The following is a 49,463-nucleotide window of genomic DNA, read 5'->3' on the forward strand; positions in this document are numbered from 1 at the left end:
GCCACCGTCCCGGAGGGGCTGAACGAGACGAAGCTCGCCCGGTGGGTGGCCCAGCACCCGGACCGCCAGGAGGTCCGCATGACGGTCGCCGTACTGCGCGACGGCTCCCGCGACTCGGCCCTGCGCCTGCGCGAGAAGGACTCCGCGACGGAGGTCCTCACCGGCGGCGACCTGGTCCCGGGCCTGGCGGAGGCGCTGGCGGCGACGTTCGAGGACTAGGCCGAGCAGCCCTCCGGGCTACTTGACCGTGCACTTCGGAAGGTCGGCGGTGTTGCCGCCGCGGATGTCCCCGAGGGCGCTCAGCGCGTCGTCGATGGTGTTGACCTTGACGAGGGTGAGCCCCGCGGGGGTGTCCTTGGCCGCGGACGCGCAGTTGTCGGCCGGCGTCAGGAAGTACTGGGCGCCCTTGCTCCGCGCGCCGACGGTCTTCATCTGGATGCCGCCGATCGGACCGACCTTGCCGTCGTCGCCGATGGTTCCCGTGCCGGCCACGAACTTGCCGCCGGTCAGGCTGCCCGGCGTGAGCTTGTCGTAGATACCGAGCGCGAACATCAGCCCGGCGCTCGGCCCGCCGACGTCGGCGAGCTTGATGTCGACGGTGAACGGGAACGTGTGGTCGGTCCCGGCGGAGATCCCGACGATGGCGCGCCTGTCGCCTCTGTCGTCGGACTGGGCGGTCGTGATCGTGGTGTCCTCGGTCTTCGTCGCCGTCTTGTTCTCCTTCTCGGCGGCGGCATGTTCCTTGGCGGGCACGACCGTGAAGACGACGTCCTGGCCGGGCTTGTGCTTGGTCACCAGCTCGGCGACGTCGGCCGGCTCCTTCACCGCCGTACCGTCCACGGCCTTGATCACGTCGCCGGCGTGCAGCCTGCCCTCGGCCGGGGACCCCTTGACGACGGTCGAGACGATCACCCAGGACCGCACGGGGATGTCCAGCTCCTTCAGGGCGGCGACCTTGGCGCTCTCCTGGGACTGGCTGAACTCCTCGGCGTTCTCCTGGGTGGACTGCTCCTCCGTCTTGCCGTCCGGGTAGAGCGTGTCGTGCGGCACGACCTTGTTGTCGTGCGCAAGCCATCCGTAGACGGCCTCGACGAGGTTCATCCGGTAGTCGGCGCTGGTGACCCGGACGGTGGTCATGTTGAGGTGCCCGCTCGTCGGGTAGGTCTTGCGTCCGGAGATCTGCAGCACCGGCTCGCCGGCGTGGTCGCCGAGCGTGTTCACCGTCGGCCCCGGGGACATCTCCGAATACGGCACGGGGATGAACACTCCCGCGCACAGGAGCCCGATCAGCATCAGGGTGGAGGCGAGCATCGTCGCGGTGCGGCGTGGCATGCCTCGACAGTACGGGACGCCCCTGTCAGCGCACCGTCAGGGCTGCTCCGTCACGTGCCGGGTGTGCGGCTTCTCCATGGCCGCGCGGAAGCGGGCGTACCCGTCGAGCTCGGGTCCGTCGTTCCGCGCCCTGCGGGTCCGGTTGGCCCAACTGCCCCACAGACCGGCGCCGATCGCAGCCACAAGCGGAATCAGCAACCAGACGAGCGCCGCCATACCGACCTCCCAACCCCTATGAGCAACCGCAACTGACTGATCAGCAGATTAACCATCTGCACTGACAACGCTCACGGCAGGGGTGCGGTTACGCAACCGGAAAAATCGGGGGCGGCCGGGGGGGTCAGCAGGCGCCGACCCACTCCTCGGTCCCGTCGGAGAACTTCTGGTGCTTCCAGATGGGCACTTCGTGCTTGAGGTCGTCGATCAGCTTCCGGCAGGCCTCGAAGGCCTCCCCTCGGTGCGGGCACGACACGGCGACGACGACGGCGAGATCCCCCACTCTGAGGTCACCGATCCGGTGCACCGCGGCCAGCGCCCGCACCGGATACTCGGCGACGACCTTCTCGGCGATCCGCCGTATCTCGGCCTCGGCGCTGGGGTGACACGAATAGCCGAGCCCGTCGACGTCGGCTCCGCCGTCGTGGTTGCGCACGGTGCCGACGAAGAGAGCGGTCCCACCGGCGGCGGCGTCCCCGACGGCCCGGAAGACCTCGTCCAAGGAGAGAGCGGTCTCACGGATGGCGATGAGCTTGATCGGGTCCTGCCCGCCCTGCTCGCCGGGGTGGTCGTCGGTGAGTGCCATGCCTCCATCCTGCCGCACACCGCCGACAAGGTGGAACAGGCGTTTCGCCAGGCACGCGTGCGTGGAGCCTGGAGCCTCCTGCAGACCGTTCGCCCGGGCCGTGCGCCCTCAGATCCGCCGCCGAGCCTTCCGCGCCCGCCGTACGACGGCCGCCGCACCCAGCAGCGCGACGGTCGCCCCCGCGGCTCCCGCCGCGGTCGCGTCCTTCCGGCCGAGCCGCCGGCCAGCCACCGTGTGCCTCCCGGAAACCTCCTCCAGCAGCTCCGCGAGCACCTCCTCATTGGTCCACTGCGGCCGCCAGCCCGCGTCGTGGAGCCGGCTCCCGCTCACCACCCAGGGATACATCGTGTACGCCAGGTCGCCGGCCGGGGAGGGAGTGAGCCCGATCCGGTGCAGCCGGGCCGCCGCCCCCAGAGCGACAGCCGACGGCAGCTCCATCCGCCGGATCCCGCTGAGCTCCTCGACCTCCTCCTGTTCGAGCCACCCGTCGCATCCGACGGCTAGTTCCCCGTCGACCTTCTCCAGGACGGCGTACTCCAGCGCGCTGCACAGGTCCTCGACGTGGCAGAACTGCCAGGCGGGCCGCGACCCTGCGACCACCAGCAGCCGAGGCGACTCGAAGTACCTGGTCAGCGCGGTGTCGGTGCCGCCGACGAGCACCGCGGGGCGGACGACGGTGACATTGAGTCCCGGATGCGCCCGCGGGGCCCTGCGCGCGAGCCGCTCGATCTCCAGCAGATCCCCGACCCCGGTGGCCTCTGCCGTGGCCCTGAGCTCGGCGTCCTCCGACAGCGGCAGTTCGTTGTCCGGCAGCGCCCCGTAGACCATCGAAGACGTGCAGAGCACCACGCGGTGCACCCCGGCCGCCGCGGCGGCGGTCAGCACGGTCTGTGTCCCGCGTACGTTGTACGCCGTTCGGGCGGCCGCGTCGGTCTCCAGATCCAGATCGAGCGCCAGGTGCACCACCGCGTCCGCCCCGCGCAGTTTCTCGGCGATGGCGGGGTCCCTCACGTCCAAAATGTGCCACTGTGCCGCCGTGCACTCACCGCGCCGCTCGTCGATGGCGATGACCTGCTTGACCGCGTCCGACGCGGCCAGCCGCTCGGTGAGCAGCGCGCCCACGCCGGACGCGGCGCCGGTGACCGCGACGACGGGCCCGCGCGTCGCAGTGGACTCGCCGGCGCGAAGCGCCGTCGTTGAGGGGTGGCGGTCGGGCGACGGGTGGGCTGACTCGTTTCGCGCTGCGCGAACCTGCGGATCTGGGGAACTCACCGGGCGTCTCCAGTGGTTGTCTTCAGTACGAGCGCGAGTGACGCGTAAGTACCAGGTGGCATCCATCCTGCCGCAGGCCGAGAGTCGGCGAAGCACCGAGGCCCGAACCGCTTGTGGTGTCTACTCTGGGTGGTGTTGTCGGGCAGTCGTGCCGTCGGAAAGAACCGGCGGCCTTACCAGCCGAGGATTCCCGTGAGTGACACCCCATTCGGATTCGGCCTTCCGCCGGAGGAGCCGGACGACGGCGACGAGGGCAAGAAGAAGGACCAGCAGAGCGGTGGTGGTCAGGACCCGGCCAACCCGTTCGGTTTCGGACTGCCCGGCGCAGGGGGCTTCGGTGGCCCCGGCGCCGACAATCCGCTCGCTGCCATGTTCGGTTCGCTGAACCCCACCGACCTGGGCGCCGCCTTCCAGCAGCTGGGCCAGATGCTCTCCTACGAGGGCGGCCCGGTGAATTGGGACATGGCCAAGCAGATCGCCCGCCAGACGGTCTCCCAGGGCACCTCGGACGGCACGAAGGACGCGAGCGTCGGCCCCGCCGAGCGCTCGGCCGTCCAGGAGGCCGTCCACCTGGCCGACCTGTGGCTGGACGACGTGACGTCCCTGCCGGCCGGCGCGGCCACCGCGGTGGCGTGGAGCCGTGCGGAGTGGGTCGAGGCGACCCTTCCCGCCTGGAAGGAGCTCGTCGACCCGGTCGCCGAGCGCGTCGGCACCGCCATGGGCGACGTCCTGCCGGAGGAGATGCAGGCCATGGCCGGCCCGCTGATCGGCATGATGCGCTCGATGGGCGGCGCCATGTTCGGCACCCAGATCGGGCAGGCCGTCGGCGTGCTCGCGGGCGAGGTCGTCGGCTCCACCGACATCGGCCTGCCGCTCGGCCCGGCCGGGAAGGCCGCGCTGCTGCCGGTGAACATCGAGTCGTTCGGCAAGGACCTCGGCGTGCCGAAGGAGGAGGTGCGGCTGTACCTCGCCCTGCGTGAGGCCGCCCACCAGCGCCTGTTCGCCCATGTGCCGTGGCTGCGCTCCCACCTGTTCGGCGCAGTCGACGGGTACGCGCGCGGGATCAAGGTCGACACGGCCAAGCTGGAGGACGTTGTCGGCCAGTTCGACCCGCAGAACCCGGAGCAGCTGCAGGACGCCCTCCAGCAGGGCATGTTCCAGCCGGAGGACACGCCGGAACAGAAGGCCGCCCTAGCCCGTCTGGAGACGGCTCTGGCGCTCGTCGAGGGCTGGGTGGACGCGGTGGTCCACGCGGCCGCGAAGCCGCGCCTGTCGTCCGCCGACGCGCTGCGCGAGACCCTGCGCCGCCGCCGCGCCTCGGGCGGGCCGGCCGAGCAGACGTTCGCCACGCTGATCGGTCTGGAGCTGCGCCCGCGCCGCCTGCGGGACGCCTCCCGCCTGTGGGCGTCTCTCACGGACGCGCGCGGTGTCGACGGCCGCGACGGCCTGTGGGCCCACCCGGACATGCTGCCGACGGCCTCCGACCTGGACGACCCGGACGGCTTCGTGCACCGCGAGCAGCTGGACTTCTCCGAGCTGGACAAGATGCTCGGCGAGGCGGCGGACAAGCCCGACCTCCGAAAGAAGGACGAGGACGAGGGCGAGGCCAAGGGCGACGACGCCGAGTGAGCCTGTACGACGACGCGGTCCTCGTGCTCAAGGGCTACGAGGACCAGGAAGAGCTGCGCCAGGCCTACCTGGACCATCTGGCGGGACACCCTGACGGCATGTGGAAGGCCTGCACGGACGGCCACATCACGGCGAGCGCCCTGGTGATCGACCCCGAGGGGGGCCGGGTGCTGCTGACCCTCCACAAGAAGCTGCGGATGTGGCTGCAGATGGGTGGCCACTGCGAGCAGGCGGACGCCTCCCTGGAGGCTGCGGTGCTGCGCGAGGCCACGGAGGAGTCCGGCATCGCGGGGCTCACGCTGCTTCCGGGCGGCCCGGTGCGCCTGGACCGGCATCCGATCCCGCCACCGTGCAACTGGCACTTCGACGTCCAGTACGCCGTCGTGGCGCCGCTCGGCGCGGTCCAGGAGATCAGCGACGAGTCGCTCGACCTGCGCTGGTTCCCGTACGCCGAGGTGGCGGAGGTGGCCGACGAGTCCGTCGTACGGCTGCTGGAGTCGACGCGCGCGAGGCTGACGTCCTGAGGCATGTGTAAGGGGCGACCGCGCAAGCGGCCGCCCCTTACGTCTGCTTTCCGGACGGTCAGCTCCAGACGTTGCCCTGGTTCTGCGCCCGGGCCCCCTGCTGGCCCATGCCGAACTGGGCGGCCACGCCCTGTCCGATCACGGCGTTCTGCGGCGGCAGCAGCTCGCTGGGCTGGACGAGCGCGTAGCCGCTGCCCATGAAGCTGAGCTCCCAGCCCTCACCGGTGTTACCGCGCCGCCGCCACACCCCGGAGGAGTGCGTCTGGGCCTGCATCTGCACGCGCAGCCCGGTGGACCAGGCGACGATCGCGTCGGCGTCGCAGTTGACGTACTTGTCCGGTGTCACCTGCATCATCAGCGGCGCGCCGGAGGTCATGAGCGCCACCCGGCCGCGTCCGGTGATGTTGAGCTGGTACTTCCCGGAGCCGGAGATGCCGTACATGCTGTCGACGGCGATGACCTCGTGGTGCAGTGAGGAGTCCATCGCCAGCACGTAGCTGCTGTCGACCGTCAGTCCGTCCTGCTCCACGTCCACCAGGTGGATGTGCTGGGCGAGGTTGGCCAGGTAGACCGTGCCCTGCCCGTGGCAGCGCATCAGGTCCAGGCCCTCACCGGTGTGGGCACGCGCGCGGCCCTGCTGGTTGCTCTGGTACTCGGCGTCGAACTCGACGAGGCCCTGGTAGGCGACCATGGTGCCCTTGCGGGCGAGGATGTCGTCGTGGCCCTCCAGGGCGACACGCAGCATCTGCTTGTTCTGCAGGCTCCAGCGTTCCTGGGTCTGCTGATCGTTGTAGGCGAAAAGCGGGCTCTGCATGGTGGTGATCTCCTCAGCCCCGGATCCGGAGACGGTCGGTGCTGTCCTCGCTGGGCTGGACGACGACGATGCCCTGGCCGGAGAAGGCCATCTGGTAGGCCTCGCCGCTGCCCCGGCCGATCAGTGACTGCGCCTTGAAGCTGCGCTTGCCCTTCACCTTGAGGTTCGGGGACCAGGCGACGAGCGCGTCCGGGTCGACGTACGTCTCGTCCTCGCCGCCGCCGCAGTCGACGACGATCGGCTTGCCCCGGGAGGTCAGCGCGACCCAGCCCTGCCCGGAGATCTTGGTGTTCCACAGGCCCTGCCCGGCGAACTTGGCAAGCCCCTTGACGCGCTCGACGCCCCAGGTCAGGTGTGCGTCGAAGGCGAGCAGGTTGGTGGCGTTGACGGAGATCCCGTCGCCGTTGAGGTTGATCACGACGACGTTCGCGCCGTAGTCGGCGAGGTAGAGCAGACCGTCCCCTGAGCACTTCATCAGCGGCGCGCCCTCACCGGTGGCCCAGTCACGTGCGATCTGGCGGACGGCCGGCGGGTTGGGCTCGTACTGGACGAACCCTTCGTAGGCGACCATCGACCCCACGCGCGCGAGGAGGTCGTTTCCGGTCTGCATGGCGACCTTCAGCATGTGGTTGCCGTGGTTTTCCATGCGGGCAGTGACGGGTGCGGGGGCGTAGCCCGCGAGCGGCTGGTTCATGACGGGCTCTCCCTCAGATCTCGTACGGCTGGACGACGATGAAGTTGCCGGGCGCGCCGCGGAACTGGAGGTTGACGCTCTCCCCGGTGTCGCCGGCGTACGCGTTGCGGCGCATGCGCACCTGGCTGGAGACGACCACCTGGGAGGCGGCCGACCAGGCGATCACCGCATTGCAGTCGGCGAACGTCGTGGGCGTGACCGGCAGCACCACGGGCACACCGTGCGTCTTCACGACGATCGTGCCGGTGCCCTGGAACTGCATCGTGAACAGCGCGCCGCCGGGGATGCCGTGCCCTTCGATGCGGCGGACCTCGTATTGGAGGCTCTCGTCGAAGGCGAGGACGTTCTCCGCGGAGACGCAGATGCCGTCGCCCTGGAGCTCGATGGGGTGCAGCATCGTGGAGTTCTCGGCGAGGAACACCTGGCCCTGGCCGGTACAGCGCATCAGCTGCATCTCCTGGCCGGTCGCGTTGCCGACGACCCGGCCGGCGAAACCGGCGCCCTTGTAGCTGAAGTCGACCTTGCCCTGGTAGAGCACCATGCTGCCCTGGCGGGCGAGCACGGGCTGGCCGCCGAGGCCGAGGTCGACGCGGACCATCTTCCGGTTCTGCTGCGTCCAGCGCTGTCCGGTGGGCGTCTCCTTGAACTGCTGGAGCGCGGACGCCACACCGGCGCCCTGCGGGGCACCCTGGGGCACGCCCTGTGGTGCTCCGTAAGGCGCCTGCTGGCCGGGGACCTGCCCGAAGGGGGGCTGCTGGCCGTACCCCGGGGGCGGGGTCGGCTGCCCGTATCCGGGGGGCGGGGTAGGGGCCTGCGGGGCCTGTGGTTGGGCGTAGCCAGGGGGCGGCGGGGCGGTCTGGCCGGGGGGCTGGCCGTACGGGGCCTGCTGGCCCGGCTGGCCGTAGGGTGCGGGCGCCGGAGCCGGGGGCGGCACAGGAGCACCATGGGGCGGTGTCATGGGCGCGACGATGGTGGGCGCGGCGTGCACCGGGGGCGCGGGCGCCGGCGGCGGAGTGGCTCCCGGAGGGGGCGCGAAGCCCTGTGCGGCGGGCTGCGGCGCGGGGGCCGGAACAGGCGCCGGGGCAGCGGGAGCGCCGAACGCTGGCGCCGCGGAGCCCTGGGGGGGCGGGGCGAAGCCGGGAGCGGCGCCGGCCTGGGGCTGCTGCTGCGGGGCGGGCGCCTCCTCCTCGAGGACCTCGCCGCCGAAGTTCTTGAGCAGCGCGTCGAGGCCGCCGTCGAAGCCCTGGCCGACCGCGGCGAACCGCCACACGTCCTTCAGGTAGAAGTCGCCCAGCATCACGGCCCGCTCGGTGGAGAACTCCGAGCCGTTGAAGGAGTACCGTGCCACCTCCTCGCCGCCGGCGACGATCCGGACGTATCCGGGGGCGATCTGCGACATCTGCCCGGCGCCGTCGATGGTCGCTGTGAACGACAGCTTCTGGATCTGCGGCGGGATCCGGTCCAGCGTGATGCGGAAGGACTCCGTGTCACCCGCCTGGGTGCCCAGGAGCTGGATGGACTCCTCGGGAGACTTCGGCTGGTTGAAGAAGACGAAGTACCGGTCGTCCGAGAGCCGCTCGTCGGCGTCGAGGCCGAAGCAGCTGATGTCGAAGCTCAGCCCCGGGCCGCTGATCTGCACGCCTACGTACAGATCCGTGCCCGCGGTGAGGTCACTGATCCTGGCCTTGTGGCCGCGTTGGAATTCCCTGGCCATGCGTAACGACCGTCCCCCATCCCGAATGTGAGTGCGTCGCGTCAGGCTAACCTCAATTTCGGACACCGGAGGATGTCGGTACAGAGCCGGTACACAATCCGCGTCCGAGAGCGCCGCTCGGGGCCGTCACTCGCCCCGGGTGCCCGGCAGATGGGGCAGCCGGTCGGCCGCGACCACTCCTTCGAGGTAGCCGCGGGCCCGCTCCGTCCGCGGATAGGCATCCAGAAGCCGCCAGAAACGAGGCCCGTGTCCGGGCACGAGCAGGTGTGCGAGTTCGTGAAGGAGGACGTAGTCGACGACGTATTCGGGCATGCCCTGCAGCCGGTGCGACAGGCGGATGCTGCCCTCGGAGGGTGTGCACGAACCCCAGCGCGTGTTCTGGTTGGTGACCCAGCGCACCGAGGCGGGGCGGGCCCGGCCGTCGAAATACTGCGCCGAAAGCCGCTCGGCGCGCTCCGCCAGCTCCGCGTCCCCGAGGACCCGCTTGCTCTCCTGGGCGGCCAGTTTGTCGAGCATGACGCTCACCCAGCGCTGCTCCTCCGCCTCGGACATCCGGGCAGGGATGAGCACGACGGTGCGATCGCCCTCGCGGTACGCGGAGACCGTCCGGCGTCGACGGGCGCTTCTGCGGACCTCGATCGCGCTCGCCCCCGAGCCGCTCGGCGGCTGGCTCGTCGTGCTGCGCTGTGGTGTTCCGGCGCTTTGCAGTGGATCGGCGGGCACGCCCCGACGTTACCCGCTGCACAGGCGGGAAGTCCCGACTCCGGGACGGTTCGGTTCCGATCCCCCATCATGCGTCTGATTCGTACGACGAATCCTGGCACGTTGTGGACAACTTTCGGCGTCCGGCGGCACGGGCGGGCATGCTGGCTGTGGCCGGCGGAGCTGCGACCGATCTCCACCGGCAGACGGGGATGTTCTACGAGGGCTACGGGGGCCTGTCATGCATGCGATGGTTCCGATGGTGAAGCCCGCGCTCAGGCGCGGCTGGCGCGATCTCAATACGGTGCAGTTCGGGATGACCCCGGCACACGCGATGACGCTCGGTCCGATGGACACGGCGACCGGCAGTTTCCTCGACCTGCTCAACGGCACCCGCGGGCCGGAGCTTCTGCGGGAGGAGGGCAGGCGGATGGACCTGCCCGACGGCCAAGTCGACGGGCTCGTCGAGCGACTGGCGCGCGCCGGCCTCCTCGACGACGCGCGGGGCGGCGGCCCGGCCGCCGACGCCCTGCGTGTGAGGAAGGAGGTCCTCGACCGGCTGCGCCCCGATCTGGCCTCGCTGTCCCTGACGACGTCGGAACCGGGCGACGCGCTCAGACTCCTGGCCGCTCGCCGCTCACTGCGTGTACAGGTGAGAGGCGCCGGCCGGGTGGGCGCGGTACTGGCCGCGCTGCTGTCGGGCGCGGGGGTGGGCGAGGTAGAGGTACGCGACTGCGGCCGCGTCGAGCCCTGGGACGTCGCTCCGGGCGGGCTGCCCGCCGAGTCCGTCGGCGACCGCAGGGACGAAGCCGCCCGGCGGGCCGTGCGCCGGGCGGCACCGGACCGTCCGCCACGCCGCGACTCCCGGGCACCGGCCGAGGACGACGACCCGGGCCTGTCCCTGGTGATCCTCGCTGCGCGGGACGACGTCGCAGTGCACGCGCCCGCCCCCGCCGCCGCGGACTCCCTCGTCGCTTCCGGCACACCCCATCTCTACGCCGGCGTCGTGGAGGCGACCGGTGTCGTGGGTCCACTCGTCCTGCCCGGTGAGACGGGCTGCGCGGGCTGTCTGCACGAGGGCCGCACCGACCGGGATCCCGTCTGGCCCCGTCTGGTCGCACAGTGGCGCTCCGGCAAGGCCCGGCAGGTGGGGCCGCCCTGCGACCTGGCGTTGGCGACGACGGTCGCGGGACTCGCGGCCGCCCACGCGCTCGCCTTCCTGGACGGCCGCGTCCCGTCGAGTGCGGGCGCGCGCTGGGAGGTCTCCCTGCCGTCTCTTCACTGGACTGCGCGGCCGGTCCGGGCCCATCCTTCGTGCCCGTGTGGAGCAGCGGAGGAAGCTAAGGGGGAACACTCCTCCGAGGACGGGGGGTCGCACGAGACAATGGCGGTGAAACGGCCGTCGACGAGGTTACGTCCTCATACAGACGCGGCACGGTTGGCTGGGACTTGGAGGGCGCATGTCTGATCTTCCCCGGAAGGCGGTCACCCGGACCGCCAAGCTCGCCGCACTCCCGCTCGGATTCGCCGGGCGGGCCACCTGGGGTCTCGGCAAGAGAATCGTGGGCGAGTCCGCGGAGATCGTCGGTCGCGAGCTCCAACAGCGCACGGCGGAGCAGTTGTTCAAGGTGCTCGGCGAGCTCAAGGGCGGCGCGATGAAGTTCGGCCAGGCAATGTCCGTCTTCGAGTCCGCGCTTCCCGAGGAGGTCGCCGGCCCCTACCGGGCGGCGCTGACGAAGCTGCAGGAGGCCGCGCCGCCGATGCCGACGCGTACGGTGCACACGGTGCTGCGGGAGCGGCTCGGAGCGGACTGGCAGGACCTGTTCCTCGAGTTCGAGGACAAGCCGTCCGCGGCCGCGTCGATCGGACAGGTGCACCGAGCGGTGTGGCACGACGGCCGCGAGGTGGCGGTCAAGGTGCAGTATCCGGGAGCCGGTGAGGCCCTTCTGTCCGACCTGAACCAATTGAGTCGTTTCGCCCGCCTGTTGGGGCCCCTCATCCCCGGCATGGACATCAAGCCCCTGATCGCGGAGCTGCGCGACCGGGTCTCGGAGGAGCTGGACTACGGCTTGGAGGCACAGGCCCAACGGACCCATGCCGAGGAGTTCGCGGACGACCCGGACGTCGTCGTCCCCGATGTGGTCCACCAGTGCGACCAGATCCTGGTCACGGAGTGGATCGACGGCACCCCGCTGTCGGAGGTGATCACCGACGGATCCCAGGAGCAGCGCGACCGCGCCGGCCAGCTCCTGGCCCGCTTCCTCTTCTCCGGCCCGGCACGCACCGGTCTGCTGCACGCCGATCCGCACCCCGGCAACTTCCGTCTCCTGCCCGGCGACCCTGACGGCGACTGGCGCCTGGGAGTCCTGGACTTCGGCACGGTCGACCGCCTCCCGGGCGGCCTGCCGACACCCATCGGCACGTCCCTGCGCATGACCCTCGACGGCGAAGCGGACGCCGTCTACGAACTGCTGTGCACGGAGGGCTTCGTCAAGGACTCGATCGAGCTGAACCCCGACGCCGTGCTCGACTACCTCCTGCCGATCATCGAACCGGCCGAGGCCGACGAGTTCACCTTCACCCGCGGCTGGATGCGCGGCCAGGCGGCCCGCATCGCCGACCCCCGTTCGCCCGCGCACCAGCTGGGCAAGCAGCTCAACCTGCCGCCGGCCTACCTGCTCATACACAGGGTGACGTTGAGCACAATCGGCGTGCTGTGCCAGCTGGGCTCGACGGTGCGTCTGCGCGAGGAACTGGAGGAGTGGCTGCCGGGGTTCGTCCTGGAGGCGGAGGAGGCGGCGGAAGCGTGAGCCGGGCGCCGCGCTACCACCAGGCCGAGTCCAGCCGCCCCTCGATCGCCCTGAGGTTCTCCCGGGAGCAGGTGTCGCAGAAGTAGTGGCGGACACCGTTCTCCACGGAGCAGGACCAGGTGGGCTGCGGTGCCTCGGCCCGGGTGCCGCAGCGGGAGCACACGAGGGGCCGGGGCCGCGCAGCGGAGCCGCCGTTGTCACTGCCTCCGGAAAGACTCGTCACCCCGTGACGATAACCCCGGGGCCTGCGGATCGGCGGGCACAACGCCCGTGGGGGCCGGTCCGTTCACACGGACCGGCCCCCACGGGGTGAGCTCCTGCCTCCCCGGCCGGGAGGCCACCGATTTCGGTGTGGTCGATTACTGCATGACCGCCATGGCGAGCGCGCGGCGGGCACGCAGCGAGGCGCGCTCCGCCCTGCGCTGCATCCGGCGGGCAGTAACCAGGCGCATGGCCCGGCGTTCCTGCTCGGCCTCATGCAGTCGGTCGTGCATATGCGCACGAGCCAGGGCTTCTGGGATGAGTTGCATCTCTCGGGTCCTGTTCTGACGCGAGTCGATCGCGCCGCTGGCGGTGACGTCTTCGAGTGCGGAGCCTGCGGGCTCCTGGGTGGACGGCTTCATCGGGGCCTGCTTCTTGGGGTCGTTCGTGAGGGGGCTGTCGATCGTTCCTGCGATGTTCATGCCGTGACCGGGTTCTTGCGCGGGCGGCCACGCGGCCGCTTCCGGGCGACGACGACACCCTGGACGAACAGCTCGCCACCCCAGACGCCCCAGGGCTCACGCCGCTCCTTGGCACCGGCGAGGCAGGCCTCCATCAGCGGGCAGGTGCGGCAGAGGGACTTGGCGTACTCGACGTCGGCCGGCGACTCGGCGAAGAAGACCTCCGGGTCGTAGGAACGGCAGGGGACGGGTACACCGAGGTTCTCGATGGCGTCGTCGAGCGCGGTGAGCGCCGTGAGCGGGGTCAAGGTGGAGTCCTCCGTGAGGCCGGGCGGGGGGATCGTTTCGGAAGGCGGTACGGACGGGGCGTGCGCTTCGAGTTGCACGGTTCGTCTTCCTCGTCTGGTCGTTCCGGCCCTGTTGGGCCGGGGGGCGGCTGGTACCGGGTTTTTCTCTTGTCCCGAGGCGCCTTCGCTCCGTCGTCCCCGCTCGGGGAAAACAGAAGGGCCGCGGATCCCGGATGGGGTTCCGCGGCCCTGAAGGCGCCGGCCTGATCGGCGATCAGGCTGGATCACTCCAGGGTTCTGGCCCACGGAAGGCCCACATCAGGTGGTGGTGCTGCGTCGTCTGCTTCCGGGCTCCGGCACCGGCCGCCGTAAAGGCATAGGTCCGCGCCTGTGCCGCTACTGCTTCCAGTGCCTTGGTCGGTCGCTCACTGCGCTCACGGACGGGAAGACCCGCCAGAGACACGGCGGACGCCGGACGCACGGCAGGAATGCCGGACAGACCGGTGCCCAGGTTCGAAACGCCGAGCATGCACGCGGAGACGACCGAGCGATCGGTCATTTTGGCGGTGCTGACGGAGCTGCTGTTGATGCTGATCACTTCAATCGCCTCCTCTCGGCGTCTCGGGGGACCGGGCGAGCCAGTCCGACGGATATGCAAGTACAGCACGGAATCGAGGCCTTCGAGAAGGCCTCCGTTCCCGTGCCTAAGAACCTATGGGGATCGCTGGGGCATGCGCAAACTATTTTTTCGACGAGTTCGCATCAGTCCCCGTTTTCCTCTTCCCCGAGGTCCTGACCGGCACAGATGGCCAGGACATCCGCCCCGTACCGGTTGAGCTTGCGCACACCGACCCCGGGGATGCGCGCCAACTCCCCCTCGTCGTCGGGGGCTGCCTCGGCGATCGCCATCAGCGTCTTGTCGGTGAAGACGCAGAAGGCGGGCTGTCCGCTGTGCCGCGCCTGGACCGCGCGCCACTCGCGCAGCCGCTCGTACAGGCCCTCGTCCATGTCCGAGGGGCAGTCCTCACAGCGCATCAGCTTCATGTCACCGGCGTCGGTGAGCGTGCGCCCGCACACCCGACAGCGGGCCGGCGTGCGCTGAGTCCGGCGCGGGGTGCCGCCCGGCCGGCTGGTGAAGCCGCGCTCGACACCTCCGGAACCGCCCGCCACAGAGCGGCCGACCGCAGCGGTCGAGCCGGGGCGCAGTCCGTCGAGAAAGCGGCTGGGGCGGCGGCTCGCACGCCCCCCGGGTGAGCGCGACAGGGCCCAGGAGACATGGAGACGCTCTCGGGCACGGGTCACCCCGACATACAGGAGGCGGCGCTCCTCCTCGATCTGCTCGTCGGTCTTTGCGTAGGTGATCGGCATCATGCCCTCGGCGACACCGACCAGGAAGACGGCGTCCCATTCCAGGCCCTTCGCCGAGTGCAGGGAGGCGAGGGTGACGCCCTGGACGGTCGGGGCGTGCTGGGCGTTGGCTCGTTCGTCGAGCTCCGCGACGAGGTCGCTCAGGGTGGCGCCGGGTTTCGCGGTGGCGAAGTCCTGCGCGAGGTTCACCAGCGCGGCCAGCGACTCCCAGCGCTCTCTGACGGCTCCGGAACCGGCCGGGGGTTGGGTGGTCCAGCCCTCCCCCGACAGCACGGCGCGCACCTGGGAGGGCAGGTCGACGGCGTCGTCGAGCAGGGAGTCGTTACCGCCGAACCGGGCCGCGCCGCGCAGGGCGATGCCCGCCTTGCGCACCTCGGGACGGTCGAAGAACCGCTCGGCGCCGCGCAGCTGATAGGGCACCCCTGCGTCGGCCAGGGCCTGCTCATAGGTCTCGGACTGCGAGTTCGTGCGGAACAGGATGGCGATCTCGCTCGCCGGGACGCCGGCGTCGAGGAGCTCGCGGATGCGGTGGGCGGCGCCCTCGGCCTCGGCGGGTTCGTCGGCGTACTCGGTGTAGACGGGCTCGGGGCCAGAGGCACGCTGGGAGACCAGTTCGAGGCGGTGGTCGGCGGCGCGGCCGCGGGCCTGGGCGAGCAGGCCGTTGGCGAGGTGGACGACCTGAGGGGTGGAACGGTAGTCGCGGACGAGCTTGACCACGGTGGCACCGGGATGGCGGGTACGGAAGTCGAGCAGGTGGTCGGGAGTTGCTCCCGTGAACGAGTAGATGGTCTGGCTGGCGTCGCCGACCACGCACAGGTTGTCCCGTTCGCCGAGCCACAGCTCCAGCAGGCGCTGCTGGAGGGGGCTGACGTCCTGGTACTCGTCGACCACGAAGTGCTGGTACTGGGAGCGGACCTGTTCGGCGACATCGTGCCGGTCCTGGAGGACGGCCACGGTCAGCAGCAGGACGTCCTCGAAGTCGATGACGGCGCGGTCCCGCTTGATGTCCTCGTAGGCGGAGTAGAGCTGGGAGATCTCGGCCGGGTCACGGGGGACCTCGCGGCCGGCCTTGGCGGCCGCGAGCGGGTAGTCGGCGGGGACGGTCTGAGTGACCTTGGACCATTCGATCTCGCCGGTGACGTCCCGCAGCTCGCCCCGGTCGAGGCGGATGCGGCAGGCGGCGGCCGCGTCCGCGACGAGCTGGATCTTGCGGTCGGCGAGGCGTGGCATGGAGCCGCCGACAGCTTTCGGCCAGAAGTACTGGAGCTGGCGCAGGGCGGCCGAGTGGAACGTGCGGGCCTGGACACCGGCGGCGCCCAGCTGACGCAGGCGGCCCCGCATCTCTCCGGCGGCACGGTTGGTGAAGGTGACGGCCAGCACACTGGAGGGCTGGAGGATGCCTGCCCGCACCCCGTACGCGATGCGGTGGGTGATCGCCCGGGTCTTGCCCGTGCCGGCGCCCGCCAGTACGCACACCGGACCGCGCAGGGCGGTGGCCACCTCGCGCTGCTCGGGGTCGAGCCCTTCGAGCACCGCGTCGGCCGAGTCCGGTACCTGCGGGAAGAGCGTGGAGTGCGTTGCTGCTGTCACACGGCCATGCTGCCAGGTCGTCGGAGACGGTTGAGCCGGTTGTCCACAGGCAGCCACTCGCAGTCGTACTGATGCGGCAGGCGTCACGTCGTGCAGTTGCCCCGTACGGGAATGGTGGACCTTTCAAGTACGTTCCTCCCCTGCGACCGCAATCCCCGAGCCGCCGAAGGAGCACGAGAGACATGCCGGGCACTGTGACGATGTACAGCACCACGTGGTGCGGCTACTGCCGCCGGCTGAAGAGCCAGCTGGACCGCGAGGGCATCACGTACAACGAGATCAACATCGAGCAGGACCCGGATTCCGCGGCGTTCGTGGAGAAGGCGAATGGCGGAAACCAGACGGTTCCGACAGTCCACGTAGTTCCCTCCGGCGGTGGCGCTGAGGTCGTGATGACGAACCCCAGCCTTGCCCAGGTGAAGCAGGCGCTCGGCGCCTGACTCCCGCTGCGCACAACCCCCGACCGGCCTGCCGCTGGTCGGGGGTTTTGTCTGCCCTGGGGCTCCATCGACAGAAGAAGGCCCGTCGCCTACACCCGTCGGGGCGCTGAGTGGGGCGGCTTTCCCGTTCTGGACAGCCGACGATCTTGACCTTGCCGCCCGAGCCAGCAGCGTCGACCGCGACATGGGCTGTCGACGTGAGGGGGAAGCCGTGGGCGCACAGCTGTGGAAGCTTTGGCACACCTCGCTCTCCCCGAGGGGGAGAAGGCCGTTTGAGGCCGAATGCCTGCGCCGCGACTGGACGGCGACGCGTTTCGCGTGGCCACAAGGGCTTCCGGCGCCCCTGCGCCGGCCCCTGTCGGCCCCTCGCGGTCGGCAGGGGCCGGTGATGCCTCACACGGCGCTGCGCGTCGGAAGCGGCTTGCCGTACCAGAGCTCGATCAGGCGGGCCGCGATCGAGATGCCGTACGGCGGCAGGACCTCGCCGGACTCGAAGGCGGCGCCCAGTTCGTCGCGGGAGAACCAGCGGGCCTCGTGGATCTCGTCGCCGTCGACGTCGATCTCGGTCGAGGTGGCGCGGGCCAGGAAGCCCAGCATGAGGCTGGAAGGGAAGGGCCAGGGCTGACTGGCGATGTACTCGACCCGGCCGACGGTGATGCCGGCCTCCTCGAAGACCTCGCGGCGCACGGACTGCTCGATGGACTCGCCGGGCTCGACGAAACCGGCGAGCGTCGAGAAACGTCCTTCGGGCCAGTGGACCTGGCGGCCGAGGAGGATGCGGTCGTCCTCGTCGGTGACGGCCATGATCACGGCGGGATCGGTGCGGGGGTAGTGCTCGCCGCCGCAGGCGGGGCAGCGGCGGATGTGGCCGGCCGCGGCGATGACCGTGCGCTCGCCGCAGCGGGAGCAGAAGCGGTGCGTGCGCTGCCAGTTCTCCAGGCCCACCGCGTGCACCATCAGGCCCGCGTCGCGCGGCGACAGCAGCAGACCGGCCTCGCGCAGGCCCGCCGGGCGCGCGGACTGGTCGATGCGGCCGGGCAAGGCGTCCTTCTGGAGGGCGAAGTAGCTGACGCCGTCCTCGTCGGTGCCCAGGAAGTAGCGGTGTGCCTCGGTGAGGGGGGCTTCGAAGGAGGGGGTCATGACGAGTTCGGTGCGTCCGTCGGGCGTCTCGTCGATGAGGACCTGGCCGCCGGAGACCACGAAGCAGCGGGTCGTGGGGTGGCTCCATGCCGCCGCGAGCCAGGCCTCGTCGAGCCGGTGGTGGGCGGCCCGGTCGATGCCGCTCGGGGCGGTGAGCGAGATGGGCCGGTCTGCGGTGTGGTCGGTCCAGGTGGTCACGGGTGCTTCCAACTCCCCCGGTGGAACGGTTGTTTCGGGCGGCGGTTCAGCGAGACGTACGGCAGGAGGGGACCGGGTCCGGTGGGCTCGGGTGCGAAGGCGGCCCTTCCAGTGTGCCCCGCGGGTGATGCCGGTCCGGAGGGTGCGGGACGTTCAGGGCGCATGGCGCCAGTTCTCCGCCAGGTCGCCCCACAGGTACGCGGTGGTCTCGGCACCCTTGAGGAGCAGGTCGAGCTCGACCTTCTCGTTCGGCGCGTGCCAGCCGTCGGACGGGACGGAGATGCCCAGGAAGAGCACGGGCGCGCCGAGGACCTCCTGAAGGTCTGCCGCGGGTCCCGAGCCGCCCTCGCGCGTGAAGCGGACGGGTTTCTCGAAGGCGCGGCCCATGGCGCGGACGACGGACTGCAGGGCCGGGTGGTCCAGCGGCGTCAGGCACGGGCGCGTGGCCGAGCCGAACGTGACCTCGTGGCGGATTCCGGCGGGAACCAGTGCCGCGGCCCAGGCACGGACGGCTTGCTCGACATGGTCGGGGTCCTGGCCGGCGACCAGCCGGAAGGAGAGCTTCAGCATGGCGGAGGACGGGATGATCGTCTTGCTGCCGGGGCCCTGGTACCCGCCGCCGATGCCGTTGACCTCGGCGGTCGGCCGCGCCCAGATGCGCTCCAGGGTGGTGTGTCCGGCCTCCCCGAGGGTGGCGTACGACTTGGCCGTGCGCAGCCACCGCTGCTCGTCGAAGGGCAGCTCGGCGAAGAGCTCGCGCTCGCGGTCGGTGAGCTCGACGATGCCGTCGTAGAAGCCGGGGACGGCCACACGCGCGTGCTCGTCGTGCAGGGCGGCGACGAGGCGGGCGGCGGCCGTGGCCGGATTGGGTACGGCGCCGCCGAAGGAGCCGGAGTGGATGTCCTGGTCGGGGCCGTGCAGCCGGATCTCGCATTCGGCGAGGCCGCGCATGCCGGTGCACACGGTGGGGGTGTCCTCGGACCACATGCCGGTGTCGGAGACGATCACGGCGTCGGCGGTGAGCCGGTGGGCGTGCTCCTCGACGAGTGCCCGGAAGTGCGGGGAACCGGACTCCTCCTCGCCCTCGACGAGCAGCTTGAGGTTCACGGCCGGGGTGGTGCGGCCGGTGGCGGCGAGGTGGGCGCGGACGCCGAGTGTGTGGAAGAACACCTGCCCCTTGTCGTCGGCCGCCCCGCGCGCGTAGAGGCGGCTGTCGCGGACGACGGGCTCGAAGGGCTCGCTGTCCCAGCCGTCCCCGCGGGCTGCGGGCTGCACGTCGTGGTGGCCGTAGACGAGGACGGTGGGTGCGCCGGGCTCCTCGGAGGGCCACTCGGCGAACACGGCCGGCGCGCCCGGGGTCTCCCAGACCTCGGCCGTGGGGAAGCCGGCCTCCTTGAGCTGTGCGGCGAGCCAGTCGGCGCTGCGGCGTACATCGGGCGCGTGGTCGGGCTGGGCCGACACGGACGGGATGCGCAGCCAGTCGGCGAGGTCCGCGAGGAAGGCATCGTGGTGCCGCTCGATGTACGTACGGACGGCGCTGTCCGGGGTCTGGCTCATGGTCACGAGCCTATCGGCCCGCACCGACATCCTGATTGGGCGGTTCGTCACACGACGGCTCCTCCAGCAGCAGCCGCTCCAGCGCGGCCCGGCCGGGCAGGTTCGCGGGCCGTACGACCTCACCGCCGCGCACGTACAGGAAGGCGGCCGAGACCGACTCCAGGGGCACGCCCTGCTGCTCGGCCCAGGCGAGCCGGTACAGGGCGAGCTGGAGCGGGTCGGCGGTGCGGGCACGGCTGGTCTTCCAGTCGACGATCTCGTACGTCGCCGCGTCGCCTTCGCCTTCCTTGTAGACGGCGTCGATGCGGCCCCGTACGACGCGGCCGGCGACGGTCAGCTGGAAGGGGGCCTCGACACGGTAGGGCGTGCGGCGGGCGTACTCGGTGCGCTCGAAGGCCTCCTTGAGGGCTTCCAGATCGCGCTCGTCGGCGATCTCGGCCTCGCTCCCCGGCAGCTCTTCCGGCTCCAGCATGGGCAGCGTCAGCTCTTCGAAGCGGGCTTCGACCCAGGCGTGGAAACGGGTGCCGCGGCGCGCGGCGGGCTGCGGCGGGCGGGGCATGGGGCGGGCCAGTTCCTGCGCGAAGGCGTCCGGGTCGGCGGCCAGGCGCAGGATCTGGGACGCGGTCAGCGACGTCGGCAGGGGTACGTCGGTGACGCTCTGCCGCGCGCGCACGAGCTCTCCGGTGAGGGCGTCGAGGTCGCGGTCCCAGGAGGCGACGGTGCGGGCTTCCTCGGGAGTGAGGGGTGGCCGCTCGGGTGGTGCGGGGTGGGGGCGCACGCCCCGGGGCACACCGGGATGTCCGGGGGCGTCCGGGGATGCCGCTTGGTGCGGGACGGTGGGGCGGTCCGTGGTCCAGGTGTCCCAGCCGGCGGGGTCTTCGTCGGCGGGGGCGGCGGCGGGAGCCTCGGCGAAAGCGTCCACCCCGTCGTAGGGGGCCTCGTCGTCGTCCGGATAGAAGGCGTCGTCGTCCTCCGGTGGCGGGGGCCGGTCCGGGGCGCCGTACGTGTCCCGCTCACGCGTGGCCGCGGGGTGAGCGTCGGTGGGGGTGGCGAGGTGCTCCAGGTGGGCGAGGACGGTCTCGGCGGCCGCCCGGCGCCGGACCAGAGCCGCCTCGTCCAGGGGCAGGGGCCACACCTGGTCGGCGGTCTCCTGGCGCAGGGACGGGTTCTGCTCGTCCTCGGCGGGTTCGTCGGCCCAGGCCTCGATCTCGCCGTGGCCGTCCACGCAGTGGTCGTGGAGGGCCTGGAGGAAGTCGGACGGGCCGCGGGGCTTCTTCTGGGTGGGGCCCCACCAGTGGCCCGAGCCGAGGAGCAGGGAGCGGGGGCGGGTGAAGGTGACGTAGCCGAGGCGGAGTTCCTCGGTGTGCTGGTGCTCCTTCATGGCCTCGTGAAAGGCCTTCAGACCGCGGGAGTCCCAGGACGCCACGTCGGGAAGGGTGTCCGCGTCGCCGCGCAGCTCGTGCGGCAGCACCTTGCCCTGGGCCGTCCACTTCTCGCGCCCCTGGGTGCTGGGGAAGGTGCCCGTGACCAGGCCGGGGACGGCCACGACGTCCCACTCCAGTCCCTTGGACTTGTGCGCGGTGAGCACCTTCACGGTGTTCTCGCCGCCGGGGAGGGCGTTGTCGAGGCCCTTCTCGTACCGGGCGGCGGTGCGCAGGAAGCCGAGGAAGGCCAGCAGGGTCGCCTCGCCGTCGCCCGCGGCGAACGATGCCGCGATGTCCAGGAAGTTCGACAGGGTCTCACGGCGGCGCGCGGCCAGGGCGTGCGGGGACGCGGACAGTTCCACTTCCAGGCCGGTGACGGCCAGCACACGGTGCAGGACGTCCATCAGGGGGTCGGCGAGTGAGCGGCGCAGGTCGCGCAGTTCGGCGGCCAGGCGGGCGAACCGCACACGCGCGTCCGGCGAGAAGGGCAGCCCGTCGTCGCCCCCGTCGCCGTCGAACGGTGTCTCCAGGAACGTGTCGAGGGCGTCCGCGAGCGATATCACCTCGGACGGGTCGATCCCTTGGACGGCCTCGGCGAGCCGGCGGTCCGGGTCGTCGTCGGCGCCCACGCGCGCGTGGGACACGAGTAGCCGGGCGCGGCGCCCGAGGAGGGCAAGGTCGCGGGGGCCGATGCGCCAACGTGGGCCGGTCAGCAGACGGACCAGGGAGGCATTGGCACCCGGGTCCTGAAGGACCTCGCAGACGGCGACGAGGTCGGCCACCTCAGGCAGGTGCAGCAGTCCGGACAGGCCCACGACCTCGACGGGGACGTCCCGGGCGACGAGCGCGGCCTGGATCTCCGCGAAGTCGGTCGCCGTCCGGCACAGAACGGCGATCTCTCCGGGTGCCTTGCCGGTGTTCACGAGGTGGGCGATGGAGTCGGCGATCCAGTCGATCTCCTCGGCGTGGGTGGGCGTCAGGGCGCACCGGACCATGCCGTCGCGTTCGGCGCCCGGGGCCGGGCAGAGGGCCTCCACGCCCGCGTGCATGGCGCGCAGCGGCTCCGCGAGGCCGTTGGCCAGGTCGAGGAGGCGGCCGCCGCTGCGGCGGTTCTCGCTGAGCGCCTGGCGGGTGGCGGGCCGGCCGTCACGGTGGGCGAAGTGCTCGGGGAAGTCGTCCAGGTTGGCGACGGAGGCGCCACGCCAGCCGTAGATCGCCTGGCAGGGGTCGCCGACGGCGGTCACGGGGTGGCCCGTGCCCCCGCCGAACAGGCCCGCCAGGAGGATGCGCTGGGCAACCGACGTGTCCTGGTACTCGTCGAGCAGCACCACACGGAACTCGTCGCGCAGGATGCGGCCCACGTCGGGGATCCCCGCGAGCTGTGCCGAGAAGGCGATCTGGTCGCCGAAGTCGAGCAGGTCGCGCTCGCGCTTGGCGGCTCGGTAGCGGACCACGAGGTCGGCGAGTTCACGGCGCGCCGCGGCCGTCTCGGGGACCTTGCGCAGATCCGCGTTGGTGAGTCGGGCGCCCTCCAGGTCGCGCAGCAGCCCGGCGTCGTGGGCGCGCAGGTCCTCGGGCCGTACGAGGTGTTCGGAGAGTTCGGCGTCGAGGGCCAGGAGGTCGCTGACCAGGTCGGCGAAGGAGCGGGTCAGGGCCGGGTACGGCCCGGGCGCTTCGCGCAGCACGCGTGCGGCGAGCTGGTAGCGGGTGGCGTCGGCGAGCAGGCGGGCCGCCGGTTCGAGTCCGATGCGCAGGCCGTGGTCGGTCAGGAGGCGGCCCGCGAACGCGTGGTACGTGGAGATCACCGGCTCGCCCGGCGGGTTGGCCGGGTCGACGGCGTCGGGATCCGTGACGCCCGCCCTGATGAGCGCTTTGCGGACGCGCTCGGCGAGCTCGCCGGCGGCCTTGTTGGTGAAGGTGAGGCCGAGCACCTGCTCGGGGGCGACCTGGCCGGTGCCGACCAGCCAGACCACGCGCGCCGCCATCACCGTCGTCTTGCCCGAGCCGGCTCCGGCCACGATCACCTGCGGGGCGGGCGGCGCGGTGATGCAGGCCGTCTGCTCCGGGGTGAACGGGATGCCGAGGAGCTCCTTGAGCTGATCGGGATCAGTGATACGGGCGGGCATGTCGCAGAGGCTAGCGGCGGCCACTGACAGTGGATGCCCGATCGGCCGCAGGGCGTGAAGAAGCGCACGTCAGCACGCGTGGTGCGACCCGTCACACGGGTGGCTCACTCCACGACGTGGCGCCCTTCGGCCCGCTCGCCGCACGAGGCCCGGAACGCGCAGTGGGTGCAGTGCTGGCCGGCGCTCGGCGTGAACCGTTCGTCGAGGACCTTGCCCGCGGCCGTGGCCAGCAGGTCGCCGACCCACTCCCCTTCCAGGGGCTCTTGGGCCTGCACCTTGGGCAGCGTGTCGCCGCCGTCCCGCTTCGCGGCACCCTGACGCAGGTGGACGAGTTCGGCGCCGCCCGGTTCGGGGCGTACACCGTCGAAGGCGTCGTCGACGGCGCCCTCGCGCACGGCGAGCTGGTAGACGGCGAGCTGCGGGTGGCGCTCCACCTCGGCCGCGCTGGGTGCCTGTTTGCCGGTCTTGAAGTCGACGACGTAGGCGCGGCCGTCGCCGTCGGCCTCGACGCGGTCCATCTGGCCGCGGATGCGTACCTCGTAGTCGCCCGCTTCGAGGGTGACGTCGAAGTCGTGCTCGCTGGCCACCGGCGTACGCCCGGTGCGGTTCGTCACATGCCACTTCAGGAAGCGTTCGAGCGCCACGCGCGCGTTCTCCTTCTCCTGTGCCGACTTCCACGGCGCGTCGAAGGCGAGCGCGTTCCACACGGAGTCGAGGCGCTCCATGAGGACGGCGAGGTCGGCCGGGGTGTGTCCGGAGGCGACCTCGTCGGCGAGGACGTGCACGACGTTCCCGAAGCCCTGGGCGACCGTCGCGGGCGCGTCGGCCTTCACCTCGCGGCCCAGGAACCACTGGAGGGCGCAGGTGTTGGCGAGCTGGTCGAGGGCGCTGCCGGACAGCACGACGGGCTGGTCGCGGTCGCGCAGCGGCACCTTGCTCTCGGTCGGTTCGAACATGCCCCACCAGCGGTAGGGGTGGGCGGACGGGACGAGCGGGCGGCCGTCCTCGTCGGTGAGTGCCGCGAACCGCGCGAGCCGACGGGCGGCTGCCTCCCTGAGGGTGTCGGACACGCGCGGGTCGACCGTCGTGGCGCGCAGCTCGGCGACGAGCGCCGCGACGGACAGCGGGCGGCGCGGGCGGCCGGTGACGTCCCTGGCTTCGACGCCGAGTTCGGCCAGGAAGCGGGAGGGCTGGTCACCGTCGTCCGCGGGCGCCCTGACCGCCGTGACGACGAGGCGCTCACGCGCACGCGTGGCGGCCACGTAGAACAGTCGGCGCTCCTCGGCGAGGAGCGCGCCCGGGGTGAGCGGTTCGGCGAGTCCGTCGCGGCCGATGCGGTCGGCTTCCAGGAGGGAGCCGCGACGGCGCAGGTCCGGCCACAGGCCCTCCTGCACGCCCGCGACGACCACGAGGCGCCACTCCAGCCCCTTGGAGCGATGCGCGGTCATCAGGCGGACGGCGTCCGGGCGGACGGCACGCCGCGTGAGGGTGTCGGCGGCGATGTCCTCGGCGTCGATCTCCTCCAGGAAGTTCAGGGCGCCCCGGCCTCCGGTGCGCTCCTCCGCGCGGGCCGCGGTCGCGAACAGCGCGCACACGGCGTCCAGGTCCCGGTCGGCGTTGCGTCCGGCCGCGCCGCCGCGCCGGGCGGACCGCTCCAGGCGGGTGGGCCAGGGTGTGCCCTCCCACAGGTCCCAGAGCGCCTCCTCGGCCGTACCGCCGCCCGCGAGACGCTCGCGGGCCTTTCTGAGCAGAGCGCCGAGACGCTGGGCCCCGCGCGCGTACGCGGGGTCGTGCGCGACCAGACGCTCGGGCTCGGCCAGCGCCCGCGCGAGCAGCTCGTCGGAGGGCGGCGGCAGCGGGTTGCCCGCGGCCCGCTCCTCGTCGCGCAACGCGCGGCCCAGGCGGCGCAGGTCGGCGGCGTCCATGCCGGCGAGGGGGGAGACGAGCAGGGTCAGGGCGGTTTCCGTGTCGAGCCATGAGGTGTCCGGCGCCGGCTCGTCGGAGTCAGCCCCCGCCTCCTCCTCGGTCCGTACGCCGGCGTCGGCCCCCTCGGGACGCGCCGCAGCCTCCGCGGTGGCCACCGCGCGCAGCGCCGTCAGCAGGGGTGCCACCGCCGGCTCGTGGCGCAGCGGCAGGTCGTCGCCGTCGATGTCCAGGGGGACGCCTGCCGCGCTGAGGGCCCGGCGGACCGTGGGGATCGTGCGGGACCCGGCGCGGACCAGCACGGCCATCTCGTGCCACGGAACGCCGTCCTCCAGGTGTGCCCGGCGCAGGATGTCGGCGATGTTGTCCAGCTCCGTGCCGGGCGTCGGGTACGTGTACACCTCGACCCGGCCGCCGTCCCGGACCGGGGTGAGTTCCCGGTGGGCGCGCACCTTGTCGGCCGGGAGCCGGGTCAGTGGCATGCGCTGGGTCAGCAGCCGGGTCGCGGTCAGCAGACCGGTACCGGAGCGCCGGGACGTGCGCAGGACCTCAACGGGGGCCGGGCGGCCGTCCGCGCGCGGGAAGGCGTGCGGGAAGTCCAGGATGCCGTTCACGTCCGCGCCCCGGAACGCGTAGATCGACTGGTCGGGGTCTCCGAAGGCGACGAGGGTGCGACCGCCGCCGGCGAGGGCGTGCAGCAGCCGTACCTGGGCCGGGTCGGTGTCCTGGTACTCGTCGACGAACACGGCGTCATACTGCAGGGCGAGGTGCCGTTCGACCTCGGGGCGGCGGGCGAGGAGCACGGCGCGGTGGACCAGTTCGGCGTAGTCGAGCACGCCCTGCAGGTCGAGCACATCGAGGTACTCGGCCAGGAAGGCGGCCGCGGCCCGCCAGTCGGGGCGGCCGATCCGGCGGGCGAACGCGTCCAGGGCGCCGGGGCCCAGGCCCAGTTCGCGGCTGCGGGCGAGGACGGCGCGGACCTCGTCGGCGAAGCCGCGGGTGGTCAGGCAGGCGCGCAGTTCGTCCGGCCAGCGCACGTGGGCGAGGCCGAGCCGCTCCAGGTCGGGCTGGCCCGCGAGCAGTCCGCGGACGGTGACGTCCTGTTCCGGGCCGGACAGCAGCCGCATGGGCTCCACGAACAGGTCGCTGTCCTGGTGTGCGCGGACCAGGGCGTAGCAGAACGAGTGGAACGTGGTCGCCCGGGGCGCGCGGGCCGCCCCTATGCGCAGCGCCATGCGGTCGCGCAGTTCGACGGCCGCCTTGCGGCTGAACGTCAGCACCAGGATCCGCGCGGGGTCACCGCCGCGCGCGATCCGCGCCGCCACGGACTCGACGAGTGTGGTGGTCTTTCCGGTGCCCGGGCCTGCGAGGACGAGCATTGGGCCGGCGGCGTGGACAACCACGGAGCGCTGTGCGGCGTCCAGACGAGGGGGATCCACGAGGGCCGGTGGGGTACGCACCAGTCGGTAAGCGCCACGGTTCCCCTGTCGCACCTGGGGGTGCGACAGGCGCCTGGTGGAGGAAGAGGAGCTCACGTGGTTCGCCGGTCCTGGTGGTTGTGCTGTTGGGCGTGCCGCCGTACGCGGAGGGCGGTGATCGCGGGGTGAGGGGGACACGTGCAGCCGACGCTACGCCGACGGGTGAGGCGGAAGCAGGGCTTCCGATTCTTCCCTCGCGGCACTCGCGGCACATGCGTCCCTCGCCCCACGAACGTACGGCATTGCGCGGTCGTGCCCCTATTCCCTCGTACGGACCACGGGGTGCCCCTGGGCCCGTCCGATGGCGGAAGCTGTCAGGTGTGACCCTCTGCGCGTTCGCCGCCGTCCCACCGCGCGCGCCTCATGTCGAGACGCGGCAAGTGGCCCTCGGCGGCCCTGCTCGCCTCCTTCAGGGGCGTGCCCTCCGCGCGGTAGCGGGCGAGCGCCCGGAGCTCATGGCCCGGGAGCAGAACGCCGTCCGCACGCACGACGCGCCACCACGGAACGGCTCCCCCGTAGAGGGCCATCACGCGGCCGACCTGGCGTGGGCCGCCCTCCGCCAGCCACTCGGCGACGTCCCCGTACGTCATGACGCGCCCCGGCGGAATCAGTTCGGCGACCTCGAGGACCCGCTCGGCGTACTCCGGCAGGGCGTCCTCGTACCCGGGACGGGCGTCCTCCGGATGGCTCTCCTCGCTCATCCGCCCCATCCTGCCCCACCCCACCGACAATGTGACGCGCTGGCCACTGTGCGTATCCCTCGCCCCGGGGCGGCGCTTCGGGCAGACTGTGCGCCCCCGCGTCTGCACCCTGATGCACCTGCGTGCCGGTGGGGCATGCCACCATCATGCGGGCGGTGACCGGTGATACGAGATCAAGAAGAGACGATGAAGCAGCAGGGTGTGCAGCCCGAGGGCGCTGAGAGCACTTCTGACGCTTCGTCGCGCCCCGACACCGCCGGCTCGGACGAGACGCGGTCCGGCGCGGTCGGGGGCGACAGTACTCAGGGGGGCGTGGCCGAGGCTGACGGGACGCACAGCGAGGAGGTCGAAGGCGACGAACCACTGCTCCCCGCGCGCGTGCACCGCCCCTCCGACCTGGTGCGGCTTCTCATCGGCGTGCTGGCCGTCGTCGTGCTGCTCGCGATCGCCGCCTTCGCGCACGGCACCACGTCCGGCCTCGAACAGGACATCAACAAGGGCACCGGGCAGGCACCCGACCTGCTCATCAGATTCGCCGGTCTGGCCTCCAGCATCGCGATCCTCCTGGTCCCGGTCGCGTTCGCGATCGAGCGGCTGATCAAGCGGGACGGGCTGCGCATCGCCGACGGCGTGCTCGCGGCGGTCCTCGCGCACGGCGTGACGCTCGCCACCGACCTGTGGGTCGCCAAAGCCGCCCCCGACTCGATCCAGGAAGCGCTCACCCAGCCCTCGCCCGGCGACATCCACGCCCTCACCGATCCCGTGCACGGGTATCTGGCTCCCGTCATCGCCTATATGACGGCCGTCGGCATGTCGCGCAGACCGCGCTGGCGCGCGGTGCTGTGGATGGTGCTGCTCCTGGACGCGTTCTCGATGCTCGTGACCGGCTACACGACACCGTTCTCGATCATCCTGACGGTGCTGATCGGCTGGACCGTGGCCTACGGGACGCTGTACGCGGTCGGCTCCCCCAACGTCCGCCCCACCGGACGGACCCTGATGGCGGGTCTGCGGACCGTCGGCTTCCACCCGGTGAGCGCGGCGCGCGAAGAGGTGTCGGACACGTCGGAGACCGGCGACCGCGGCCGCCGCTACTTCGTCACCCTCGAGGACGGTCCGCCGCTGGACGTGACGGTGGTCGACCGGGAGCAGCAGGCACAGGGCTTCTTCTACCGCGCGTGGCGCAACCTGACGCTGCGGGGCTTCGCCACCCGCAGCAGCCTCCAGTCGCTGCGCCAGGCCCTGGAGCAGGAGGCCCTCTTGGCGTACGCGGCCATCGCGGCCGGCGCCAACGCCCCCAAGCTGATCGCGACGTCCGAGCTGGGCCCTGACGCGGTCATGCTCGTCTACGAGCACACCGGCGGGCGCACCCTCGACTCGCTGCCGGACGAGGAGATCACCGACGACCTGCTGCGCGACACCTGGCACCAGGTGCGAGCGCTGCAGTCGCGGCGCATCGCGCACCGCAGGCTGGTGGGCGACGCGATTCTGGTGGATCGTTCCGGCACGGTGATCCTCACCGACCTGCGCGTAGGCGAGATCGCGGCCGGTGACCTGCTGCTGCGCATGGACGTCTCCCAGCTGCTGACGACGCTGGGCCTGCGCGTCGGTGCCGAACGGGCGGTGGCCGCGGCGGTGAGCGTCCTCGGCCCCGACACCGTGGCCGACTGTCTGCCGATGCTGCAGCCCATCGCGCTCAGCCGCTCCACGCGCGCGACACTGCGCAAACTGGCCCGGGAGCGGGCCCAGCGCGAGCGCGAGGCAGTGCTGGACGCGTCCCGGCAGGCCAAGCAGGCCCGTCTGGAGGCGGGCGAGGAAAGCGCCGGGCCCGTCGTACTCGAAAAACCCGACAAGAAGGCCGTACGCGCGCAGCAGCGGGCCGAGAAGCGGGCCATCGACGAGGCCGTGGAGGAGGCCCGCGAGGAGGATCTGCTCACGCAGATCCGCCACGAGGTTCTGCGGATCAGGCCGCAGGCGCCGGTCGAACCGGCGCGCCTGGAGCGGGTACGGCCGCGGACCCTGATCAGTTTCATCGCCGGTGCCATCGCGGCGTACTTCCTGCTGACGCAGCTCACGCACATCGAGTTCGGCCCGCTGATGGCCAACGCCGAGTGGGGCTGGGTCGTCGCGGCGGTGCTGTTCTCGGCGCTCAGCTATGTGGCGGCGGCGATGGCCCTGCTGGGGTTCGTGCCCGAACGGGTGCCGTTCCCGCGGACCGTGGCGGCGCAGGTCGCCGGATCCTTCGTGAAGATCGTCGCGCCGGCCGCCGTGGGAGGTGTGGCCCTCAACACGCGCTTCCTGCAGCGCTCGGGAGTGCGGCCCGGGCTCGCGGTGGCGAGCGTGGGCGCCTCGCAGCTGTTCGGTCTCGGCTGCCACATCCTGATGCTGCTGTCCTTCGGCTATCTGACCGGCACCGAGAAGACGCCGTCGCTGTCGCCCTCCCGGACGGTCATCGCGGGTCTGCTGACAGTGGCCGTGCTCGTGCTCGTGGTGACGTCGGTGCCGTTCCTGCGGAAATTCGTCGTCACGCGCGTGAGGTCGCTGTTCGCGGGCGTCGTGCCGCGCATGCTCGACGTGCTGCAGCGGCCGCAGAAGCTGATGACCGGGATCGGCGGCATGCTGCTGCTGACCGCCTGCTTCGTGATGTGCCTGGACGCCTCGATCCGGGCCTTCGGCGACGAATCGGCCTCGATCAGCATCGCCAGCGTCGCGGTCGTCTTCCTCGCCGGCAACGCACTCGGGTCGGCGGCTCCGACCCCGGGCGGTGTGGGGGCGGTGGAGGCGACCCTGACCGTCGGTCTGGTCGCCGTCGGCCTCCCCAGGGAGGTAGCCATCCCGGCCGTGCTGCTGTTCCGGTTGCTGACGCTGTGGCTGCCGGTGCTTCCGGGCTGGCTCGCCTTCAACCAGCTGACACGCAAGGGCGCGCTGTAGTACGAGGCCGTCGGCGGCGTACCTCGTACGGCTCGCGCCCCGAGCGGCCTCGCGCACGCGACCGCAGGATGGGTTCATGCCGAACCCTCCCCGGCTGCGCGCCGCCGCCGTGACCGCCACCGCTCTCCTGCTGTCCTGCGTGCTGGCGGGCTGCGGCGACGACTCCGAGGACGAGGATCTGACGGCTCAGAAGCTCACCTGGGAGGCCTGCCCGGCCCCGTCCGAGGCGGAGGGCGGCGGGAACCCCCCGTCGCCCCTGCCGGACGGCGACCCGTGGCAGTGCGCCACCATGAAGGCGCCTCTCGACTGGGACAAGCCCAAGGGCGACACGATCGGCCTCGCGCTGATCCGGGCAAAGGCGAGCGGCGCCGAGAGCGGGCGCATCGGCTCGCTCATCTTCAACTTCGGCGGTCCCGGCGGCTCGGGCGTCACCACGTTGCCCGCCTTCGGCGCGGATTACGCCCGCCTGCGCACCCGCTACGACCTGGTGAGCTTCGACCCGCGCGGAGTGGGCCGCAGCGCCCCCGTGGAGTGCGAGGACGACGAGGAGCTCGACGTCCGCTTCCAGCAGGACGCCACGCCGGACGACGCCGCCGAGCGCACCGAGTACCTTGACAGCACCAAAGACTTCAACGGGGCCTGCGAGAAGAACTCCAAGAAGGTACTGCCGCATGTCACCACCACGGACGCGGCCCGCGACATGGACCTCATGCGGCAGGTCCTCGGCGACGCAAAGCTGCACTACTTCGGCATCTCGTACGGCACCGAACTCGGCGGCGTCTACGCCCACATGTTCCCCAAGAACGTGGGACGTGCCGTCTTCGACGCGGTCGTCGACCCGACCCAGAACCCCGAGCAGGGCTCCCTCGGCCAGGCCAGGGGTTTCCAGCGCGCGCTGGACAACTTCGCCGCTGACTGCACGTCGCAGGTCGAGGACTGCCCGGTCGGCGGCAGTGCGCAGAACGTGAAGGACCGCATCGCCGAGCTGCTGAAGGACCTCGACAGCAAACCGATCCCAGGCATCTTCCCGCGCCAGCTGACCCAGACCGCCGCGACCAACGGCATCGCGCAGGCGCTGTACTCCAAGGACTTCTGGCCGTACCTCACCGAGGGTCTGGAGCAGGCGTACGCCGGTGACGGCAGGGTCCTGATGGCGCTGTCCGACGCGATGAACGGGCGCAACGAGAACGGGGAGTACAGCAATCTCGTCCCCGCCAACATCGCCATCAACTGCGCCGACGACAAGCCGAGGTACACCGTCGGCCAAGTGGAGCGGAAACTGCCCGACTTCCGGGCCGCGTCCCCTCTGTTCGGCGACTTCCTGGCCTGGGGCATGGTCAGCTGCACCGACTGGGCCGTGCCGGGCGCCGCAGACCATCCCGACGTGAGCGCGCCCGGGTCCGCACCGATCCTCGTCGTGGGCAACACGGGCGACCCGGCAACGCCGTACGAAGGGGCGAGGAAGATGGTGGACGCGCTGGGCAAGGGCGTCGGTGTCGAGCTGACGTACAGGGGGCAGGGGCACGGGTCGTACGACAGCGGGAACAAGTGCGTGCAGGATGCGGTGGACGGCTACCTGCTCGACGGGAAGGTGCCGGCTGCCGGAACCGTCTGCTCCTGACGGCGCCCGGTCAGTGACCCGGAAATCCGGAGAAAGTAGCTGGTCAGAGCGTTATCCACAGGCCGCAGCAGCCTTCGCGTGATCCGCCTACTATGGCCTGAACCGCCACCCGCGGCACGATGCGGGCGGCCTGCAAGGGGGCATGCTATGACGCGATTCGCAAGGTGGACGGCTCTGGCGGCCACCGCCGCTCTGCTGGCGGGGGGCTGCAGCAGCGGCTCGTCCGGCGACGGCAAGGGCGGCGAGGAGACGAGCAGAAGCAGTCCGTCGGCAGGCACACCCGAGGTGCCGGCATCGCTTCCCTCCTCACTGACCTCGCAGAAGCCCGGCTGGGGACGCTGCAAGGCCACCGCGGACTCCCCGGCGCCGGGCAGCGACTGGCAGTGCGCGACGCTGAAGGTGCCGCTGGACTGGTCGAAGCCGGACGGCGAGACGATCGGCCTCGCGATGATCCGCGCCAAGGCCCGGGGCGGCAACCGCATCGGGTCGCTGCTGTTCAATTTCGGCGGCCCCGGCGCCTCGGGCGTGTCCTTCATGCCGTCGTACGCCTCCACCGTCTCGCTGCTGCGCGAGCGGTACGACCTGGTGAGCTGGGACCCGCGTGGGGTAGCGGCCAGTGAGGGCGTGCGCTGCCGCAGCGACAAGGCGATCCAGGCGGCCGAGGCGGTGGACGCCACACCGGACACCCCGGCCGAGGAGCAGGCCTACTTCGAGGACGCCGCCGACTTCGGCAAGGGCTGCGAGCAGGACGCCGGAAAGCTGCTGGCGCACGTCTCCACCACCGACACCGCCCGCGACATGGACCTGATGCGCCAGGTGCTCGGGGACTCGAAGATGCACTACTTCGGCATCTCGTACGGCACCGAACTCGGCGGTGTCTACGCCCACTTGTTCCCGAAGAACGTCGGGCGGCTGATCCTCGACGCGGTCGTGGACCCGAGTGCCGACACCGTGGGCCACGCGGAGAACCAGGCCAGGGGCTTCCAGCGCGCGCTGAACGACTACCTCGAGGCCACCGGACAGAACCCCGGGCAGGGCTCGCAGAAGATCGCGGACCTGCTGAAGCGCATCGACGCGAACCCGCTGCCCACGTCGTCCGGGCGGAAGCTGACGCAGACGCTCGCCGTCACCGGCATCGTCCTGCCGCTGTACAGCGAGGCCAGCTGGCCCACACTGACCAGCGCGCTGGACGCGGCGGAAGAGGGCGACGGCTCGGAGCTGCTGGCCCTCGCCGACGGCTACAACGAGCGGGACCCAGCAGGGCACTACGGCACGACGACCCACTCGCAACGGGTCATATCGTGTCTGGACGACAAGCAGCGGCCGACGCTCGCCGAGACGAGGAAGCGGCTGTCGGCGTTCGAGAGGATCTCACCGGTGTTCGGGGCCTTCCTCGGCTGGGACACGGCCGGCTGGTGCCACGACTGGCCGGTGGCCGGGCAGCACGACACTCCGGAGGTGAGTGCGCCCGGTGCGGCACCGATCCTGGTGGTCGGCAACACGGGCGACCCGGCGACGCCGTACGAGGGTGCCCGCAAGATGGCCGACGAGCTGGGCAAGGGCGTCGGTGTGGTGCTCACCTGGAAGGGCGAGGGGCACGGTGCGTACGGGAGCGGGAGCGACTGCGTCGACTCCACGGTGAACGCGTACCTGCTGAACGGGACGGTGCCGAAGGACGGCAAGGTCTGCTCATGACGACGGCGGGGCTTCACGCGCCGTCGGTGAGCGAAGCCCCGCCGTCCGGGCCGGGATGCCGGGGTCAGGGCAGCAAGGTGCAGCAACCACCGCGCCCACAGCCGACCGCTACCAGCCTCCACAGGCCGACGATGCCCCCGCAGAGCACAACGGTTTCGGCCTATATCGCCCAGGTATCAAAGATGCCCAACTTCTTCCCGAGGAAGAGCGCTGCCGAAGTAGGAACCAGCAAGCAAATGCCGATGCCGCCAAGCACATATGGTGCCACTGGCGTCGCTTTCGGGAAGTGGCCATCGGGTCGACGCCTGCGCGCAATAGCGAAGCGCCGGATAAACAGAGCGGCACTCAACATGAGCAGGAACGCGCCGACGATCTGCAGCGCCATCAAGCCGCATTCGACAAGGAAAAGGACCAGGTACGAGAGCAGCACACCCACGACTACCCTCGCTTAATCAGATTTCGGCATTAATCAGAATCCGGTTGGCTTTCATGGCCATTCGGCTGCAACCACGCGCAAGGCGGACAATAGGATCATGGCCTGGACTGGGTCAACCCGTGCAGCTGCACGCGTGCCCGATGCGTGCCCGACCGGATTCCTCCCTCTCAGCGCAGTTGCTCGGCCAGTCCGACGATGATGCCCTCCGGGCCGCGGAGGTAGCAGAGCAGATAGCTGTCCTCGAACCGGGCGATCTCGCCGACGAGTTCGGCGCCGTGAGGGCGCAGGCGGGCAACGGTGTCCTCGATGTCGTCGACGGCGAACATGACGCGGTGCGTGCCCAGAACGTTGTGCGGCCGGTTGCGCGGCCCGGCGCTGATCACCGCGGGGCTGCGGTACTTCGCCAGCTCGAGCCGACTGTGACCGTCTGGGGTCCGGACCATCGCGATGTCACAGCGGACGCCGTCGAGTCCGGTGCACTGGTCGGCGAAGAGGCCCTCGACCTCCCCCCTGCCCTCCAGCTCCATGCCGAGTTCCACGAAGAACGCGATGGCGGCGTCCATGTCCTCGACGACGATGCCGACGTTGTCCATCCGCTGAATCGCCATGCTGGTTTCTCCTTATTCCTCGTGCGGCCGGTAGTGGCCGCTGCTGTCGGGTGAGCACATCGCTGCTGCTGCTCCCATCCCGGAACTGCCGGCGGAGGCGGACCAGCGGCTGAGCCGGGTGTTCAGGTTTCTGAGTGACTCCTTCGGCAAAGGCAGGGTCGTCCAACGCTTGCCGTTCGGCCGTCCCTGGGCCGTCCGAGGCCAGCCGCCGCCGACCGACAACGACAGAAGCCCACGGCATCTGAGCTGATCAGAGCCGTGGGCTTCTTCTGTCTCGCTGGTCAGCGAGGCGGTGTTCAGTAGACCGGCTTGTGCGGCTCGATCTGGTTGACCCAGCCGATCACGCCGCCGCCGACGTGCACGGCGTCCGCGAAGCCCGCGGACTTCAGCACGGCGAGGACTTCCGCACTGCGGACACCCGTCTTGCAGTGCAGGACGATCTTCCTGTCCTGCGGGAGGTCCCCCAGCGCGGCACCCATGAGGAACTCGTTCTTCGGGATCAGCCTGGCGCCGGGGATGGAGACGATCTCGTACTCGTTGATCTCGCGGACATCGATGATGTCGATGTTCTCGCCGTCGTCGATCCACTCCTTGAGCTGCTTGGGAGTGATCGTCGAGCCGGCGGCCGCCTCCTGGGCCTCCTCGGACACGACGCCGCAGAAGGCCTCGTAGTCGATGAGCTCGGTGACGGTCGGGTTCTCGCCGCAGACCGCGCAGTTCGGGTCCTTGCGGACCTTGACCTGGCGGTACTGCATCTCCAGGGCGTCGTAGATCATCAGGCGGCCGACCAGCGGCTCACCGGTACCGGTGAGGACCTTGATCGCCTCGGTGACCTGGATGGAGCCGATGGACGCGCACAGCACACCCAGGACGCCGCCCTCGGCGCACGAGGGAACCATGCCCGGTGGCGGGGGCTCCGGGTAGAGGCAGCGGTAGCAGGGGCCGTGTTCCGACCAGAAGACGGATGCCTGACCGTCGAAGCGGTAGATCGAACCCCACACGTACGGCTTGTTCAGCAGCACACAGGCGTCGTTGACCAGGTAACGGGTCGCGAAGTTGTCCGTGCCGTCGACGATCAGGTCGTACTGGCTGAAGATGTCCATCACGTTGTCGGCCTCGAGCCGCTCCTCGTGAAGGATCACGTTCACGTACGGGTTGATGCCCAGGACGGAGTCGCGCGCGGACGCGGCCTTGGAACGGCCGATGTCAGCCTGGCTGTGGATGATCTGGCGCTGCAGGTTCGACTCGTCGACCTCGTCGAACTCCACGATGCCGAGCGTGCCCACGCCCGCCGCGGCCAGGTACATCAGCGCCGGCGATCCCAGGCCGCCGGCGCCCACACAGAGCACCTTGGCGTTCTTCAGCCGCTTCTGCCCGTCCATCCCGACGTCGGGGATGATCAGGTGGCGGGAGTACCTGCGGACCTCGTCTACGGTGAGCTCGGGTGCGGGCTCGACCAGGGGTGGCAGCGACACGGGGACTCCGTTGGTCGGTCAATCACTACAGTTGTTCTCCTGGTAACACTGCCATGGCCTTCTTCATTCCGAGACACCCGTTCCGATCCGCGAGACGATTTCGTCCCAGTAGCCGGGCATGGCCTCCCAGGGGTCGACGCGGCCTCCGCGGTCCGTTCGGTCGGTGAACCAGATCGTCGAGGCGCCCTGCCAGCGGGCGATGCGCAGCGCCTCCTCGAGGTGGCCGCGCGGGACGCCGTGGACGAAGTGGCAGAAGCGTTCGGGCGGGTGGTCGGCGGTCCACTCCGCCACCTGCGACCAGCGGTATTCGCTCCACCGGCCGGAGAAGGTGACCAGTTGGTCGGCGTGCTCGGCGTAGCCGGGATACGGGTGGGTGCCGTGGCCGAGGACGATGTGGGCCTCGTCACGGATCGCCCGGAGCGCGCAGACCGTGTGGCGTACTCCGGGCAGCGCTGCGGGGCCTGTCGGGCACCGGTCCAGGAGGAAGCCGTCGACCTGGTACCAGTCGAGATAGCGGTGCGCGTCGGAGATCATCTCGCCGAAGGGGCGGGCGCCGTGCGCGGTGTCGAGGTGGCCGAGGACGCGGACGCCGGCGTTGCGCAGTCGGCCGGCCGCTTCGAGGCAGTGCGGGTCGGGGAGCGTGCCGGGGCCGCCCGCCACGTTGAGGACGACCCAGTGAAGGGGTGTGCCGGGGCGGGCGAGTTCACCCCACTCGGTGGGCGTCAGGAGGGGGTGCGCATAGCCGGGGATGCCCAGGCCGGTGCGGACGTCGGTGCTGGCGGTGCCCATTGTGGTGCTGGTCAGATGCGGCATGCCGCCTCCATCCAGATGTCGGCGAGGGACTCTTCGAGGTTGATCCGGGGCCGCCAGCCGAGCCGGTCGCGTGCGGTGCGCACGTCGGCCTGCTGCCAGCTGCCGCAGCCGTCCGGGTACGGGTACGCGACGGGGGCCGCGTGCTCGGAATCGGTGCGCGGGTGTCCGATGGATGCCCTGAGGGAGCCGGGAGGTCCGTCGAGTTCGTGCAGGGCGCCGCCGTAGCCGGCCACCCGGGCGAGGACGGCGGCAGCGTCGCGGAGGCGGACGGCGCGGCCCGAGCCGATGTTGATGACGCCCTGCGCGGCGGAGAGCGAGGCCGCGTGGACGGCGCGGGCCACGTCGCGTACGTCGACGAAGTCGCGCTGGGCGCCGAGACCGCCGAGCTTGAGTTCGCCGTCGCCGGACTGCATGGCGCGGCGCATGGCCTCGGCGAGGCGGCCGAGGGGCGAGCCGGCGGGAGTGCCGGGACCCGCGGGTGAGAAGACCCGCAGGACGACGGCGTCGAGGCCGGAGCCCAGGACCAGTTCGGTGGCGGCGAGCTTGCTGACGCCGTACGGGCCGCCGGGGCGGGGGACGGCGTCCTCGGCCGTTGAGGAGCCGGGCTGGCTCGGGCCGTACTCGGCGCCGCAGCCGATCTGCACCAGGCGGGCGCCGCAGCCGCTGCGGCGCAGGGCCTCGCAGACGGTGGCGACGGCGACGGTGTTGTGGCGGGTGAGGTCGCGGGCGCCGCCGCGGGTGGCGCCGGCGCAGTTGATGACGACGCCGGGGTGGACGGCATCGAGGAACCGGGTGAGGGCGCCGGGGCTGCCTGACGCGAGGTCGAAGCGGACGTCGGCGTCGTCGCCGCGGCCGAGGGCGGTGAGCTGGACGGCCGGGTCGGCGAGCAGGCGGTCAGCGACGAAGCGGCCGAGGTAGCCGTTGGCTCCGATCAGCAGGACTCTCATCGGGCGGCTCCCGGGGCCGAGGCTTCGGGTCGGGAGGTGATCATCTGCGGTTCTCCTTCAGAGGGGTTGGTGCGGTTGCCTCCGGCGGTTGGGCCGGGTGCCTGCGGCTGGTCGTGGCTCTGTCCGTCGGGCGGCCTGCGGACGGGCGTGTGCGTGCGTCGCTACGGCGGGTGGGGGATGCGCCGCAGGCGGCTGCGGTGCCGCGGCGGTTCCTGCCGCGTCACCACGGCCGGTCCGCCGGTGTGTGCGCCGACGCTCTCGTCAGCGTGCGGGTCGCGTGGATGAGGAGGGTCAGGGCCGCCGCTCCGCAGGTCACGGTGGGGACGCCGGCCGGGCCCCAGGCGTCGACGACCGCCTGTACGGGGGTGGCCAGGAATTCCCAGCCGGGCAGACGGGCGGTGAAGACCGTGGCGAGGGCGGTCGCCTGGGCCAGGGCCGTCGCGGTCAGGACGAGGGCGGGGGTGCTGGTGAAGCCGTGGACGGTGAGGAGGCGGGCCAGGAGCAGGAGGGCACCGAGGGTGGTGGCCTGGGCGTAGTCGGCGGGCTCTTCCAAGGCCGCGCCGCACAGGGCCAGCAGGGCCGTGAGGGAACACAGGTACAGGGCGAACGTGCCCAGGAGGAGGGGTTTGGCGGAAGCCGTGAAGTCCTCCAGGCTTCGGCTGGCCGTCAGTTTGCGGCGGGCGCGTACGGCGAAGAGGTGAGCGCACCAGGCGGCGGGGGCGCAGGAGAGGGCGAGGGCCAGGACGGGGGCGGCGGCGAGCGGCCATGGGCCGTCGGAGGCACCGGTGGGCAGGTCGTGCGGGCCTCCGGCGACGGCGAGGTGCAGGAGGCCGTCACCGAGGAGTGCGTAGGTGACCAGCCAGCAGGTCCAGGTGCCGGTCGCGCGTGCGCCCGACGCGGTGCGGTCCTTGGCGCTGAGCGGGCCGCGGGCGAGAGCGGCGCGCAGGCCGACGGCCACGGCGAGAGCGGCCACGGCGGCCGCGATCAGGCGCTGTTGGCCGTGGGTGTGATGCAGGCCGGCGACGGCCGCAATGCACAGCGCGCCGGGCAGCAGGGTGAGGACGGCCCAGTCGGGGCGTGCCGGTAAGGCCGCGGGGGCGGCGGTGCTCGGGGGCGTCTCGACGTCGCGTGGGACCCGGGCGTACATCTCCTCGGCCAGGGAGAACACGTCCCGGTGGCGGAAGCGTGCCGCGGTCCGGTCGGTGACGCCGTGAGCCTCCAGCCCGGCCGCGATCTCCAAGGGGTCCACGGCCCGTTCGCACAGCTCGCGGTGACGGTGCATCAGGGCCTTCACGGGGTCGGCCAAGCCGCTCATCGCGCCCCCTCCACTGCTGGGACCGGGTCTGCGGCCCGTACGTGTGGTCCCGCCGCCGCCCAGGCGGGAGCGCCGCCGGTCACGACACGTGCGGCCGGTTCGGTCCAGCGGCCGGGCACGTGGGACTCTGCGGGGGCGGCGAAGGGGAGGGGCTCTCCGGTGGCGTCGAGCACGACTCGGCGGACGGGGCAGTGGGAGACGATCTCCAGGTAAATGCCGTGAAATGCCGTGGCGTTCTGCTCGACGGTGAACAGTTCGAGCGCACGGGCGCGTGCGGCGGCGCCCAGCCGCTCGCGGCGCTCGGGGTCGCGCAGCAGCGCCAGGCACGCCTCGGCGAGTGCCCGTGGGTTGCGCGGGGGGACGACGAGACCCGTGCCGCCGATGACCTCCACGACCGCGCCGACGTCCGTGGACACAGTGGCCCGGCCGCAGAACATGGCCTCGACGAGGCTGATCGGGAAGCCTTCGACGACGCTGGACAGGACGGCCACGGCCCCCGTGGCGTACGCGTCGGCGAGGGTCGGGACCTCCGGGCCGCCGATCTCCACGAAGGAGACCGGGTTGTCGCCGACCGAGTGCAGGCCCTCGGCCTCGTCGGGGAAGAGCTGGGCGGCCATGGCCTTGCAGTGGCCGAGGTATGCCGTGCCCTCGGGGCCCGCGGGGGCGCCGACGATCCGCAGGCGCGTCTTCGGCTCTTCCTTGCGGACCTCCGCGAAGGCGTGCAGCAGCGACACCAGGTCCTTGGCCGGTTCGATTCTGCCGACCCAGAGCAGCATGTCGGGGTCCGCCGACTCCGGCGACTCCCCCGCCTTGGCGAAGTGGGACGCGTCCATGCCCGGGTAGACGGTCCGCAGCTTCGCCCGGTCGGCGCCGCACCGTTCCTGCCAGCGACGGGCGTGGGTGTTGCCCGGGGTGATGAGCGCGGCCCGGTCGTAGATCTCGGCGGCGAGCCTGCCGTGGAAGGCGGCGAGCAGCGCCCGTACCGCGGGCGAGGACTCCGTGGCGGCCAGGTAGTGCGTCCGCAACTGCACGCCGTACTCGGTCACCAGCAGGGGCACGCCGGAGAAGTGGTGCGCGAGCAGTCCGGGCAGGGCCGCGGGGCCGCCGGACGCGGCGTGGCACAGGTCGAGCGATCCGAGGCCGTCGTCTCCGTACCAGTCGAGCGAGAGGGGACGCAGGGCGCGCTCCAGGTGCACGGCCACGGCAAGCAGATCGGGTACGCGGGCCTCGCGGGCCGGGCGCGGAGCACCAGGCGCGCGGCAGGCGCGTTCCAGGGCGTTCACTGCGGCTTCCGAGCGGAGGGCTCCGATCAGCCCGCCCTCGTCCCGGGCCAGTTCCGCGAGACCGTACAGCGCACTGCGGAAACGGTCCGCCTCAGGGGCCGACGGTGCCGCCGCTCGCTCTGCCGCCGCTCCCCGGGGCGAGCCGGAACGACCGGGAGGGCCCGCCGTGCACAGCACCGCCGCCAGTTCTGCGTAGCACTCCGCGAACCGCCGGCGCGCGGCCCGCCCGTGTCCCACGCCGTCGTCCTCCGCCGTCCACAGCGGTGCCGTGTGCACCCTGCGGACCTGCGGCGGCAGCGGGACCCAGCCCTCGTCCTCCTGGCGCTCGCTGCGGCTGAGCGCGTAGACGTCGAACTCGTGCTGCCCGAGCCCGCGCACGAGCCGGTCGCACCAGAGCCTGGCCTCACCGCTCACATACGGATAGCCACCCTCCGTAAGCAGTCCGATGCGCACGAGCGCACCCCCGATCTCCCGTATGAGGAGCCGCCGTTGACCCGGCGGCTCGCAGCGGGACGAAGGTATGCGGACATGTCGGTGGCGCGACGGACGGTTGTCCATCGCGCCACCAAAAGGGGTGAACGGTCGTAACTTTCCCGTGCGGGCCGCGTTTCGTCGCGCTAAGAGAGCGCTTGCATACGCAACGTCACGCCGCGGTCAGCTCCCGGGATACGGCCAGGGATTGGCCCTGCAGTGGATCCCGTCATGGTCGAGGAACTTGGTCTGCTGCTGCATGACCGGGGCCGAATCGCCGTCCTTGTCACAGGTGACGTGGCTGTAGCCGAGCCGGTGGCCGACCTCGTGGTTGATCAGCATCTGCCGGTAGGCATGAATCTGGTCACCGTACGTCTTCGATCCCTTCGCCCATCGATAGGCGTTGATCATCACGCGTTCGGTGCTGGCCGAGTCGCACGAGACGTTGTCCTCGGTGGTGTCGAGGCCGGACTTGGCGCACCACTTCGCGGTCGTGCCGGGGCTGGCAAGGGTGATCACGAAGTCGGGCTTGCCGGAGTGGATGCGCTCGAAGGTACGGGCGCCGTTGTGGGCCCAGCTCCGGTCGTCGTTGAGGGTCTTCTGAACGGCCTGCGCGAACAGTTCGCCGTCCAGCCCGAGCCCCTGTTCCACGTCCACGCGGTACGTGTACTTCTGCCCCTTGCCGGGCGCCTTGTCGATGCCGGGAACCGCGTCGAACCTGCCCGAGCCCTCGAGCGTGGCGCTGAGGGCGTACGTCTTGTCCATCTTCTGGTCGTACGTCGGCATGGTCACGCCGGGAGAGGTGGAGGGCGTCGGCCGCCCGTCCCCGCGCGAGGCCGGGTCCCGGGCGTCCCTGGCCTTGTCGCTCGCGGACCGCGGCTGTGCGGCGGTGTCGTCGCGCCCGCCGGTGACCTGACCGGCCACGACGACGGCCAGCACGGTGGTGACGGCGGCGGCCGCGATCCCGGTGAACGCCCGCCCCTTGGAGCCCCGCGCCGCTGCGGGCTCGCCCGTCGGCTGGGCGCCGTCCTGATCGGGGTCGGTCTCGGACTCGGGCCGGCCGCGCCAGTCGGTGACGGAGGCGTACGGGTCGGCGGGGCCGCCGGGGGTACGGGGTGCGAAGAGGTCGACGTCCTCGTCGAAGGCGTCGACGTAGTCATGGCGCGGCCCTGCCGGGGCCGGCCGCGGTGGCGGGAGGGGAGCTCCGGGCAGCCCGGTGTACCCCGTGGCCGCGTGCCCGCTCAACTCCCCCCAGCCACCACCGGGTTCACGCTGCTCGGGGTGACCACCACGGACCCTGGGGAAGCCTCGGGCGGGGGTGCCGTCCGGAAGTCGCGGGGTGCCGTGCGGAAGCCGCGGGGTGCCGTGCGCGGGCGTGCCGTCGGGACCCCGCGGAAACCCGTGCCCGGGAGTGCCCTCCGCAAGCCGCGGAAAGCCATGCGCAGGCGTACCGTCCGGGAACCTGGCACCATGCGCGGGCGTACCGTCCGGGAACCTCGGGACACCACGCGCAGGCGTACCGTCCGGGAAAAGGGGCACTCCATGCGCCGGCGTACCGTCCGGGAACCTGGGAACACCACGCGCAGGCGTACCGTCCGGGAAAAGGGGCACTCCATGCGCCGGCGTACCGTCCGGAAACGGCGGTGCCCCCCGTGCCCCCGGTGCGTTCTGCGGCCCTCGCGAGCCTGCGGGGCCCTGAGCTCCCCTCGCCGCGGCAGCGTCCTCGGTGTCGCCCTTGGCGGCGGGCCGGACGGGCCCGCGGCGGCTGTGGCGTCCCACGTCGCCCCTCAGCTCCCCGCACTCTCGGCAGCGCGCGAGCCGTCCGTGCTCCCGGCATCCCCGGCACTCTCGCCCGCACCTACATCCTCAGCCAACTCCCCCGCATCCGCAAGGAGTTCGCGAAAGGCGCCGGCCACCGCATCCGGGTACTCCATCATCGCCACGTGCCCCGCCTCCGGCAGGGTGAGCAGGCGGGAGTCACGGAAGGAGCGGGCCGCCTTCTGAGCCATGCGGTGGCCGACGAGCTGGTCCCGGCCGCCGTAGACGAGGAGCGTCGGGGCGAGGACCCGTTCGGCCTGGCGCCACAGCGCGTGCTGCCCGCCCAGCGTGTACGCGCTGACGAGCCCGCGGGCGGAGCGCGTCAACGCGTCCCAGAAGTACGGCAGTTGCAGCCGCCGTTCCATCTCCTCCACGGCGTGGTGGAACCCCTCCGGTGTCACCCGGCCGGGGTCGCCGTAGCACAGGGCCATGACCCCGTGGACCCGCTGCTCCGCCGTCCACTCCTTGGTGAACCGGGTGAAGAGCGCGGCCACGCCGGGTACCGCGAGCAGTCCCGTCGGAACGGCGGTCCGCTGGACGCGGAGCTCCGGGAGGGCGGGCGAGACGAGCGTGAGCGTGCGTACGAGATCGGGCCGCATCGCGGCGACGCGCGTGGTGACCGCACCGCCGAGCGAGTTGCCGAAGAGGTGCACGGGCCCGCGTCCGGACGCGTCGAGGAAACGGATGACCGCGCGCGCGTGCCCCGTGACCGAGTAGTCGCCGTCGTCCGGCGGCGGGGAGTCGCCGAAGCCCGGCAGGTCGACGGCCTCGCCGTCGACGACCGCGTCGAGCTCCTGCATCAGCGCCGACCAGTTCTGCGAGGAGCCGCCGAGGCCATGTACGTACAGCGCGGGCGGCAGCGCCTCTCGCGCCGGCGGTCTCGACCGCACCGTCAGCGTGACCCCTGGCAGACCGACCGACCTGAGCCGCTCGCCCTCCGCGACCCTGACGGGCGCCACCTTCGGGAGCACGTTGGAGGCCGACACATACGGCAGCTCGGTCGAAGACATGCGGCAATGTTACGAGACGATCACGCTCTGACCCGTGTGTTCGCCGTCACAGAAGGCGCGCGGATCGCATAGCGTCCGGATCCCGTGTCTCCTAGGCTCGTACGCAGGGCACCCGCATGTGGCCCCCTGTTTCACCCAGGGACGTTCTAGGAAGGGAGCCCGCAATGACCGTCGACCCCACCGATCCCGAGACGTTCGAGAACGACGACACGCTGGAAGCCCCGGAGTTCGACGTCGAGGCCCCCGAGGACGACGCCGCCGAGCAGCTGGCGGACGTCAGGCCGGACCGGGACGACTCGCTGACCGATGCGGACCCGGACCGCGGTAACGAGGCCGACATCATCGAACAGGCCCGCGTCGTCTCCATCGACGAGGACGACTATCGGTGAGGCCACCGGGCGACGGGTGAGCTGCCCCGGAGAGCGCGCTGAGCAGGGGCGGGGCGCCCACTGCCCGTACTGTCCGCGTTCAAAACACTCTGCGCGGCTTTCGCTCCTGTCCGGTCCGTGAAATTCTGCGCTCTCACCGCGCACACCACGGTTACCGAAAAGTACGATGGCGGCGCGGCGCACACCGCATGTGGACGACATTGGGAGGCGGCGTGACAGCCATCGAGCAGACAGAGGCGGCACGCCCGAGGGGGACGCGCCTGCCGCGCCGTGCCCGACGGAACCAGTTGCTGGGCGCGGCACAGGAAGTGTTCGTGGCGCAGGGATACCACGCGGCCGCGATGGACGACATCGCCGAGCGGGCCGGCGTCAGCAAGCCGGTGCTCTACCAGCACTTCCCGGGCAAGCTCGACCTCTACCTCGCTCTGCTGGACCAGCACTGCGAGTCTCTGATCCAGGCTGTACGGAGCGCGCTCGCGTCGACGACCGACAACAAGCAGCGCGTACGGGCGACCATGGACGCCTATTTCGCGTATGTCGAGGACGACGGCGGAGCCTTCCGCCTGGTCTTCGAGTCGGACCTGACGAACGAGCCCGCGGTGCGCGAACGCGTCGACAAGGTCACCGTCGAGTGCGCCGAGGCGATCTGCGACGTCATCGCGGAGGACACGGGGCTCTCGCGCGCGGAGTCGATGCTGCTGGCCTCCGGCCTCGGCGGTCTCGCCCAGGTGGTGGCCCGTTCCTGGCTGCACAGCGACCGCAGCGTCCCGCGCGAGGAGGCGGTCCAGCTGCTGACCTCGCTGGCCTGGCGTGGCATCGCCGGTTTCCCGCTGCACGGCACCGAGCAGCACTGACACCGTGGCCGGGGGACGTTTGTTCCCGTCCGCTGTTCGCTCCTGGCGTTCTCGGGCGGAACATGTACGTCCCCTCACCGGGCTAATGTGTGCTGGGTACGGCGCGGAAGGTCGCGCACTTCACTGACCGTCGGAGGGACATAGCCGTGGAGGTCAAGATCGGCGTGCAGCACGCGCCTCGCGAGATCGTTCTGGAGAGCGGTCAGAGTGCCGAGGAGGTCGAGCGCGTGGTGTCCGAGGCACTTGCCGGAAAGACGCAGCTGCTGAGCCTCACGGACGAGCACGGCCGCAAGGTCCTGGTCCCGGCCGACCGTCTCGCCTACGTGGAGCTGGGCGAGCCGGCGCCGCGCAAGGTTGGCTTCGGCGCGCTGTAGGCAGCCGCAGTGAGAGGGCCCGGCGACATCTGGTCGCCGGGCCCTCGCACGTCCGTACGCGTGCGTACTTCCGCGCGGAAGCTTTCCCACGGATGCAGCACACCTCGGCCGCGGATGAGGGTTGCATTCCGCAGGTCACGGGTAAAACGGGCTACGACCGCAACGCGCAGGCCGGCCGTGGGAGGGACTGCATCATGTTCTTGGAAGCGCTCGGCTCCGCGCTGCTCGGTCTCGTCCTCGCGGGGGCGGCGGTCCACCAGCTGTCCCACCGCCTGCCCGCCCGCTCCCTGGTGCTGGCGACCGGGGTGGCCGGGAGCCTCTTCGGAGCGTTCCTCACGCACAGCGCCCTGGGCCCCGGCCACTTCCTGCTGAACCTCGCCGGCGCGGCGGTCGTCTCCGCGGCCTCGATGTCGCTGCTGCTGCGCCCGGCCGGGAGACTGCGGCGACGATCAGCGCCGGCGTGACCGCGGCCCGGGAGCGTCGGCGTAGCGACCCGGAAGACCGAGAGCGTGTGTCACAGGTTCTAAGCGGCCAGCCCCAGTGCCGCCATCCGTTTGGTGTGCGCCTCGGTGATCCGGGAGAACATCCGGCCGACCTCGGCGAGATCGAAGCCGTCCGCGACACCGCCCACGAGCATCGTCGACAGCGCGTCCCGGTCGGCGACCACCCGCTGGGACTGTGACAGGGCCTCGCCCATCAACCGCCGCGCCCACAGCGCGAGCCGCCCGCCCACGCGCGGGTCCGCGTCGATCGCCGCGCGCACCTTCTCGACGGCGAAGCCTGCGTGTCCGGTGTCGTCGAGGACGGCCAGGACGAGTTCCCGGGTGTCCGAGTCGAGGCGGGCAGCGACCTCCCGGTAGAAGTCACTGGCGATCGAGTCGCCGACATATGCCTTGACGAGTCCCTCCAGCCAGTCCGAGGGCGCCGTCTGCCTGTGGAAGCCGTCGAGCGCGGCCACGAACGGCTCCATCGCGTCGGTCGGCTCCGCGCCGATCTCGGTGAGCCGGTTCCGCAGCTTCTCGTAATGGTGGAACTCGGCCGACGCCATCTTCGCCAGCTCCGCCTTGTCCGTCAGCGTCGGCGCCAGCTTGGCGTCCTCCGCGAGCCGCTCGAAGGCCGCGAGCTCGCCGTAGGCGAGTGCGCCGAGCAGGTCCACGACGGCGGCCCGGTACTGCGGGTCGGCGGAAGCCTGCGCCCAGTCCTGGGCTGCGACTCCGGTTCCGCCGGAAGAGGCTGCCGAGGCTTCTGCGGGGGCGTCAGAGGTGTTGTCAGGCGTCGTCATGAAGCGCACAATAGCCCGCTCGCCGCACGGCGGAAGTCCCTGGTCAATCACTGTGACGACGACTACGTGACCAAATCGGCCATCGCGTGTGCGCGTTTCCGGGGTACAGTGGTAATGCGCCCGCCGAGTATGTGACGGGCCGCACGAATGAGGATGCCCGGTCGGTGGCCCGATCGGCTCCGACCCGACAGCCCTCCTCGTCCGTACGGCACTGTGCGTACGGAATCCGGAGGGGGACCCTCAGCGGTACGAGCGCTAGAGCGTCGGCAGTGGTCCCGTGTTTTACGGCTTGCCCGTAAGGCAGCCGACGTCCCCGGCACGGTCTGACACGACCCCCGCGCTCGCCTCGCGCCGCGCACACAGAAGAGGCAGCACCCTGACTACGACTTTCCGAGAGCTCGGAATCCTTCCCGAGACGGCCGAAGCCCTTGAAGCCGTCGGCATCATCAGCCCCTTCCCCATCCAGGAGATGACGCTCCCCGTTGCCCTGTCGGGCACCGACGTCATCGGCCAGGCCAAGACCGGCACCGGCAAGACGCTGGGCTTCGGCCTCCCGCTCCTCGAGCGCGTCACCGTCCCCGTCGACGTCGAGGCGGGCCGCGCCGAGCCCGAGGACCTCACCGACGCTCCCCAGGCGCTCGTCGTCGTCCCCACGCGCGAGCTGTGCACACAGGTCACCAACGACCTGCTGACCGCGGGCAAGGTGCGCAACGTACGCGTTCTCGCCATTTACGGCGGCCGGGCGTACGAGCCCCAGGTCGAGGCCCTGAAGCGGGGCGTCGACGTCGTCGTCGGCACCCCGGGCCGCCTGCTCGACCTCGCGGGCCAGAAGAAGCTCGACCTCAAGCACATCAAGTCGCTCGTCCTCGACGAGGCCGACGAGATGCTCGACCTCGGCTTTCTGCCCGACGTCGAGAAGATCATCAACATGCTGCCGGCGCGCCGTCAGACCATGCTGTTCTCGGCGACCATGCCGGGCGCGGTCATCGGTCTCGCGCGCCGCTACATGTCGCAGCCCACGCACATCCGCGCCACCGCGCCGGACGACGAGGGCGTGACGGTCGCGAACATCTCGCAGCACGTCTACCGCGCGCACAACATGGACAAGCCCGAGATGGTGGCGCGCATACTGCAGGCCGACGGCCGGGGACTGGTCATGGTCTTCTGCCGTACGAAGCGCACGGCGGCCGACCTCGCCGACCAGCTGGCTCAGCGCGGCTTCGCCTCCGGCGCGGTCCACGGCGACCTCGGCCAGGGCGCGCGTGAGCAGGCCCTGCGGGCCTTCCGCAACGGCAAGGTGGACGTGCTCGTCTGCACCGACGTCGCCGCACGCGGCATCGACGTCGAGGGTGTGACGCACGTCATCAACTACCAGTCCCCCGAGGACGAGAAGACGTACCTGCACCGCATCGGCCGTACCGGCCGCGCCGGCGCGAAGGGCATCGCGATCACGCTCGTCGACTGGGACGACATCCCGCGCTGGCAGCTGATCAACAAGGCGCTGGAGCTGAACTTCAACGATCCGCCGGAGACGTACTCCACCTCCCCGCACCTCTTCGAGGAGCTGAGCATCCCCGCGGGCACCAAGGGTGTCCTGCCGCGCTCGGAGCGCACGCGCGCCGGGCTCGACGCGGAGGAGCTGGAGGACCTCGGCGAGACCGGCGGCCGTGGTGCGCGCGGTCGCGGTGACCGTGGCGGTCGCGGTGACCGTGGCGGCCGGGGCGACCGGAACGAGTCCCGGTCCGCGGAGCGCGAGCGTTCGGCCCGTGCGCCGCGCCGGCGCCGTCGCACACGCGGCGGGACACCGCTGGAGGCGGACCCGACGTCGGTCGGTACGACGCCCGAGGACACGTCCGCGGCAGTCGTGGCCGACGGGAGCGCCGTAGCGGAGGACGCCACCGCGTCCCGCACGCTGCGCCGCCGTCGCCGCACGCGCGGTGGGGCGGCGACGGAGTCGGTACCGGTCGCCACCGAGGCCGCGGAAGCGGCTCTCACGACGGCGGAGGGTGCCGCTCCGGACGCGGCTCCCGCCGCCGATGCGCCCGCGAAGACGCGTCGTCGCCGGACACGCAAGTCGGCGGAGGCCACGGTGACTTCGGCGCAGAGCGCGACGGAGACCGCGCAGGCCGCGGACGTCACGGAGGCCGTGAAGGCTGCGGAGGCCGTGAAGGCTTCGGAGGCCGTGAAGGCTTCGGAGGCCGCTGAGACTTCTGAGGTTGCGAAGGCTGCGGAGGTTGCGGAGGTTGAGGCTCCCGCCGTCCAGCCGCGCCGCCGCACCCGCAAGGTCGCGGCTGCGGCCGAGACGGCCGTCGACACGGCGGAGGGTACGGAGGCGAAGCCCCGGCGCGCCCGCAAGGTCGCGGCTGCGGCTGAGTCGGCCGTCGACCCGGCCGAGACGACGGAGGCCGCGACGTCGCGGGGCCGCACCCGCAAGGTCGCGGCTGCCGCGGAGGCCGCCGTCGACACCGCCGACGCCGCGGAGGCCAAGCCGCGTCGTACGCGCAAGGCCGTCGAGGCCGTCCCTGCCGTTGTCGCCGAGATCCCGGCCCAGACGGCTCAGGAGCCGGAGACCACCGAGGCGAAGCCCCGGCGCACCCGGAAGGCCGCGGCCGCCGCCGAGACGGCCGTCGACACGGCGGAGGGTACGGAGGCGAAGCCCCGACGGACCCGCAAGTCCGCGGCGACGGCTGCCGCCGACACCGCCGAGGGTACGGAGGCCAAGCCGCGCCGGACCCGGAAGACCGCCGCGAGCACCGCGACCGCGGAAACCCCGGACACCACCGAGGCCAAGCCCCGCCGCACCCGCAAGACCGCGGCCGCCGCCGAGACAGCCATCGACACCGCCGAAGGCACCGAAGCCAAGCCGCGCCGGACCCGGAAGACCGCCGCGAGCACCGCGACCGCGGAAACCCCGGACACCACCGAGGCCAAGCCCCGCCGCACCCGCAAGACCG

General features: G+C 71.5%; 42 protein-coding genes (1 of these 42 running past the window's edge). 14 read left to right on the forward strand and 28 right to left on the reverse strand.

Annotated features, from left to right (window positions below; genetic code table 11):
• Positions 1 to 219, forward strand: the final stretch of a protein-coding gene (locus ACZ562_RS24830; protein ID WP_471183018.1) for a PPA1309 family protein. 324 nt of this gene lie to the left of the window's left edge; only the last 219 of its 543 coding nucleotides appear in the window; its start codon lies off the left edge, out of view; it ends in the stop codon at positions 217 to 219.
• 18 nt (positions 220 to 237) lie between these two features.
• Here the strand turns inward: ACZ562_RS24830 and ACZ562_RS24835 are convergent, their stop codons facing one another.
• From ACZ562_RS24835 to ACZ562_RS24850, 4 genes are all read right to left on the reverse strand, one after another.
• Entirely contained in the window at positions 238 to 1,332 is a 1,095-nt protein-coding gene (locus ACZ562_RS24835; RefSeq protein ID WP_471183021.1) for a YlbL family protein, read from the reverse strand.
• A gap of 36 nt (positions 1,333 to 1,368) precedes the next feature.
• Positions 1,369 to 1,548, reverse strand: a complete 180-nt coding sequence (locus ACZ562_RS24840; protein ID WP_471183024.1) for a hypothetical protein — start codon at positions 1,546 to 1,548, stop codon at positions 1,369 to 1,371.
• 124 nt (positions 1,549 to 1,672) lie between these two features.
• Positions 1,673 to 2,134, reverse strand: coding sequence for a molybdenum cofactor biosynthesis protein MoaE (locus ACZ562_RS24845; protein WP_471183027.1), 462 nt, complete (start codon positions 2,132 to 2,134; stop codon positions 1,673 to 1,675).
• Between the two features lie 108 nt (positions 2,135 to 2,242).
• Positions 2,243 to 3,406, reverse strand: a complete 1,164-nt coding sequence (locus tag ACZ562_RS24850) for an SDR family oxidoreductase (protein ID WP_471183029.1) — start codon at positions 3,404 to 3,406, stop codon at positions 2,243 to 2,245.
• Between the two features lie 192 nt (positions 3,407 to 3,598).
• On the opposite strand from ACZ562_RS24850, the gene ACZ562_RS24855 reads away from it, so the two are divergent.
• Together ACZ562_RS24855 and ACZ562_RS24860 are read left to right on the forward strand one after the other, a co-directional pair.
• On the forward strand, positions 3,599 to 5,035 hold the full coding sequence (locus ACZ562_RS24855; protein WP_471183032.1) for a zinc-dependent metalloprotease: 1,437 nt from the start codon (positions 3,599 to 3,601) through the stop codon (positions 5,033 to 5,035).
• Complete coding sequence (locus ACZ562_RS24860; protein ID WP_471183034.1) at positions 5,032 to 5,559, forward strand: NUDIX hydrolase; 528 nt, start codon at positions 5,032 to 5,034, stop codon at positions 5,557 to 5,559. Before ACZ562_RS24855 ends, ACZ562_RS24860 begins: the two co-directional genes overlap by 4 nt.
• A 58-nt stretch (positions 5,560 to 5,617) precedes the next feature.
• On the opposite strand, the gene ACZ562_RS24865 is transcribed toward ACZ562_RS24860, so the two are convergent.
• The 4 genes from ACZ562_RS24865 to ACZ562_RS24880 all read right to left on the reverse strand — a co-directional run bounded on the left by ACZ562_RS24865 (position 5,618) and on the right by ACZ562_RS24880 (position 9,504).
• On the reverse strand, positions 5,618 to 6,373 hold the full coding sequence (locus ACZ562_RS24865; RefSeq protein ID WP_471183036.1) for an AIM24 family protein: 756 nt from the start codon (positions 6,371 to 6,373) through the stop codon (positions 5,618 to 5,620).
• A 13-nt stretch (positions 6,374 to 6,386) separates the two neighbouring features.
• Positions 6,387 to 7,067, reverse strand: coding sequence for an AIM24 family protein (locus tag ACZ562_RS24870; protein ID WP_471183039.1), 681 nt, complete (start codon positions 7,065 to 7,067; stop codon positions 6,387 to 6,389).
• A gap of 13 nt (positions 7,068 to 7,080) precedes the next feature.
• Positions 7,081 to 8,781, reverse strand: a complete 1,701-nt coding sequence (locus tag ACZ562_RS24875) for a TerD family protein (RefSeq protein ID WP_471183042.1) — start codon at positions 8,779 to 8,781, stop codon at positions 7,081 to 7,083.
• 126 nt (positions 8,782 to 8,907) lie between these two features.
• Positions 8,908 to 9,504, reverse strand: a complete 597-nt coding sequence (locus ACZ562_RS24880; RefSeq protein WP_471183044.1) for a M48 metallopeptidase family protein — start codon at positions 9,502 to 9,504, stop codon at positions 8,908 to 8,910.
• A gap of 229 nt (positions 9,505 to 9,733) precedes the next feature.
• On the opposite strand from ACZ562_RS24880, the gene ACZ562_RS24885 reads away from it, so the two are divergent.
• Together ACZ562_RS24885 and ACZ562_RS24890 are read left to right on the forward strand one after the other, a co-directional pair.
• Positions 9,734 to 10,951 (forward strand): TOMM precursor leader peptide-binding protein, encoded by a 1,218-nt coding sequence (locus ACZ562_RS24885; protein WP_471183046.1) that lies wholly within the window; start codon positions 9,734 to 9,736, stop codon positions 10,949 to 10,951.
• Positions 10,944 to 12,293 (forward strand): ABC1 kinase family protein, encoded by a 1,350-nt coding sequence (locus tag ACZ562_RS24890; protein ID WP_471183048.1) that lies wholly within the window; start codon positions 10,944 to 10,946, stop codon positions 12,291 to 12,293. The genes ACZ562_RS24885 and ACZ562_RS24890 overlap by 8 nt, the downstream gene beginning before the upstream one ends.
• A 13-nt stretch (positions 12,294 to 12,306) precedes the next feature.
• On the opposite strand, the gene ACZ562_RS24895 is transcribed toward ACZ562_RS24890, so the two are convergent.
• The 5 genes from ACZ562_RS24895 to ACZ562_RS24915 all read right to left on the reverse strand — a co-directional run bounded on the left by ACZ562_RS24895 (position 12,307) and on the right by ACZ562_RS24915 (position 16,200).
• Positions 12,307 to 12,516 (reverse strand): hypothetical protein, encoded by a 210-nt coding sequence (locus ACZ562_RS24895; protein ID WP_471183050.1) that lies wholly within the window; start codon positions 12,514 to 12,516, stop codon positions 12,307 to 12,309.
• Positions 12,517 to 12,652: 136 nt separating this feature from the next.
• The gene (locus ACZ562_RS24900) at positions 12,653 to 12,976 is read right to left on the reverse strand and encodes a hypothetical protein (protein ID WP_471183053.1); all 324 of its coding nucleotides are present in this window, start codon (positions 12,974 to 12,976) and stop codon (positions 12,653 to 12,655) included.
• Entirely contained in the window at positions 12,973 to 13,341 is a 369-nt protein-coding gene (locus tag ACZ562_RS24905; RefSeq protein ID WP_005480495.1) for a WhiB family transcriptional regulator, read from the reverse strand. Before ACZ562_RS24905 ends, ACZ562_RS24900 begins: the two co-directional genes overlap by 4 nt.
• Positions 13,342 to 13,516: 175 nt before the next feature.
• Positions 13,517 to 13,840 (reverse strand): hypothetical protein, encoded by a 324-nt coding sequence (locus tag ACZ562_RS24910; protein ID WP_471183057.1) that lies wholly within the window; start codon positions 13,838 to 13,840, stop codon positions 13,517 to 13,519.
• 164 nt (positions 13,841 to 14,004) lie between these two features.
• Positions 14,005 to 16,200, reverse strand: coding sequence for an ATP-dependent DNA helicase UvrD2 (locus ACZ562_RS24915; protein ID WP_471183059.1), 2,196 nt, complete (start codon positions 16,198 to 16,200; stop codon positions 14,005 to 14,007).
• A gap of 182 nt (positions 16,201 to 16,382) precedes the next feature.
• Here ACZ562_RS24915 and ACZ562_RS24920 point away from each other — a divergent pair, with 182 nt between their 5' ends.
• Positions 16,383 to 16,640, forward strand: a complete 258-nt coding sequence (locus ACZ562_RS24920) for a mycoredoxin (RefSeq protein ID WP_471183061.1) — start codon at positions 16,383 to 16,385, stop codon at positions 16,638 to 16,640.
• A 393-nt stretch (positions 16,641 to 17,033) separates the two neighbouring features.
• Here ACZ562_RS24920 and nudC read toward each other — a convergent pair whose 3' ends face one another.
• The 5 genes from nudC to ACZ562_RS24945 all read right to left on the reverse strand — a co-directional run bounded on the left by nudC (position 17,034) and on the right by ACZ562_RS24945 (position 27,187).
• Positions 17,034 to 17,978, reverse strand: a complete 945-nt coding sequence (gene nudC / locus ACZ562_RS24925) for an NAD(+) diphosphatase (protein ID WP_471183064.1) — start codon at positions 17,976 to 17,978, stop codon at positions 17,034 to 17,036.
• A gap of 153 nt (positions 17,979 to 18,131) precedes the next feature.
• Positions 18,132 to 19,535, reverse strand: a complete 1,404-nt coding sequence (locus ACZ562_RS24930) for a dipeptidase (protein WP_471183066.1) — start codon at positions 19,533 to 19,535, stop codon at positions 18,132 to 18,134.
• Between the two features lie 10 nt (positions 19,536 to 19,545).
• Positions 19,546 to 23,085 (reverse strand): UvrD-helicase domain-containing protein, encoded by a 3,540-nt coding sequence (locus ACZ562_RS24935; protein ID WP_471183068.1) that lies wholly within the window; start codon positions 23,083 to 23,085, stop codon positions 19,546 to 19,548.
• 104 nt (positions 23,086 to 23,189) lie between these two features.
• The gene (locus ACZ562_RS24940; RefSeq protein WP_471183071.1) at positions 23,190 to 26,543 is read right to left on the reverse strand and encodes an ATP-dependent helicase; all 3,354 of its coding nucleotides are present in this window, start codon (positions 26,541 to 26,543) and stop codon (positions 23,190 to 23,192) included.
• Between the two features lie 257 nt (positions 26,544 to 26,800).
• The gene (locus ACZ562_RS24945; RefSeq protein ID WP_471183073.1) at positions 26,801 to 27,187 is read right to left on the reverse strand and encodes an MGMT family protein; all 387 of its coding nucleotides are present in this window, start codon (positions 27,185 to 27,187) and stop codon (positions 26,801 to 26,803) included.
• A 186-nt stretch (positions 27,188 to 27,373) separates the two neighbouring features.
• Between ACZ562_RS24945 and ACZ562_RS24950 the strand changes: the two genes are divergently transcribed.
• The 3 genes from ACZ562_RS24950 (at position 27,374) to ACZ562_RS24960 (ending at position 33,434) form a co-directional block, all read left to right on the forward strand.
• Positions 27,374 to 30,118, forward strand: a complete 2,745-nt coding sequence (locus tag ACZ562_RS24950) for a lysylphosphatidylglycerol synthase transmembrane domain-containing protein (RefSeq protein WP_471183076.1) — start codon at positions 27,374 to 27,376, stop codon at positions 30,116 to 30,118.
• 76 nt (positions 30,119 to 30,194) lie between these two features.
• The gene (locus ACZ562_RS24955) at positions 30,195 to 31,739 is read left to right on the forward strand and encodes an alpha/beta fold hydrolase (protein WP_471183078.1); all 1,545 of its coding nucleotides are present in this window, start codon (positions 30,195 to 30,197) and stop codon (positions 31,737 to 31,739) included.
• Between the two features lie 147 nt (positions 31,740 to 31,886).
• Entirely contained in the window at positions 31,887 to 33,434 is a 1,548-nt protein-coding gene (locus ACZ562_RS24960; protein WP_471183080.1) for an alpha/beta fold hydrolase, read from the forward strand.
• Positions 33,435 to 33,594: 160 nt separating this feature from the next.
• Here the strand turns inward: ACZ562_RS24960 and ACZ562_RS24965 are convergent, their stop codons facing one another.
• From ACZ562_RS24965 to ACZ562_RS25005, 9 genes are all read right to left on the reverse strand, one after another.
• Positions 33,595 to 33,870, reverse strand: a complete 276-nt coding sequence (locus ACZ562_RS24965; RefSeq protein ID WP_471183083.1) for a hypothetical protein — start codon at positions 33,868 to 33,870, stop codon at positions 33,595 to 33,597.
• Between the two features lie 167 nt (positions 33,871 to 34,037).
• A complete protein-coding gene (locus ACZ562_RS24970; protein WP_471183084.1) occupies positions 34,038 to 34,478 on the reverse strand; it encodes a VOC family protein in 441 nt (146 codons plus the stop codon).
• Positions 34,479 to 34,774: 296 nt separating this feature from the next.
• Positions 34,775 to 35,953 carry an adenylyltransferase/sulfurtransferase MoeZ gene (gene moeZ / locus ACZ562_RS24975; RefSeq protein WP_471183087.1) on the reverse strand — a complete coding sequence of 393 codons (1,179 nt, stop codon included), beginning with the start codon at positions 35,951 to 35,953 and terminating at the stop codon, positions 34,775 to 34,777.
• A gap of 63 nt (positions 35,954 to 36,016) precedes the next feature.
• Complete coding sequence (locus ACZ562_RS24980; protein WP_471183093.1) at positions 36,017 to 36,766, reverse strand: spherulation-specific family 4 protein; 750 nt, start codon at positions 36,764 to 36,766, stop codon at positions 36,017 to 36,019.
• Positions 36,754 to 37,713, reverse strand: a complete 960-nt coding sequence (locus ACZ562_RS24985) for an NAD-dependent epimerase/dehydratase family protein (RefSeq protein ID WP_471183096.1) — start codon at positions 37,711 to 37,713, stop codon at positions 36,754 to 36,756. The genes ACZ562_RS24980 and ACZ562_RS24985 overlap by 13 nt, the downstream gene beginning before the upstream one ends.
• A gap of 220 nt (positions 37,714 to 37,933) precedes the next feature.
• Positions 37,934 to 39,091, reverse strand: coding sequence for a hypothetical protein (locus ACZ562_RS24990; RefSeq protein ID WP_471183377.1), 1,158 nt, complete (start codon positions 39,089 to 39,091; stop codon positions 37,934 to 37,936).
• Positions 39,025 to 40,764 carry a DUF3492 domain-containing protein gene (locus tag ACZ562_RS24995; RefSeq protein WP_471183098.1) on the reverse strand — a complete coding sequence of 580 codons (1,740 nt, stop codon included), beginning with the start codon at positions 40,762 to 40,764 and terminating at the stop codon, positions 39,025 to 39,027. The genes ACZ562_RS24990 and ACZ562_RS24995 overlap by 67 nt, the downstream gene beginning before the upstream one ends.
• A gap of 201 nt (positions 40,765 to 40,965) precedes the next feature.
• The gene (locus ACZ562_RS25000) at positions 40,966 to 42,561 is read right to left on the reverse strand and encodes a DUF3152 domain-containing protein (protein ID WP_471183101.1); all 1,596 of its coding nucleotides are present in this window, start codon (positions 42,559 to 42,561) and stop codon (positions 40,966 to 40,968) included.
• An 8-nt stretch (positions 42,562 to 42,569) separates the two neighbouring features.
• Positions 42,570 to 43,610 (reverse strand): alpha/beta fold hydrolase, encoded by a 1,041-nt coding sequence (locus tag ACZ562_RS25005; protein ID WP_471183103.1) that lies wholly within the window; start codon positions 43,608 to 43,610, stop codon positions 42,570 to 42,572.
• A 164-nt stretch (positions 43,611 to 43,774) separates the two neighbouring features.
• On the opposite strand from ACZ562_RS25005, the gene ACZ562_RS25010 reads away from it, so the two are divergent.
• From ACZ562_RS25010 to ACZ562_RS25025, 4 genes are all read left to right on the forward strand, one after another.
• Positions 43,775 to 43,999 (forward strand): hypothetical protein, encoded by a 225-nt coding sequence (locus ACZ562_RS25010; protein WP_471183106.1) that lies wholly within the window; start codon positions 43,775 to 43,777, stop codon positions 43,997 to 43,999.
• 212 nt (positions 44,000 to 44,211) lie between these two features.
• Positions 44,212 to 44,853: a TetR/AcrR family transcriptional regulator gene (locus ACZ562_RS25015; RefSeq protein WP_471183109.1), complete on the forward strand. Its 642-nt coding sequence runs from the start codon at positions 44,212 to 44,214 to the stop codon at positions 44,851 to 44,853.
• Between the two features lie 146 nt (positions 44,854 to 44,999).
• The gene (locus tag ACZ562_RS25020) at positions 45,000 to 45,227 is read left to right on the forward strand and encodes a DUF3107 domain-containing protein (protein WP_471183112.1); all 228 of its coding nucleotides are present in this window, start codon (positions 45,000 to 45,002) and stop codon (positions 45,225 to 45,227) included.
• 194 nt (positions 45,228 to 45,421) lie between these two features.
• The gene (locus tag ACZ562_RS25025; protein WP_471183115.1) at positions 45,422 to 45,691 is read left to right on the forward strand and encodes a hypothetical protein; all 270 of its coding nucleotides are present in this window, start codon (positions 45,422 to 45,424) and stop codon (positions 45,689 to 45,691) included.
• 59 nt (positions 45,692 to 45,750) lie between these two features.
• On the opposite strand, the gene ACZ562_RS25030 is transcribed toward ACZ562_RS25025, so the two are convergent.
• The gene (locus tag ACZ562_RS25030; RefSeq protein WP_471183118.1) at positions 45,751 to 46,518 is read right to left on the reverse strand and encodes a ferritin-like domain-containing protein; all 768 of its coding nucleotides are present in this window, start codon (positions 46,516 to 46,518) and stop codon (positions 45,751 to 45,753) included.
• A gap of 460 nt (positions 46,519 to 46,978) precedes the next feature.
• Here ACZ562_RS25030 and ACZ562_RS25035 point away from each other — a divergent pair.
• On the forward strand, positions 46,979 to 49,463 hold a 2,485-nt coding region (locus ACZ562_RS25035; RefSeq protein ID WP_471183121.1), incomplete at its 3' end, for a DEAD/DEAH box helicase.

The sequence above is a fragment of the Streptomyces sp. NPDC040410 genome (assembly GCF_055595715.1).

Coding starts and splice junctions, on each gene's coding strand:
- ACZ562_RS25010 (WP_471183106.1), top strand. CDS start 43,775: ATGACCGTCGACCCCACCGATCCCGAGACGTTCGAGAACGACGACACG.
- ACZ562_RS24890 (WP_471183048.1), top strand. CDS start 10,944: ATGTCTGATCTTCCCCGGAAGGCGGTCACCCGGACCGCCAAGCTCGCC.
- ACZ562_RS24930 (WP_471183066.1), bottom strand. CDS start 19,535: ATGAGCCAGACCCCGGACAGCGCCGTCCGTACGTACATCGAGCGGCAC.
- ACZ562_RS24980 (WP_471183093.1), bottom strand. CDS start 36,766: ATGCCGCATCTGACCAGCACCACAATGGGCACCGCCAGCACCGACGTC.
- ACZ562_RS24920 (WP_471183061.1), top strand. CDS start 16,383: ATGCCGGGCACTGTGACGATGTACAGCACCACGTGGTGCGGCTACTGC.
- ACZ562_RS24835 (WP_471183021.1), bottom strand. CDS start 1,332: ATGCCACGCCGCACCGCGACGATGCTCGCCTCCACCCTGATGCTGATC.
- ACZ562_RS24985 (WP_471183096.1), bottom strand. CDS start 37,713: ATGAGAGTCCTGCTGATCGGAGCCAACGGCTACCTCGGCCGCTTCGTC.
- ACZ562_RS24845 (WP_471183027.1), bottom strand. CDS start 2,134: ATGGCACTCACCGACGACCACCCCGGCGAGCAGGGCGGGCAGGACCCG.
- ACZ562_RS25025 (WP_471183115.1), top strand. CDS start 45,422: ATGTTCTTGGAAGCGCTCGGCTCCGCGCTGCTCGGTCTCGTCCTCGCG.
- ACZ562_RS24865 (WP_471183036.1), bottom strand. CDS start 6,373: ATGCAGAGCCCGCTTTTCGCCTACAACGATCAGCAGACCCAGGAACGC.
- ACZ562_RS24950 (WP_471183076.1), top strand. CDS start 27,374: ATGAAGCAGCAGGGTGTGCAGCCCGAGGGCGCTGAGAGCACTTCTGAC.
- ACZ562_RS24870 (WP_471183039.1), bottom strand. CDS start 7,067: ATGAACCAGCCGCTCGCGGGCTACGCCCCCGCACCCGTCACTGCCCGC.
- ACZ562_RS24970 (WP_471183084.1), bottom strand. CDS start 34,478: ATGGCGATTCAGCGGATGGACAACGTCGGCATCGTCGTCGAGGACATG.
- ACZ562_RS24960 (WP_471183080.1), top strand. CDS start 31,887: ATGACGCGATTCGCAAGGTGGACGGCTCTGGCGGCCACCGCCGCTCTG.
- ACZ562_RS24840 (WP_471183024.1), bottom strand. CDS start 1,548: ATGGCGGCGCTCGTCTGGTTGCTGATTCCGCTTGTGGCTGCGATCGGC.
- ACZ562_RS24955 (WP_471183078.1), top strand. CDS start 30,195: ATGCCGAACCCTCCCCGGCTGCGCGCCGCCGCCGTGACCGCCACCGCT.
- ACZ562_RS24875 (WP_471183042.1), bottom strand. CDS start 8,781: ATGGCCAGGGAATTCCAACGCGGCCACAAGGCCAGGATCAGTGACCTC.
- ACZ562_RS24900 (WP_471183053.1), bottom strand. CDS start 12,976: ATGAACATCGCAGGAACGATCGACAGCCCCCTCACGAACGACCCCAAG.
- ACZ562_RS25005 (WP_471183103.1), bottom strand. CDS start 43,610: ATGTCTTCGACCGAGCTGCCGTATGTGTCGGCCTCCAACGTGCTCCCG.
- ACZ562_RS24935 (WP_471183068.1), bottom strand. CDS start 23,085: ATGCCCGCCCGTATCACTGATCCCGATCAGCTCAAGGAGCTCCTCGGC.
- ACZ562_RS24945 (WP_471183073.1), bottom strand. CDS start 27,187: ATGAGCGAGGAGAGCCATCCGGAGGACGCCCGTCCCGGGTACGAGGAC.
- ACZ562_RS24885 (WP_471183046.1), top strand. CDS start 9,734: ATGGTTCCGATGGTGAAGCCCGCGCTCAGGCGCGGCTGGCGCGATCTC.